The sequence below is a fragment of the Mesorhizobium sp. B2-7-2 genome (genome assembly GCF_006440775.1).
Classification (GTDB): domain Bacteria; phylum Pseudomonadota; class Alphaproteobacteria; order Rhizobiales; family Rhizobiaceae; genus Mesorhizobium.
Map to the genome: position 1 here is coordinate 1 of NZ_VFTZ01000025.1, position 55,017 is coordinate 55,017.

Genomic DNA, 55,017 nt, shown 5'->3' on the forward strand with positions numbered 1-55,017 from the left:
ACCTTCTACAACGGCCTCGCATACTTCCGTGCCTGTGCCGACGGTTGGGCCTTGCGAGATGTGTATATGCCCTAGCCGACACCTGGGGAGATTGGCCGTCACCGCGGCTTTCGCCAATCTCCAAGGTTGAAGGATGAGGCGCCGTCAGCGAAGCTGCTAATCTCCCCCCAAGTGGGGGAGATGTCCGGCAGGACAGAGGGGGGCGCTGTCCCGCCAGCGTCAGAAAGGATAGGCAACCCATGACCGATCTTCCCGTCCTCTCACCCGTCGAAGCGCGTGTGCTGGGTTCCTTGATCGAGAAGAAGGAGCTGACGCCGGACGTCTATCCGTTGACGCTCAACGGCACGCACCAGGCCGCCAACCAGAAGACGGCGCGCGAGCCGGTGATGGCGCTGGAGCTCACCGAAATCCGGCGGGCCTTGAGCACGCTCGAGCAGAAAGGCCTCGTGCGCCAGGCCTTCGCTTCGCGCGTCGAGCGCTACGAGCATCTGATGGCGCAGCGCTTTTCGCTGACCACGCCGCAGGTCGCGGTAATCGGGCTGCTGCTGTTGCGCGGCGCGCAGACGGCGCATGAATTGCTCGCCCGCTCGGAACGCATGGCGCGCTTTGCCTCGATAGAGGAGCTGCGCGACAATCTAGACCTGATGATCGGCCGCCGGCCGCCGCTGATCCAGCTGCTCGAGCGCGCGCCCGGCCAGCGCGAGGAGCGCTATGTGCATCTGCTGAGTGGTCCGGTGGAAGCAGCAGCGGCGGCGGCGGCGCCCTGGCAGCCGGCATTATCGGAGAACGATCTCGAAGCCCGTGTTCGCGCGCTCGAGGAGGAGGTCGCGGCGTTGCGCGCCAAGATCGAGGCGCTGGGGGGCTGATCAACTCTCACCAGAAACGTTGGTGCGAGGCCCCCCTCTCTGTCCTGCCGGACATCTCCCCCTCAAGGGGGGAGATTGGATGTCACGTCGGCTTTCGCTAATTACCGCCGTTGGAGAAGCGACGGCGATGAAACTGCTAATCTCCCCCCTTGAGGGGGAGATGCCCGGCAGGGCAGAGAGGGGGCGAAGGATCGCTGCCCGCGAAACTGATCACCCCAATTTCGCATCCAACGACACCTTGATCGCTCCCAGCGCCTTCGACACCGGGCATTCGGTCTTGGCCTTCTCGGCCAATTCCTTGAATTTCGCCGCGTCGATGCCCGGCACCTTGCCGACCAGGGTGATGGCGCTGCCGGTGATGCCGGTGCCGGGCACCAGCGTCACCACCGCCTTGGCGTCGAGCTCGGCGGCCGGCGTGCCGTTTTCGGCCAGGAAGTGCGACAGCTGCATGGCGTAGCAGCCGGCATGCGCGGCGGCGATCAGCTCTTCCGGATTGGTGCCGGATTTGCCGCTCTCGTCCTCGAAACGCGCCTTGAACGAATAGGGCGTGCCCTTCAAGGTGCCGCTCTGGGTGTCCAGCGTGCCGTTGCCTTCCTTCAGATTGCCCTTCCAGACGGCGTTTGCGGTGCGGTCCATGGAATCCTCCTGCCTTGTCGGGGTTTGCGCCGGCGGGCGCCGACGTTCCTGGAACTATAGCGCGGGCGCGGCGGAAGACCATCCATGGCCCGGTATGATTGTGCTTGCGCGAGGCGCTTCGAAAATTCTCAAAAAAAAGCGCATGCAAAAATGTCGACTTCCCGTCTGCCCGACCGTCCTGCGGGCGGCCACTCCCGGCCGATGGAGGTTAAGATGGACAATCTGTTTCTTGCGATCTGGGGAAAGCCCGAGCGAAAAGGGAGGCGACTTGAAGAATTCTGGCTGGATCCGCCGGCGCTCGGCTTCGGCCGGCTAGCGGCGGCCATCGCCATCATCGGCGTCGCGGCATGCCTGCTCGACCATGCGGCGATGGCAGGCAAAACCGACACCGTCGCCTCCTATAATGCGTCAACGAAAGGAAGCTCGAAATGAAATATGTGCTGCTGGTCTATGGCGAGGAAAAGGACCTCTACGCGCTGACCCCCGAGCGCATGGCCAAGCTCGATGCCGACTCGCTCGGCTATGACCGGGAGCTCGACCGGCAAGGCAAGCTGGTCATCGCGCAGGCGCTGCAGTCGGTGAAGACGTCGAAATCGCTCCGGCGGCGCAATGGCAAGGCGCTGGTGACCGACGGTCCCTTCGCCGAGACCAAGGAGCAACTGCTCGGCTTCGTCATGGTCGAGGCGGCGGACCTTGCCGAGGCGCTCGACATTGCGGCCAAGATCCCGCTGGCGGAGCTCGGCACGGTTGAGATCAGGGCGATCTACGACGTGCCGGGGTCATAGCCGCCGATCAGCATGGGCGCGGCGCGCCGGTTGAAGCTGTCTCTCGCGGGAAACATCTTCAGTGTTTCTTCACCGGCCGCAACCGTTGCGTGTTGAAGCGATGCCGCGCTTCTTTTATCGTCGCCGCGATTTCGGGGGAATTCGGCATGCCTTTTCTGATCGCCATCCTCGGCCTGCTCGGAGCGGCCGCCATCTGGTGGTACCGGCTGAAATATATGAGCGACGCCGCGCGCGAGGTGGCCGACGTCGTCGGGCGCGTCCAGGGCAACATCCGTCGCAAGAAATTGCGCAATCAGGCCGCGCTCTCACCGCTGACGGCGATCGACGATCCGGTGGTGGCGGCGGCGACGCTGATCACCGCGATCGTCGCGGAGCACGGTCCGGTCCTGCCGCAGCGCGAGGCGGTCATTCGCGAGGTGATCACGCAGATCGCGGACAGCCAGAAGAAGACCGACGAGGCCGTCGTCTACGCCAAATGGGCCGCCGCGCAGATCGACGACACGACGATCGTCATCGACAAGCTGGCGCCGTTCCTGCGCGAGCGCCTCGATCCGCATGAGCGGGACGACCTGCTCAGGATGTTGAACCGCGTCGCGCAAGGCGGCGGGCAGAGCCTCAGGATCGCCGACCAGCGGATGCTGAGGCTGCGGCAGAAGCTGGGATTCGAGGTGAACTGATTCGATTCGGTTGTGACTTATTGCGTTGCACAATCTGGACGAGTCGTCTTGCTCGGTGTAATTGATGAGAAAGTTCTGCGGAAAAGCAGAAGTTTGCTCTGGGAGGAGCTAGCTTAACTTATTGAGAATAAAGTATAAAAGTCCGCCGAGAAGATTCTCGTTTGCGGAGACGTGTTGCGCGTTGACAGAATCGGGTGACTCACTCCACAACATTAGCCGATTGTGAAGAGACGAAACCGCCGCACAGCTGGCACTGGCGACGGTTTCTAACTTCACTTCCCGCATGGTGATGTCAGGCGCGGGACGCGGCAAATGTTTGCAAGGGTGTTTTGAGTCAAAAACACGCTGCGGTCAAGCCTGACATTTTTCGAATGTTAGGAACCGACTAATGTCCCAAGCGACACAAACGAAAACCGTCGAAATCAAATGCATAAATAAGCTCGATCGAGGTAACCCCCACGAGCGGATAACGCATGTGGGTGGTTACGTGACCTCTCAATGGAAGATAACGCAGCAGCAGGCTATCGCTTACATTGAAAGCCGCGAGTGGCGCTTCTATGTGAATCGCCCGAAAGGGGATATCGTTTGGGTGGTGGTTGCTGTTAGCCGATACGGCAACAAGTATCTGAAGACTGAAGCAGACGGCGACGAGCCGAACAATCTGCTCAGCCTTCCGGAATGCCCCTAGGTATCGATTTTCTAGCGCCTGCCGTCCCATCAGGCGGCGGCAGGCAGTCTAGATCGCCTCGCCCTTCAGCAGCCTCGGCGTGTCGCCGGAGAGGCCCGAGGCCTGGCGGATGAAGAACTCCTTCAGCCGCGGCATGCGTTCCACCAGCCCCAGCCCGATGTCGCGGACCTGGCGCAGCGGGCCGATGTCGTTGGAGAAGAGGCGGTTCAAAACGTCGGTGGTGATGCCCATCTGCAGCGTGTCGAAGCGGCGCCATTGCTGGTAGCGCTCGAGCACGTCGAGGGCGCCGATATCCTGGCCGAGCCGGTCGGCCTCGACCACCACTTCGGCGAGCGCCGCGACATCCTTGAAGCCCAGATTGAGGCCCTGGCCGGCGATCGGGTGGATGCCGTGCGCGGCATCGCCGGCCAGCGCGAAGCGCGGTGCGACGAAGGCGCGGGCGAGCGTCAGGCCGAGCGGCCAGGCGCGCGGCTTGTCGGCAACTCTTATTTCGCCGAGCTTCAGGCCGAAGCGCAGCTCCAGATCGTGCTCGAAGACGAACTCGTCGCCCTCGACCAGCGCCTTGGCATCCTCCGTGCGCTCGACCCAGACGATCGAGGAGCGGTTGGTCCCGTCCTTGTCCGGCTTCAGCGGCAGCGTGGCGAAGGGACCCGCCGGCAGAAAATGCTCCTCGGCGCGACCGTTGTGCGGGCGCTCATGCGCCACCGTGCAGACGATGCCGGACTGGCCGTATTCCCATTTCACGGTCTTGATGCCGGCCATGTCGCGCAGCTTCGAATTGACGCCATCGGCGGCGACCAGCAGCCGCGCCTTCAGTGCGGCACCATCGGCCAAATGCACGGTGATGCCGGCGCCATTCGCGTCGAAGGCGCTGACCGCCATGCCTTCGATGATGTCGATGCCAAGCTTTTCGGCGCGTCGGCGCAGCGCGCCGTTCAGGTCGCGGTTGGCGACCATGTGGGCGAAAGGCTCGCCGGGCGCCACCTCGCCGTCGAAGGTCAAAAACACCGGACGCACCGGGTCGGTGGCGCGCGAATCAGTGATGATCATCTCGGTGATCGCCTGCGCTTCCGGCGCGATCTCTTCCCAGACGCCGAGCTGTTCCAGCATGCGGCTGGCGGCTGCCGCGATGGCCGAGGCGCGGCCGTCGCGCTGCCAGACGCCGGCGGGGGCCGCGTCGACGACGGCGATGGCGAGGCTAGGGCGCGCCTGCTTCAGCGACACGGCGGCGGTGAGGCCGACATAGCCGGCGCCGGCGATGAGCACGTCGAGCGGCGCTTCGCGCTTCCCATTGGCGCCTGCTGCATCCGGCTTGCGGTCGACCATGGCATCATCCTTTCGCGGCTGCGGCGGCCGCCATTGCGGCCTTGACTGCCTGCGCGTCCTGTCCGAAACCGGCCATGGCACATCCGTGAAGGATTTCAAACATGACAGCGGCCATGGACGAGCTTCTCGACATTCTCGACCTCGAGCAGCTCGAACACAATCTGTATCGTGGTCGCAGCCCCAAGGTCGACTGGCAGCGCGTGTTCGGCGGCCAGACCATCGCCCAGGCGCTGGTCGCCGCGCAGCGCACGGTGGAACCCGAACGCCACGTGCATTCGCTGCACGGCTATTTCATGCGGCCGGGCGACACCAAGCTGCCGATCGTCTACGAGGTCGACCGCATCCGCGACGGCGGCTCCTTTACCACCCGCCGGGTGGTGGCGATCCAGCATGGCCAGGCGATCTTCTCGCTGGAGGCGTCCTTCCAGCAGGATGAGGTCGGGCTCGAGCATCAGCTGCCGATGCCGCGCGACGTGCCGGCGCCCGACACGCTGCTCACCCAACGCGAGCTGCTCGGCAAGTTCGGCGAGGCGGTGCCGGAAGGCATCAGGCGCTACTGGGAGCGCGACCGGCCGATCGAGATGAAGCCGGTGATGCTGAAGCACTACACGAGCCGCGAGAAGCTGGAGCCGCAGCAGAACATCTGGATCCGCACCACCGGCCCGGTGCCGGAAGACCGCGCCATTCAGGCGGCGGTGCTTGCCTATCTCTCCGACATGACGCTGCTCGACACCTCGACTTTCGCGCATGGCCGCGCCATCTTCGACCGCGACATCCAGGCCGCCAGCCTCGACCACGCCATGTGGTTCCACCGCAGTCATTCGCTGGACGACTGGATCCTCTACACTCAGGACAGCCCGTCGACGCAAGGGTCGCGCGGCTTCACTCGCGGCTCGCTGTTCGCGCGGGATGGGACGCTGATCGCCTCGGTCGCCCAGGAAGGCCTGATCCGGCTGAAACGCTGAGCCGGCTTCAGGCTACTGCCTGGAATACGTGCATTTTCGATTTTTTGCCTATTTTATGGGCAGGTATGCTGCCATGCCCGTGCGCGAATGATGTGCACCGATCGCCCATTCTCTTTGTTTACAATAGGTTAACACCCTGCTTCGGCAATTGGCACGGAGCTTGAATCCTGTCGGGCACTCTCCGGCTCCTCGGGATCGGTGAAGGTGTGCAAACGCGGGGGACCGCAACAGCAAAGGGTGAAACCTTATGAAAATCGTGATGGCAATCATCAAGCCGTTCAAGCTCGACGAGGTGCGCGAAGCGCTAACCGCCGTCGGCATCCAGGGCCTGACCGTCACCGAGGTCAAAGGCTACGGGCGTCAGAAGGGGCATACCGAAATCTATCGCGGCGCGGAATACGCGGTCAGCTTCCTGCCCAAGATCAAGATCGAGGTCGCGGTCGGCGCCGACATGGTCGACAAGGCCGTCGAAGCCATCACCGCCGCCGCCAAGACCGGTCAGATCGGCGACGGCAAGATCTTCGTCTTCGGCATCGACCAGGCGGTACGCATCCGCACCGGCGAAACAGACACCGACGCGCTCTAAGCGGCGACCATCCATTCCAACGGAGAGTTCAATGAATATTCCTTCCACCTTGAAGACGATGGGACGCGCGGCCGCTTCGCTCGCGCTCGTGGCCGTGAGCACCGTCGCCGCCATAGCGCAGGAGGCCGCCCCGGCAGCTACTGCCGCGGCGCCCGCCGCGCCGGCGCCCGCGCTCGACACCGGCAACACCGCCTGGATGCTGACCTCGACGGCGCTGGTGCTGATGATGACCATCCCGGGCCTGGCGCTGTTCTACGGCGGCATGGTGCGCAAGAAGAACGTGCTCGCCACCATCATGCAGAGCTTCGCCATCACCTGCCTGGTGACGGTGCTGTGGTTCATGTTCGGCTATTCGCTCGCCTTCTCCGACGGCGGCGCCACGAACGCCTATCTCGGCGGCTTCTCGAAATTCTTCCATCACGGCATCACCGTCTCGACGCTGTGGGCGCCGGGCGTGGCGAACATTCCTGAATTCGTCTTCTCGATGTTCCAGATGACCTTCGCCATCATCACGCCGGCGCTGATCGCCGGCGCCTTCGCCGAGCGCATGAAGTTCTCGGCGCTGTTGATCTTCATGGGCCTGTGGCTGGTCTTCGTCTACGCGCCGATCGCGCACTGGGTGTGGGGCGGCGGCTTCCTCGGTTCGGCCGGCGTGCTCGACTTCGCCGGCGGCACGGTCGTCCATATCAACGCCGGTGTCGCGGGCCTGGTCTGCGCGCTGGTGCTCGGCAAGCGCGAGGGCTACGGCACCACCAATATGGCGCCGCATAACCTCGTTTATTCCGTGATCGGCGCGTCGCTGCTGTGGGTCGGCTGGTTCGGCTTCAACGCCGGTTCGGAACTGGCCGCCGACGGCCTTGCGGGCGCGGCTATGATGAACACGCAGGTCGCCACCGCCGCCGCGGCGCTGGCCTGGATGTTCGCCGAATGGATCGTCGCCAAGAAGCCTTCGGTGCTCGGCATCATCTCGGGCGCCGTTGCCGGCCTCGTCGCGGTGACGCCGGCTTCCGGCTTCGTCAACCCGACCGGCGCCTTCATCATCGGCATCATCGCCGGCGTGGTCTGCTACCTGTCGGCGGTCAAGCTCAAGCACGCGTTCGGCTATGACGACTCGCTCGACGCCTTCGGCGTCCACGGCGTCGGCGGCATCGTCGGCGCGCTGCTCACCGGCGCGCTGGCAGATCCGGCGATCAACGCCCTCGGCAAGGACGCCTCGGTCGGCAAGCAGCTCTATGGCATCGCCTTCACCATCCTGTGGACGGCGATCGCCACCTTCGTGATCCTCTACATCGTCAAGGCTCTGGTCGGCCTGCGTCCGTCGACCCAGGAAGAGGTCGAAGGCCTCGACGTCACCCAGCACGGCGAAGTTGTGCCGTAAGGCAGACTTCGCCAAGGGCCGGCGGACCCTCCTCCCGCCGGCCCGGAATTCCTCCCAAGATCCCGTCGTGACGCTCTCGAAAAGCGCTCACGCCTTGAGGCCCGGAACACCCTTCCGGGCCTCCTTTTTTTGCCGGGCGATGATCCAAGCCATTTCGATCACATTCACTTGATCCGTCGGAATGAAACATCAGCCCGTCAGATTCCGTACTGGGATAGCGAGCGTCATCAAGGCGTCCGCCAGAACAAGAGGGAAGGAAACCACCTGATGAACATCAAGAACATCGTCCTGGGAGCAATGGCTCTTTCGATGATCAGCGGCGTTGCACTCGCCGGTGCTCTCGATGAGCCGGACAACATGGCCCCGTTCTTCACCGACTCCAGCATGAAGACCATGAAGCCGGAGGCCGGCTTCAAGGCGGCCTGGGCTTCGATGCCGAAGGACAAGCAGGACGCGATGATGAAGGAGTGCCAGGACGCGGCGATGAGCAAGCCCCACGCCGAATTCTGCGCCAATCTCAAGGCCTATGGCGGCGCCAACGAGTGATCGTGGAAGGTCAGGTTCCGGAAGGGCCTGATCCTACGGCGTTTGAAGACAAGGAGGTGGCGGGCCGCGAGGCCTGCCATCTTTGTTTCCGCGCCATGGCTCCGCGCCATGCGGGCAAAGGCCCATGGTTAATGCGGCCTTAACCTTCCCCCCGATAGTCTGGCGTTCGAATCTGCCGGAATGCGCCATGCGCCCGGCCAGGCAACGATCACGGGGAAGAGCATGCGTTCAGGCGCTTCAGCACCGCTCGCGCTGACCGATACGGGGCACGGCATCCAGGCATTCGCGCGGCGTCAGGTCGGGCGGCTGGTCGGTGCGGGGCTGTTCCTGTTCACCGCCTTCGGCATTGCCGCTCTAGCCACGTGGAATGTCGCCGATCCGAGCTTCTCGCACGCCACCAGCAACGTCGTCACCAACGCCATGGGCTATGCCGGCGCGGTGTTCTCCGACCTCGCCATGCAGTTCTTCGGTCTTGCCGCCGTCGCGGGGTTGGTGCCGGCGGTGATCTGGGGCTTCCTTCTGTTTTCCGCGCGCGGGGTCGACAAATTGCCGAAGCGCGGCTTTGCCTGGTTCGGCTTTGCGCTCACCGCCGCGGCCATCGCCGGCTGCGTGACGCCGCCAAACACCTGGCCGCTGCCCACCGGCCTTGGCGGCGTGTTCGGCGACATGGTGCTGAAAATCCCGGGCATCGCGGTCGGCGGTTATCCGAAAGGCCTGTTCGCCAGCATCATAGCGGTCATCCTCGCCGCGCCGATGTTGTGGCTGTTCGCCTATGGCTCGGCATTGATCGCGCGCAAGAACGGCTTTGCCGTCACGGAGCGCGCCGCCCGGCCCGATCCGCGCGAGCAGGACGAGATGTTGTTCGACGAGGATGAGGACGAGGGCGACGAGGGGATACTGGCGCTCGGCGCCATCACCCATTGGTGGCTGTCGTTCCGCGCCTTCCTGCACCGCCGCGCCGAGCGGCGCAGGCGCGAGCGCGACGAATTCGAACCGGCGATGGAGCCCAAGGCCAGCGCCTGGCGGCGCGCGGCCGAGCGGGTCGAATCGGCCGAGTTCGCCGAGGCCCGCATGAGCCCCGGCGGCCGCGCCCGCGTCGAGCCGGAATTCTTCGCCGCCATGGTCAATGACCGCAGCGTTTCGGTCGATCCTGTCGATGAGGACATTTTCGGCGACGAGGAGGACGAAGACGCCGACGTTGACGATTTCGACGACGAGGCGCCCACCCAGCGCCGCGCCGCGCCGGGCGCCAGGGTACAGAATTTCCGCTCCGATGCCGCGACCCGCGTCGCGGCTCCGGCGGCGCGACCCGTGCCGGGCGCCCGCGTCCAGCGCGAGGCGCAGACTTCGCTGATCGGCTCCGACACGTTCGAGATGCCGTCGCTGCACTTCCTGTCGGAGCCGAAGAACATCGCCAAGGATCCAAGCCTGTCGAAGGACGCGCTGGAGCAGAACGCGCGCCTGCTCGAAGGCGTGCTGGAGGATTTCGGCGTCAAGGGCGAGATCATCCATGTCCGCCCAGGCCCGGTCGTCACGCTTTACGAACTGGAGCCGGCGCCCGGCATCAAGTCCTCGCGCGTCATTGGCCTTTCCGACGACATCGCCCGCTCGATGAGCGCGATCGCCTGCCGCGTCGCCGTCGTTCCGGGACGCAACGCCATCGGCATCGAGCTGCCCAACGCCAAGCGCGAGACGGTCTATCTCAGAGAGATCATGGCCAGCCGCGATTTCGAGACGACCAAGGCCAAGCTGGCGCTGGCGCTCGGCAAGACGATCAACGGCGAGGCCGTCATCGTCGACATCGCCAAGATGCCGCACGTGCTGGTCGCCGGCACCACCGGCTCGGGCAAATCGGTCGCCATCAACACCATGATCCTGTCGCTGCTCTATCGGCTGACGCCGCAGGAATGCCGGCTGATCATGATCGACCCCAAGATGCTGGAATTGTCGGTCTATGACGGCATCCCACATTTGCTCACGCCGGTCGTCACCGATCCGAAGAAGGCGGTCGTCGCGCTGAAATGGACGGTGCGCGAGATGGAGGACCGCTACCGCAAGATGTCCAAGGTCGGCGTGCGCAACATCGACGGCTTCAATGCGCGCGTCCAGCAGGCCGAGAAGAAGGGCGAAAAGATCTCCCGCACAGTGCAGACCGGCTTCGACCGCCAGACGGGCGAGGCGATCTACGAGACCGAGGACCTCGATCTCGAGCCGATGCCCTATATCGTGGTCATCATCGACGAGATGGCCGACCTGATGATGGTGGCCGGCAAGGACATCGAAGGCGCGGTGCAGCGCCTGGCGCAGATGGCGCGCGCCGCCGGCATCCATGTGATCATGGCGACGCAGCGCCCGTCGGTCGACGTCATCACCGGCACCATCAAGGCCAATTTCCCGACCCGCATCTCCTTCCAAGTGACGTCGAAGATCGACAGCCGCACCATCCTTGGCGAGCAGGGCGCCGAGCAACTGCTCGGCATGGGCGACATGCTCTACATGGCCGGCGGCGGCCGCATCCAGCGCGTCCACGGCCCGTTCGTCTCGGACGACGAGGTCGAGAAGGTCGTCGGGCATCTGAAGCTGCAGGGCGTGCCGGAATATCTCGACGCCATCACCGAGGACGACGAGGAAGACGACGAGGACGGTCCGTCGGGCAAGAGCGGCTCCGGCGGCAGTGGCGGCGGCAATTTCGAGGATTCCGACGACCCCTACGACCAGGCGGTGGCGGTGGTGCTGCGCGACGGCAAGGCCTCGACCAGCTACATCCAGCGCCGGCTCGGCATCGGCTATAACCGCGCCGCCTCGATCATCGAGAAGATGGAGAAGGAAGGCATTGTCGGCCCAGCTAACCATGCCGGCAAACGCGAGATCCTGGTGCCGACAGAAGAGGACAAATTCTAGGGCTTATCGATATTCAGGTGAGGCCGGCCTGCAAATGGCGGCTTCCTGCGCTTCCGGTGCTCACGTACGAAAAGTACGCTCCGCTCCGGCCTTCGCCGGCCGAAGCCCTCATGAGGGTCTCCGCTCTATGAAGGCTACGGCCGGCGTAGGCCGGTTCTCGGAAACCACCATTTTCGACTCGGCCTGACCTGAATCTCGACAAACCCTGGCGCGGCGAGACACCGATCCGGGTCAGCTGGCAACCGGAAATCGTCTGGCGCGTTCAATGCGGGCTCTCGCCTAGCCGCCAAACTTAGGCCCTAGTGGGAGTCCAGATACTGCCACCACACGAATCACAGAAAGTGACCGGCATGAAGACCCAGACCGAATTCGCCCTCACCCGCCGCCAAGTCCTTGGCCTCGGCCTGATGCTTGGCGGAGCCGCCGCTCTCAATCTCGTGCCGGGCTATCAGCTCGTGGCCGCCGCGCAGGCCGCGGTACCGCCGGCGGCGCAGAAGATCGCCGATCATTTCTCCTCGGTGAAGTCGATGAGCGGCGAGTTCGTCCAGTTCGGGCCGAAAGGCGAGCAGACCGGCGGCAAGTTCTTCCTCGAACGTCCGGGCAAGATCCGCTTCAACTATGACGGATCCTCGAACTTCCGCGTCATCTCCGACGGCAAGTCGGTGGTGATCCTCAACAAGAAGCTCAACACCTCCGACCTCTACCCGCTGTCGAAGACGCCGCTGAAATTGCTGCTCGACGACCGCATCGACCTATCCGGCGGGCGCGTCAAGGCCGTCAAGGAAGAGGACGACCTCACCACCATCAAGCTTTCCGACAAATCGGTGTTCGGCAATGCGACGATCACCATGATGTTCGATCCGAAGACCTACGAGCTGCGCCAGTGGACGATCACCGACGCTCAAGGGAAAGACACGACGGTGATGATCTTCAACGTCAAGGAAGGCGGCAACTTCCCGGCCGACACTTTCGCGATCGACTATACGGCCAACAGAGAACTCAATACCAAGACCAGGTAGGTCCGCCGATATTCAGGTGAGGCCGGCCTGCGAATGGCGGCTTCCTGCGCTTCCGGTGCTCACGTATTTCAAGTACGCTCCGCTCCGGTTCTCGGCAGCCACCATTCTCGGCTCGTCCTGACCTGAATCTCAGCGAACCTACAAGCCGGAGCAGGGCATAGTCCGGCTTGTCTTTACGGCGCGCGGCTGGCACTAGATCGGCGATCTCTTGCCGGACCCGCCTGAATGCCCTTCACCATCGCCACCTGGAATATCAACTCCGTGCGCCTGCGCATGCCGATCGTCGAGCGGCTCCTGAAAGAGCACGCGCCCGATGTTCTCTGCTTGCAGGAAACCAAGGTCCCCGACGAGCTGTTCCCGGAAAAAGCCTTCCGCAAGGCGGGCTACGAGCACATCGTGTTCCACGGCCAGAAGGGCTATCACGGCGTCGCCACGGTCGCCCGCCGCCCGATCGAGCTGGTCGAAAAGCGACGGTTCTGCGAGATCGACGACAGCCGGCATCTGTCGGTCAGGGTGCAGGCGGGCGGCAAGTCGGTGTTGGTGCACAATTTCTACGTGCCGGCCGGCGGCGACGAGCCGGATCCGGAGATCAACCGCAAATTCCGCCACAAGCTCGATTTCGTCTACGAGATGAACTCCGTACCGGCGAGCGGGGACGAATCGTCCGCCTCGATCCTGGTCGGCGACCTGAACATCGCGCCGCAGGAACACGACGTCTGGTCGCACAAGCAATTGCTCAACGTCGTCAGCCACACGCCGGTCGAGACGACAAATTTCGAGGCGATGCGCAAGGCCGGCGGCTGGGTCGACCTGATGCGGCTCGATGTGCCGGCCGAGCAGAAACTCTACACGTGGTGGAGCTACCGCGCGAAAGACTGGCAGGCGTCGAACCGCGGCCGCCGCCTCGACCATGTCTGGTCGTCCGCCAACCTGGTGCCGGCTTTCGCCGGCTACGAGATCCTGCAGGCGGCGCGTGGCTGGGAGAAGCCGTCCGACCATGTGCCGGTGATTGCGAAGTTTGAATTGGATTGAGGTTCGACGTCGGCGGTTAAGAGACGCAAACCTTCGCGTTCGTCATCCTAGGGCGGAGCGCCGCGTAGCGGCGCGCAGACCCTAGGATCCGTTACCGGTGCCGAAGGATGCAACGATGCAGAACAAAGAAGCCTTGGGCAGGCCGCCTCGCCCAGAAAACCTCATTCAGCAACGCGGCGAAGCGTCAACGTCACGGAATGAATTCTAGAGGGTCTGCGCGCGTCGCTTCGCTCCTTGCTCCGCCCTAGAATGACGAAGGCGCTGGCCGGCGCATCTATTCCGTAAACCTTGGCGCCAGTTCCTCGATGCGGGCGATCATCTGCTGGAATTCCTCCAGGATGCGGTCATGCAACAGCACCGCGATCTCCGGATATTCTTCCAGGATCCGGTGGAACATCTTGCGGCTCAATCGGATCACTTCCGAGTCGACCGCGGCCGAGGCGCTGGTCAGCCGGTTGGTATCGGCGATCAGCGCCAGTTCGCTCAACATGGTGCCTGGGCCTGCCGTACCGATCGGGACGCGTTTGCCGCCTAGCTCCCGATAGAGCGCGATCAAACCGCTGACCACGATATAGGCAGAGTCAGCGACATCGTCCTCGCGGTACAGCTTATGGTCGGCCTGCAGCACGGTGGTCTCGGCGCCGAAGGCGAGCAGGCGCAGCTGTTCCTGCGTGAAGCCCTGGAAAAGCTTCACGCTTGACAGAATGCGGATGTCGTCATCCAGCGCCATCCTAGCTGTGTCCCCGAGCGGTCAGTCCAGTCCCTCCTTTGGAGCGGCGCGCCCTACTGGGCGCGCGAAACGCTCCACCGTGCATCATGCGATGCGTGCAACGAGCCGACCCATCACCCTCCAGCACCAGGATCGTACCCGAAGCGGTCCCGCCCGACCGCCCTAAATGTTTGTTTCGACGCAATTCCGGACGGTCGTCCTCGGCGAAGCCGCCGAGCCCAACCGTTTCACACTTTTCCTCGAATTGTTCTTGATCATGAAATGTTTAAGGAACCAGCTTGTAGCCGCCGCTTTCTGTCACAAGAATTTCGGCATTGGAAGGATCGCGCTCGATCTTCTGGCGCAACCGGTAGACATGGGTCTCCAGCGTGTGCGTGGTGACGCCGGAATTGTAGCCCCAGACCTCTTCCAAAAGAACGTCGCGCGTCACCACCTTCTGGTCGGCGCGATAGAGGTATTTGATGATCGAGGCTTCCTTCTCGGTCAGCCGCACCTTGGCGCCGCGCGGATCGATAAGCAGCTTCTGGCTGGGCTTGAACGTGTAGGGGCCGACCGAGAAGGTCGCATCCTCGCTCTGCTCATGCTGGCGAAGCTGGGCGCGGATGCGCGCGAGCAGCACGGCGAAACGGAAAGGTTTGGTCACATAATCGTTGGCGCCGGCCTCGAGACCCAGGATCGTGTCGGAATCGGTGTCGTGGCCGGTCAGCATGATGATCGGCGCCTTGTAGCCGCCCTTGCGCAGGATCTTCACCGCCTCGCGGCCATCCATATCGGGCAGGCCGACATCCATGATGAGCAGATCGACGACGCCGCTGCGCGCCGCGGCAACGCCTTTTGCGGCGGTCGCTTCTTGCTGGACGTCGAATTCTTCGTAGAGCGCCAGCTGCTCAACCAGGGTGGCGCGCAAGTCGTCGTCGTCATCGACGATCAGAATGGTGCGTGATGTCATGGATCAATCCGTTGTTTTAAAAAGAATATTCAGTTGACCTCCCCCCATTTATGCGGAAGCTCACCGGCGCAACAGCCGATCACAGTGATTTGTTCCGTGACCCAATCATACAAGAAAAAACGTGCGCGCAATGCGTCGGGCGCATTTTTGCCGAAAGGCTTGAACGTTTTGGTGGTGCGCGCGCGCCCCGGCAACCCCGCGCAAGGCTTCCTGCAAGCCGGCAAAACGGTGTTTCCCTGCGCTTTGGGGCGCGGCGGCATCTCGGCCAACAAACATGAAGGGGACGGCGCGACCCCGTTGGCGTCGATGCGCATCCTGTCTGGCTATTTCCGGGGCGATCATTTCGCGGGCGGGCGCAGGACGAGGCTGCCAATGGCGCCCATCGGTCCGGATCTCGGCTGGTGCGAGGTGCCGGACGACCGCAACTACAACCGCCCGGTCAAGATCCCCTATGGCGCCAGCCATGAGCGGATGAAGCGCGACGACCGGCTCTATGATGTCTGCCTGGTGCTCGACTGGAACATCGCACCTCGCCGGCGCGGGCGCGGCAGCGCGATCTTCTTCCATCTGGCCCGGCCGGGCTTCACGCCGACGCAAGGCTGCGTGGCGGTGACGGCGCGGACCATGGCGAGGCTGCTTCCGTTGCTGTCGGACAGGACGGTGGTGAAGGTGGTTCGGCAGTAGGCAGTAGGCAGTAGGCAGTAGGTGTTTCCTTCCCTATTGCCTACTGCCTAATCCCTACTGCCCTTTTCCCCGTTTCTGCCAGCCCGTGCCGAGCAGCCCGATCTCACGGAGTTCCCTGTCCATCGTCTTCGCGATGTCCCGGTGTTCGGCGCCGATGTCGCGCAGCTGGTTGTCCGAAAGATCTTCGACCGAGTCGTGTGGCAGCCAGATGGCGACGCGAGCCTGGCGCAGCCAATCGCGTGCCGAACGCAGCCAAAGCGTGACGCCGGAAGGGGATTCCAGGGTGGTGCAGGGCTTCAGGGCGATCTCAGACATGGCTCTATCCGTGTTCTCCGGACATCAAATCCGGTTTTATAGTGTTTCGATTGCAGCCATCATGCCGGATTGAAAAACAACGGGAAACGAGTAGTTCTTTTCTGATCATCAAGTTTTATTTGGAGATTGAATGTCCAAGCTGCTGCCCGGAACGCGTGCGCTGCGGACGTTCGAAGCGGCTGCCAGGCATCTCAACTTCACCCGCGCCGCCGACGAGCTCGGCCTGACGCCAGCGGCGGTCAGCCACCAGATCAAGGAAATCGAGGATCAACTGGACCTGGTGCTGTTCACGCGCACCAGCCGCACTATCCGGCTGACAGAGGCAGGCAATGTGCTGCTGGAGGCCTCGGTCGATGCGCTCGACCTGCTGAACCGCGCCGTCAGCCGCGCCCGCAAGATGACCCGCGGCACGGCGCTGCTGAAGGTGACGCTCGACGCGCAGTTCGCGACGAAATGGCTGATGCGCCGCGTCGATGACTTCCGCAAGCAAAAGCCGGGCATCGAGCTGCGCTTCGACATTACCTACGATGTCCGGGATTTCGACCTCGACGATGTCGATGTCGGCATCCGCTTCGGCGCCGGCAAATATCCGGGGCTCTGCGCGCATCGGCTGTTCGAGAACATTATCATCCCGGTGTGCAGCCCGGCCCTGCTGGCGTCAGGTCCACCGCTGAAGGAGCCGCGCGACCTGTTCAACCACACGCTCGCGCATATCGAATGGTCGCGGCAGGGCGTGACTTGGCCGAATTGGAGCATGTGGATGCACGCGGCCGGCGTCGACGATTTCGACGACAGCCGCACCCTGGTCTTCGGATCGTCGACCGATGCCACCCAGGCGGCGCTCGACGGCAACGCAGTGGCGCTCGCCGACTTCGCCATGGTCGCCAACGATCTTTCGCAGGGGCGCCTGGTGCGGCCCTTCGAGCTCGGCATCAAGGTCGCGCCGGAATTCGCGTATTTCCTGGTCTATCCCGAGGCGGCGAAGGACGACGCGCGCGTCGTCGCCTTTCGCGAATGGCTTACCGAGGAGGCGGCGAAGACGCCGACATGACGGCCGCCTTAGCCAGCCGGCGCGCCGAACCAGCCGATGACGGCGCCGATGATCAGCATCACGCCCAGCCAGTGGCCGGCATCGATCAGCGTCAGGGCCCAGCCGAAGCCTTCATAGCGGTGGTTGACGGTGAGCGTGGTGGCGATGAAGCCGAGCCAGAGCACGAAGCCGAACAGCAACCCGGCGATCGGGTTCGGCTCGCCGCCGGTTATGGCGCCCACCACCAGCGTCAGCACGAGCGCCATGATCAGCTCGGCGATGAAGCTGACGACGAACGGAAGGGCCGAGCGCTTCATGGTGGCCGGGTCGAGCTTTGCCGCCTTCAGCCAAGGCTTGCTCAAGCCCATGTACCAGGCGGCGCCGAACAACCATGCGACGACTGCGGCGGCGACCACCGCCAGCCAGTTCACGACCGAAAAATCCATGCTTTCCCCTCCAAGTTGAAAGGCGATGGAACGCTTGTTCGGTCGTTCCGTCAAGCAAGGCGCCAGACGGTCGTACGCTTGACCTCGGCATCTTCCAGCACGCGCGTCACCGGAACCTGGTAGACGGCAAGCGATTCCAGCCCGGCCCCGGAGAGGTAGGCGCGGCCCGGATCGCCGACGAGGATCTCGGCGCCGCGCGCCTTCAGAGATACGAACCAGGGCAGCAGCCGTTCGGCGAAGGCCTTGTCGTAGAAGACGTCACCGGCGAGCACGACGTCCCAGCCATCGTCGATGCCGACGCAATCCGTGCCGCGAAATTGGGCTTCAACGCCGTTGGCTTCGAGGTTGATGGCGATTGCCGTCTCGCAGAACGGGTCGATGTCGGCGGCGATTACTTGCTTCGCGCCGGCTTTCATCGCTGCGATCGCGACAAGGCCGGAACCGGAGGCGAAATCGAGCACCCGTTTGCCGCGCACGGTTCCTGGATTGTCGAGCACATAGCGGGCGAGGCCCTGGCCGCCAGCCCAGGCAAAGGCCCAGAAGGGCGGCGGCAAGCCGATCTCGGCCAGCTCCTCCTCGGTGCGCAGCCACAAATCATGCGCCTCGTCGGCGAGGTGCAGCAGCACTTCCGGCACATGCGGCGGCGCCATCAGCGCCGTATTGTCGAGGATGAACTTTCTCGCGCTTCTCGGCGTGAGCTTCGTCACGGCGCCGGATTGAGCTCGGCCATGCGGCAGACCTCTTTCCATTCGGCCGGCGTTACCGGCTGCACGGAAAGCCGGCCGAGCCGGACCAGCGCCATCTCGGCGAGCTTGGGGTTGGCCTTGACCTGTTCCAGCGTCACCGGCTTCGGCACGTCCTTATAGGCACGGATGTCGACGCATTCCCAGCGCGGATCGTCAGTGGTGGTGTCGGGGTGCGCCAGCGCGCAGACCTCGGCGATGCCGACGATGTCGAGGCCCTCGTTGGAATGGTAGAAGAAGCCGAGATCGCCGATCTGCATCGCCTTCATGTTGTTGCGGGCGGCATAGTTGCGCACGCCGTCCCATTGTGTGCCGGCCTTGCCTTTGGCCTTCAGCGCCTCGAAGGAAAAGACCGAGGGTTCGGACTTGAACAGCCAGTAGTTCATATCGTTTGTCCCATCGCTTTGTCGCACCGCCACGCATGGCGTTCCCGTCTATGCTTACTCTCTCGCCGTCATTGCGGCGAGAGCAGCGAACGATCATGCGCCGGCGGGCTTCTGGAAGACCCAGTTCCATGCACGGATCTCGACGCTTTCGAACAGGCCGGCCTTGGCGTAGGGATCGGCGGCCGCCATGGCTTTGGCTCCAGCCATGTCCGGCGCCTCGATCATCACCAGGCTGCCGTCCGGCTTGCCGTCGGCGTCGAGGAAGGGACCTGCAAAGGCAAGCTTGCCTTCGGCGATCAGGCCTTCCAGGAACGCAGCATGCGCCGGCCGCGTGTCGACGCGCAGCTGCAGGCTGCCCGGCTTGTCCTTGCAAATCAACGCAAACAGCATGTTTCAAACTCCGATGGCTCATATGTCGGTTTCGGTCTTGAGCGGGCGTGTCATCAGCGCGGTCACGGCCTGGCCGATCGTCACCTTGCCGTCGAGGATGGCGGCGACGGCCGAGATGATCGGCGCCTCGATGCCGCGCTCGGCGGCGATGCGGGCGGCGATGCCCGCCGTCGGCACGCCTTCGGCCAGCGGCAGCCCGGCAAGCGGCTTGCCCTGGCCGAGCGCCAGGCCGTAGGCGAAATTGCGCGACTGGGCCGAGGAACAGGTGAGCAAGAGGTCGCCGAGGCCTGAAAGCCCCATCAGCGTTTCCGGCCGGGCGCCAAAGGCGGCGCCGATGCGGCGCAATTCGACGAAGCCGCGCGTCACCATGGCGGCCTGGGCGCTGGCGCCAAGTCCTGCGCCGGTGACGGCGCCGGCAGCGATGGCAAAGACGTTCTTCAGCGCGCCGCCGATCTCGACGCCGGTCAGATCGTCGCTCGAATAGCAGCGCAGGTTCTCCGCTGAGAAGCGCGCGGCAAGCTCGGCCGCCAATTCAGCCTCGCGGGCGGCAACCACCACGGCGGTCGGCAGGCCGCGCGCGACGTCGCTGGCGAAGCTCGGGCCGGAAAGCGCCGCGACCGGATTGCCCGGCAGGTTTTCCTCGACGATCGCCGAGAGCAGCGCACCGGTGTCGCGCTCGATGCCCTTGGCGCAGAGCACCAGCGGCACGCCTGCGGGAACATGGTTGCGGGCACTGGCCAGGACGGCGCGCAACGACTGCGCCGGCGTCACCGCGAGCACGCAGTCGGCGCCGTCAAGCGCCGCGGCAATGTCGCTGGTGGCCGCGATGCCGGGCTCGATGCTGATGCCGGGCAGGTAGCGCGGGTTCTCGCCGCGGGCGATGGCGGCGACGGTCTCGGTGTCGCGCGCATAGAGCCGGACATCATGGCCGGCGCGCAGCATGGCCAGCGCCAGCGCCGTGCCCCAGGCGCCGCCGCCCAGCACCGAGACGCGCCAGCCGCTCGTGCCTTTCTTGGTCATGCCTTGGCACCACGCCGGCCCGAGCCGACCAGGGGCGCGGAAACACTGTCGAGCGGCCAGCGCGAGCGCGGCACGAAATCGGCGGCGTTTTCGTCGGCGATGCCGGCGCGCAGCCGCTCGATGCCGGCCCAGGCGATCATCGCCGCATTATCGGTGCAAAGCTTCTGCGGCGGCGCGACGAATGCGAAGCCGGCCTCGGAACACAGCGCTTCGAGCGTCGCCTTGATCGTGCGGTTGGCGGCGACGCCGCCGGCAACGACCAGCGCCGGCTTCGCCTGGCCAGGAAATTCCTGGCGGAAGCGGGCAAGGGCGCGGCCGACACGATCGCCCAGCGCGTCCGCCACCGCCGCCTGGAAAGAGGCGCAGATGTCGGCGACGTCCTGGTCGCTTAGCGGCGCGATCGCGCTCGCCGCCTGCCGCACCGCCGTCTTCAAACCGGAGAAGGAGAAATCCGGCTGCGCCGAGCCTTTCATCGGGCGCGGGAAGGCAAAACGACCTGCATCGCCGCTGACGGCCGCCTTCTCGACATTCGGGCCGCCGGGATAGGGCAGGCCCAGCATCTTGGCGGTCTTGTCGAAGGCTTCGCCCAGCGCATCGTCGATGGTGGTCGCCCAGCGCTGGTAGTCGCCGACGCCGCGCACCGCGACGATCTGGGTGTGGCCGCCGGAGACGAGCAGAAGCAGATAAGGAAAATCGAGACCGTCGGTCAGCCGCGCGGTCAGCGCGTGGCCTTCGAGGTGGTTGATGGCGATCAACGGCTTGTTGGCGGCGGCGGCGATTGCCTTGGCAGTCATCAGGCCGACGATCAGCCCGCCGACCAGACCCGGCCCTGCTGTCACGGCGATCGCGTCGACCTCATCGAGCGACACGGCCGAATCGGCGAGCGCTGCCTCGACGATGCCGTCCAGTGCCTCGACATGGGCGCGCGCAGCGATCTCGGGCACGACGCCGCCAAAGGCCGCGTGCTCCTCGATCTGGCTGAGCACGATGTTGGACAGGATTTCGGGCGCGGCGACGCCGTCCAACGCCACCACGCTGGCCGCCGTCTCGTCGCAACTCGTCTCAATGCCCAGAACGCGGATCAATTGGTCGCTGTCCACAAAGATTGTGTCGCCGGAGGTCTGTCGATATTCAGGTGAGGCCGGCCTGCAAATGGCGGGTTCCTGCGCTTCCGGTGCTCACGTGCTTCAAGCACGCTCCGCTCCGGTTCTCGGAACTCACTATTTTCGGCTCCGGCCTGACCTGAATCTCGGCAGACCTCGTGTCCCGGGGGTTATCACGGACGGCGCGCCATGCAAACTTTGAAAATCGGAACACGCGGCAGCCCGCTGGCATTGGCCCAGGCGCATGAGACGCGCGCGCGGCTGATGCAGGCGCATGGCCTGCCCGAAGAGGCGTTCGAGGTGGTGCCGATCTCGACCAGCGGCGACCGCATCCAGGACCGGCCGCTGTCGGAAGCCGGCGGCAAGGGCCTGTTCACCAAGGAAATCGAGGAAGCGCTGCTCGAGCGCCGCATCGACATCGCCGTGCATTCGTCGAAGGACATGCCGACGGTGCTGCCCGTCGGGCTGGAGCTTGTCACTTTCCTGCCGCGCGAGGACGCGCGCGACGCCTTCATCGGCAAGACGGCGAAGCGGATCGCCGACCTGCCGCATGGCGCCGCGGTCGGATCGTCATCGCTGCGCCGTCAAGCGCTGATCCGCCGCATGCGGCCGGACCTCGACGTGGTGATCTTCCGCGGCAATGTGCAGACGAGGCTGCGCAAGCTAGACGAAGGCGTCGCCGAGGGCACCATCCTGGCCTATGCCGGATTGAAGCGCCTCGGCCTTGAGCATGTCGTCACCGACCTGATGCCGCTGGAGGCTTTTCCGCCGGCGCCGGGGCAAGGCGCGATCGGCATCGAAACCCGCATCGGCGACCGCGACGTCGAAAAGATGCTGGCGACGATCCATCACGTGCCGACCGGCCAGGCGCTCACCTGCGAGCGCGCCTTCCTCGCCGCGCTCGACGGTTCCTGCCGCACGCCGATCGCCGGCCATGCGACGGTGGCGGGCGAGAAACTCTCCTTCGCCGGGTTGATCATCTCGCCCGACGGGACGGAATCGCACGAAGTCCGGTTGGAAGGCGAGGCTGCCGACGCGACGGAAATCGGCCTGGACGCGGCGCGCACGGTTCGCGCCAGGGCTGGTGCGGCATTCTTCGACGGCTGGGCCTGACATGGCCCGCGTCCTGGTGACGAGGCCGGAGCCTGGCGCGTCGCGCACGGCACGACGCCTCGAAACCCTGGGATTTCAGCCTGTCCTGCTGCCGCTGACCGAGACGAGCGCATTGCCGGTCGAGGCGAGCATCGGCGGCAATGCCGTCGCGGTCACTGTCACCAGCGCCAATGCGGTGCGGCATGCGCCGAAGGCGCTGATCGCGGCGCTTGCGCGCCTGCCTTGCCACGCGGTTGGCAAACGGACGGCGGAAGCCTGCCGCGGGGCGGGATTCTTTTCCGTTACGGAAGGTCCGGGCGACGCCGAGGCGCTGGCCGATGCCATCGCCGGCGGCCTTGCCGGCAAGGCAATCGTCTATCTGTGCGGCCGCGTCCGCTTCCCGGGATTCGAGCGGCGGCTGGCGGCGGCGGGCGTGCATGTCCAGGCGATCGAGACCTACGACACGACAGGTGTCGACCATGGCGATGCCGATGTGGCCGCCCGCCTGTCGGGCCGGCCTGTCGAGGCCGCGCTGCTTTATTCGGCCAAGGCCAGCGCCGCGCTGGCCAGCCTGATTGCGCGGCCAACGCTGCGGCATCTCTTTGAGAAGACGGAATTCCTGGCGCTCTCGGCCCGTGTCGCCGAGCCGCTGAAAGGGTTTGCCGGTAACAGGGTCGGCATCGCATCCAAGCCCGAGGAAGACGCGTTGCTCGCGCTTTTGTCGCAACCGCGCTAGGCCGCGTCATCACACCGCCCCTTTTCACCGCTTGGTGATGTGCTAGAGCATCCCCTGGACCCTTTGAACCATCCTCAAGCCAGTTCGCGGAGCCCAAAGCATGGTCAAGACGCCGAAGATGCGACATTCGAAGACCCGGCGCGAGCCGGTGACCATCGAACTCGAGCCCGGCGCCGTCTCGCGAATCACCGACGAGGATGACGCCAAGGCTGAGGCCAGTGCCGCGCAGACCGACGAGGCGAAGGCGGAAGAGGCCGCCGCCGCGTCGCAGCCGGAGGCGCCGGAAGAGCCGATCCATGCCGAGCAGGCCGATATCGAGCCGTGGGAGCATAGCGACGCCGCGCAGGCAACTGCCGATAAATCAGAGGCCGGCAAGGACGAGCCGGAGGCGCCGTATCCCGGCGCGTCCGATGCGCCGAAGGGCCAGCCCAAGGGCTTTGACTACAGTTTCGAGGACGCATCCGCGCCTGGCGCCGACGCCTCCGCATCGAGGCCAGGCGAAACGAGGAGCGAGGATCGCGTGCCGCAGCCACCACGCAGAACCGGCGTCAACGCCATCGCTGCGGGCGTCGTCGGCGGCGTGATCGCGCTTGCCGGCGCCGGCCTGCTGCAAGCGGTCGGCCTGCTCGGCTCGTCGGGACCGGGCGGGGGGTCGCTCGATAGCATCAATGGCGATGTCGCTTCGCTGAAAACCGAGATTGCGGCGCTGAAGGAAAGCGGCGGCACCTCGGCCAAGGTCGACGGCCTGTCCTCGGCGCTCGACCAGGTCAAGGGCGATGTCGCGGCGCTGAAATCCTCGGCCGGACAAGGCGGCGACGGCGCCGCGCTCAAGGCGCTCGGCGACAAGGTCGGCCAGATCGAGACGAGCATTGCCGAGCTGCAGAAGAAGGGCAATGCGGCGCCCGTCGATCTCGCTCCGCTCAACGAGAAGATCGCCGGGCTCGACGCGCTGGTGAAATCGGCCGGTGACGCGGCCAAGGCCGAGGACGGCCGGGTGGCGGCGCTGGAGCAGTCGGTGTCGCAGCTTTCCGGCAAGGTCGAGGCGCAAGCCTCGCAACCCAAGATCGCGCTGGCGATCGCCGCCTCGGCGCTGAAGTCGGCGCTCGATCGCGGCGCGCCCTTCGCGACCGAGCTCGACACGTTCGCGGCGATCGCGCCGGACGCGCCCGAGCTCCCGGCGCTGCGCTCTTATGCCGAAAAGGGTGTGCCGACCCGCGCCACCATCGCTGCGGAGGCCGATGCCGCCGCCACCGCCATGGTCGATGCGGCAAAGCCGGTCGACCAGAATGCCGGCTTCTTCCAGAGCCTGGTGTCGAGCGCGGAATCGCTGGTCAAGGTGCGGCCGGTCGGCGCCGTCGAGGGCAAGGGCGTGCCGGAAACCGTCGCGCGCATGGAAGTCGCGGTCAACCAGGGCGACTACGCCAAGGCGCTCGGCGAATATGACACGCTGCCTGATGCCGCGAAGACGGCCGGCGCCGACTTTGCCGGCAAACTGAAGGCGCGGCTGGAGGTCGAAAAGCAGCTCGAAACGCTGATTGCCGGCGCGACGAAGGCTTAAGGAGACAAGATGATCCGCCTCCTCGTCTTCCTCGCAGTCGTCTTCGCGCTCGGGCTCGGCTTTGCCTGGCTAGCGGACCGCCCGGGCGATATGCTCGTCACCTTCAACGGCTACCAGTACCAGGTCACGCTGATGGTGGCGGCGGTGGCGATCGTCACCGTTGTGGCCGCGGTGATGATCGTCTGGTGGCTGATCAAGTCGCTGTGGAACAGCCCCTACACGATCTCGCGATATTTCCGGGTGCGCCGCCGCGACCGTGGCTACCAAGCGCTGTCGACGGGCATGATCGCGGCCGGCGCCGGCGACGGCGCGCTGGCGCGCAAGAAGACCAAGGAGGCGGCAAAGCTGATCAATTCCGACCAGGAGCCGCTGATCAACCTGCTCGACGCGCAGGCCTCGCTGCTCGAAGGTGACCATGAAGGCGCGCGGGAGAAATTCGAGCGCATGCTCGACGATCCCGAAATGCGGCTGCTCGGCCTGCGCGGACTCTATCTGGAGGCCGAGCGCCTCGGCGACCGCAATGCCGCGCGTCACTATGCCGGCCGCGCCGCGGCGGTGGCGCCGCAGCTTGCCTGGGCGGCGGAATCGACGCTGGAGGAACTCACCGAACGCGGCGACTGGGACGGCGCGCTGAAGCTGGTCGAGGCGCAGAAATCGACCAGGCAGATCGAGCGCGACGCCGCCAACCGCCGCCGCGCCGTGCTGCTCACTGCCAAGGCGCAGGCGCTGGTCGACAGCGACCCGAACGCGGCCCGCACTGCGGCGCTCGAAGCCAACAAGCTGGCGCCGGATTTCGCGCCGGCCGCGGTGATCGCCGCCGATCTGGTTATCCGGCAAAACGACGTGCGCAAGGGCTCCAAGATCCTGGAGGCCGCCTGGAAGGCCGAGCCGCACCCCGACATCGCCGAGCTCTATACACATGCCAGGCCGGGAGACGCCGTGCTCGACCGCCTCAACCGGGCGAAGAAGCTGCAGGAATTGAAGAGGAACCATGCCGAGTCGGCGATGGCCGTGGCGCGCGCAGCGCTCGATGCTCAGGATTTCGCCACCGCGCGGCGCGAGGCAGAGGCCGCGATCCGCATGGATCGTCGCGAGGGCGCCTATCTTCTGCTCGCCGATATCGAGGAGGCCGAGACCGGCGACCAGGGCAAGGTGCGGCAGCTGCTGTCGAAGGCGGTGCGCGCGCCGCGCGACCCGGCCTGGGTGGCGGACGGCGTCATCTCCGAGCGCTGGGCGCCGGTGTCGCCGGTCACCGGCAAGCTCGACGCCTTCACCTGGCGTGCGCCGATGGAGCGGCTTGGCCAGCTGATCGACAGCGAGACCGATCTCCCGGTGCCGGCGATCGCAGCCGCGCCCGCGGCGGACGGCAAGGCGATCGACATCGTCGCCGATGCTCCGGCGCAAAAGCCGGCGCCGGCGAATGGCGGCGAGAAAGACATGGCGGTTGCCGATGCAGCCGGCGAGGCGCAAAGCATCGGGCAGGATTCGGAGCTGCCGCCTCTGCCGGATGATCCTGGCGTCACGCCGGAAGAAGAAGCGGAAAAATCGCCGCGCCGGTTTCGTTTGTTCTGAGGCTGTGTTCTGGGACCGGTTTGGTGGGCAGGGAAAAAACATTGATGTTCGAGCGCGTATTGTCGTTCCTGAGGGATCTGCCTGCCGGGCGCGAGGCCAAGCCGAGCGCCGACGATCCGCGTGTCGCGGCTTCGGCGCTGCTTTATCATGTGATGAACGCCGACGGCGTGCGCCAGGACGTCGAATGGGAACGGTTCAAGCAGATCCTGGCCGAGACCTATTCGGTGAGCGGCAAGGAGCTCGATGCGCTGGCGGCGGCCGGCGAGCGCGCCGACAATGAGGCGATCGACCTCTACGCCTTCACCCGCGTGCTCAAGCGCGACCTCGACGCCGAGGCGCGCAAGGCCTTCATCGGCCTGATGTGGGAAATCGTCTACGCCGACGGCGAGCTTGACGAGCTCGAGGACAACACGGTCTGGCGGGTCGCCGAGCTGATCGGCGTCGAGCGCCGCGACCGCATCGAGGCGCGCCGCAAGGCGGCGGCCGAGGTGCCCGGCGCGCGGGGCGAATCGAGCGACGAATAACAGGATCCTTCCCCTTCCATGCCACCCAGACCGAGGCCGAGACCAAAAATCCTGATCGTTCTGCATCAGGAGAATTCGAGCCCCGGCCGCGTCGGCCACATGCTCCTGGAACAAGGCTTCGACCTCGACATCCGCCGGCCGCCATTAGGTGACCAATTGCCCTGCACGCTGGACGGTCATGCAGGCGCGGTTATCTTCGGCGGTCCGATGAGCGCCAATGACGAGGACGAGTTCGTCCGCCGCGAGACCGATTGGCTGGAAATCCCGCTCAAGGAGAACCGGCCGTTCCTCGGCATCTGCCTTGGGGCGCAGATGCTCGCCAACCATCTCGGCGGCAAGGTCGAGGGCCATGGCGATGGCCTAGTCGAGATCGGCTGGTATCCGCTGAAGGCGACCGATGCCGGCAAGAAGCTGCTGCACTGGCCGGAGATGGTCTACCAGTTCCACCGCGAGGGCTTTTCGCTGCCCAAGGAAGCGACGCTGCTGGCGACGGCGGAAACCTATCCCAACCAGGCGTTTCGTTACGGCGAGAATGCCTGGGGCATCCAGTTCCACGGCGAGCTGACAAGGGTGATGATGCAGCGCTGGGTGGTGCGCGGCGCGCATCGCTTCGAGTTGCCCGGCGCCCAGCCCGGCCGCGACCATCTCGGCGGCCGGCTGATCTGGGACATGCACCTCAAGCGCTGGCTGGACGAGTTTTTGGGGCTGATTTTTGGTAGGCCGGCTGTGGGGTAGGGCGAAGGCGATTGCCATGAACGGCCGAGCTTGCCCAGAAGAGAGAAATGTCAGGTGAGTCAGATTGCCGTCTTGGCTTGGAGGAGAACCTCCGGCAAAACATAAGTTGGGGAGTAACCATGCCGCTATGACAAAGTTGGGAACGACAGACGCAGACATCCGCTCTGCGCTACACGCAAAACGATTGCGACGCGCCAAATCTCATCCCGACACGCTCGTGATCGACGAACTTGGCTTGGTGCATGCCCGGAGCCGCATCGACGTGGCTGTCATTAACGGCTGTATTCATGGCTATGAAATCAAGAGCGCGAGGGACACACTCGACCGGTTCGCGACCCAGATCGATATCTATCGCCAGACGCTGCAGAAGCTCACACTCGTCACTGCGCCGAAGCATGTTGCAGGTATCATGAGCCGCGCTCCCGAATGGTGCGGCGTGATCGCGGCGGAGCAAGGACCAAGGGGTGGTGTCAGCTTTCATGTATTGAGGAACCCCGCCGCCAATCCTGACATCGATCCGGTCATGATGGCGCATCTTCTCTGGCGGAATGAAGTCATCGAACTCTTAGGCCAAGCCGGATGTGCGCCGAAGGACCTCCGACGGCCAAGAAGGCAGCTTTACGAAATGCTTTGTGAGTCCATGACGCTTCGCGAGATTACTGCTTCCATTCGCACTTTCATGGTGCGCCGCCAGAAATGGAGAGATCGTCCAGCACATGTGTGATGTGGTGGTTGATCGTAACGAACTTCCACCAAGGCTGATTGCTAGGCTTTGCCGTCCGCGCCGCACATTTGGCGATGTAGTCATCGCCGCTTGAGAAACCCGCTCCACTAAACTTGCCGGATGCCACGATAGAAGCACAGTGGTCGTGCATCTGCCCCGGATTGTCTCGGAACGCCCCGCCTTTGCGGACCTCCCATGCCGCCGACGTCGTATAGACAAGCTTGCCGGCCGATTTGATTTTGCGCATGTCCACCGGTGTGAATTCCGGATGGACGATTGTGTAGTCGCCGTAATTGGGCTGCCGCATGCCGGGAGGCAGCTTGCCGAGCAACGTTTGATAAAAGAGCCAGTCATGGCGAGAGAGCTGGTCGGCGCCCTTGGCAACATCCTTGAACGTCTCGGGAATCGCCGTACCGATGACGACGAAATTGCGGAAGGTATGCAGATCACCTAGCTTTTGCATGGCCGCAATCAGCGCGCCTGCGAAAGCGTTATAGGGCTCAAAATTCGGCGCGCCGAGATCGATAACGAGGTCAACTTCGTTGAGCGATAGACCGAGTGCCCCGGTCAACGCCTCAATGCGCATGCGTGCATCCGACTTCATCAGGTCTTCCAGCCGGACTGCGACGGCCGCTCCATGCCCGTCGGTCGCAACAATCCCCGCAACGGATGCGACCATGGGTGGGGAGGCATCGAGGGGGACGGCCGGAATCGCACTCGCCTGGAATGCCCTCAGGGCTTCGAACGCGTATGTGAATATGTCGCGGCCGTCCCCCATCGGCTTCCCGGAAATACTTGGATGCACGCCGACCCACGCGGGCCGCTGCCCCCACTTGGCATTGAACCGGGCGGCAAACGGATGGACGTGTTCCTGAACCGTTTTCTTCGGCTGCCACAATTCGAAATCGAATTCGACTTCCGGAATGGTGACATAGGGGACGGTTCGGTCCTTCGCAGCAGCGGAAAGGCGGGCAAGCGCCTGGTATTCGCCCTGACGCCACCGCAGCGCCGGAACATACATGTCCTTAGTCAAGATCATCGCTCGCCTCCTCTAGCTGCGAGCGCACCTGATCCCGACCAACCAGATCATTCAGGATGGTGTAGTTACCGCGCTCCTTCCTGATGCGCCCCGCGATGATGCTCGGATCGATGCCGATCGTCTCCGCGTCGATCTTCACCGCCTCCTCCGAAAGGGCGAAGCGGGACAAACACTGATCCCACAATGCTTCAGGTATCAGTGCATCGAGCGCGAATTTGTCAGCCTCCGCTTCGATCGCATCACCATCATTGCCGCCTTCCTCGTCGAAGAAGTCGAAGCGCAAACCGTCGAAGAGATGCAGGAAAACGTGACCGAGCTCGTGCAACAGTACAAACCAGAAATTGTCCAGACGGTCATAGCGTAGCGTAAGTCCTACAACCGGCGTCTCTCCGTCGGCGAGCATGGCCGCGCCGTCGAGATAGGAGCCCGGAAGGTGCGGCTCGACGACGAGGACGATGCCTTTCTCAGCCAGCAGATCGCGGGCACGCTTTGGCCCATCCTTCCGTTTCGTGAGGCCTACCAACTCAGACAGCCACCGGTCATCAAGTTCGAAGGTTGCAATCTCTTCTGCTTCAATCTTGCTACGCGCCCGTTCCAAAATACGCGCCTGCCACGCGAGGAGGGCGTATTCGTTCGGCACATTTCCGCTGCGCATCTTCTTGCGGTGATACGCCGTCGCAAATTGCGGTCCCGCCGCATGCAGGAAATATTCCTTCACGCGCTCGACCGGGTTTGCACCGCGTGGCAGATCAAACCACTTTCGTTTGATCATCTCCCTGTAGGGGAATTGACCCCAGACGATGCCATCGGCATCGCCCCACGCGAACACCGATCCACCAGCCTGCTTCGGCCCCTCAAAACTTCCTGACGCCTTCACTCCGAGCGCTTTCGAAACCTCGATCAGGCGAGCAAGGCTTGCGCCCATGTAGTCGGTCGCCTCGTAGCGCTGCACCTGTTGCGGCTTCATGCCAAGTTTTTCGGCGAGGTCCGTCTGACTCATGCCGGAGGCAATTCGTGCCTGCACCAGCACGCGCGGCAATTCTTCCAGCGCGTAGGCTTTCGAAAACGAGACCTGGCCGGATTTCAGCAGATCGTATTCGGTAAGCTCGGCCTCGATATCTGCGATCTGGCTTTTAAGCCCATCGATCTCTGCTTGCTTGAGCCACGCCTGATCCGATGCGCGCGCCGCCGCAGCGGCAAGCGCGTCTTGCAACTTCGCTAGTTGCGCACCCGATACGCCGTACTGTTTGTCGCTGTAAATCATGGCTGCACCTTCCCGGAGAGAAGCGGATCGGCCGAAAGCGGAATGGAGACGATCCCTTTCTGTTTTCCTGTGAAACGATCCAGTTGAAAGAAATCGACGAATGCCTGCCCGACATCCACGCACATCAATGAGGACGGAAAGAACTCACCCTTGAATGCCGCTTTCTGCGCTGCTCGACCGTTCGCAAATTCAAGGAACACGGGATCAAGCTTAGCTCGATCGACCCCAGTAGGATTCCAGCATGCGTCGAAGTCGCCGGGCCTCGGCTTTCCGGTCACATAGCTGCCGTCGAGATAGATCGCCGGACATCCAGCTGACCGTAGCTTTCTACAGGCAAGAACGAGGCCGTCGAAAAGCTCGCGCCGCCAAGCATTCGTTGCGAAGGCAGCCGCCACATCCTCCAAACTCGCCGCGTGCGACCCTGGGGGCAGAACGGTCCACGGCGAGCCGGACAATGGGATGAGGGCAGGAATCATGCTTACAACAATAATGTTGTAATTGCAGAAACGCAAGGCCGGGAAGGTTTCGAGTCTCGCCGGTATCGACGAGCGGCGAATCTGTGCTAAGGCGCCGCCCGACCAATTGAAGGAAGACACCGTGAACGAACTGACCTTGGCCGAGGCGACCGAAAATATCTATGCCTCACTCCGAGCCGACAATGCCGACCTCGATGCGCATATCGCGGCACTCAAGGCGGCGCTGGCACGGGAGGGGAAGAAACAGGCGGTGTTCGATCCGGCCAGGCTGGTGCAGAACAACCGCGCCGGCCGCAAGTTGATGCAGGCCTATTTTCGCCAGCGCGGCGTCAGCGTGAGCTTTTCGGAGTAGATTTGCTCGCGCCCCTGCCTCGCTGGGCGACGGCGCGGTGAGATTGGCCTGAACGTCGGATCCAGCGGCTTGGATCAAGAACGCGATCAGTTGCGGCTGTTGAGATGCCGCACCTGGCGCAGCGCGGGGAACAGATAGGCCCATAGGCCGGCGACGGCTATGGCGCCGATGCCGCCGATCACCACCGCGGGGACCGTGCCGATCAGCGCCGCCATGGTGCCGGCGCGGAACTCGCCGACCTCGTTGGAGGCGCCGACGAAGACCTGGTTGACGGCGTTGACGCGGCCGCGCACCTCGTCCGGTGTCCAGAGCTGGATCAGCGTCTCGCGGATATAGACGCTGAACATGTCGGTGGCGCCGAGCAGAGCGAGCGCCGCGATCGACAGCCAGGTGATGGTCGAGACGCCGAACAGCACCGTGAAGGCGCCGAACAAAGCGACGAAGCCCAGCATGATCTTGCCGGCATGGTTGCGGATCGGGTGGCCGGCGAGCCAGACGGCGACGCAGATGGCGCCGATGCCAGGCGCCGAGCGCAGCAGGCCAAGTCCCCAGGGGCCAAGCTGGAGGATATCGCGCGCATAGACCGGCAGCAGCGCCGAGGCGCCCGACAGGAGCACGGCGAACAAGTCGAGCGAGATCGCGCCGAGCACGATCTTCTCGCCCCAGATATAGCCGAAGCCGGCAAACAGCGTCTGCATCGTCGGCTTGTCGGTGGCCGTCTGCTGGGCGGGCTTCGGGATGGTGAAGATGAGCAGCCCGGCAGCGAGCATCAGGACCGCGGCGGTGGCGTAGGCGACTTCCGCCGACACGCCGTAGAGCAGGCCGCCGGCGACCGGGCCGACGATGGTCGCCGTCTGCCAGGCCGACGAATTCCAGGCGATCGCGTTGGCGAAATCTTCCTGCGGGACGAGATTGGCGAACAGCGAGGACGAGGCGGGGCCGTAGAAGGCGCGGGCAATGCCGAACATCACCAGCACGGCAAAGATCGGCAGCGGGCTGGTCAGGCCGCGCAGCGTTAAAAGCAGCAGGGCCAAGGCGCAGCCGGCCTCGACCAAAGTCGACAAGGTCATGATCAGGCGGCGGCCGAAGCGGTCGGCGACGACGCCGGTGACCAGGACCAGGAGCAGCGAGGGCAGGAACTGGACGATGCCGACAATGCCGAGGTCGAACGGATCGCGCGTCAAATCATAGACTTGCCAGCCGACGGCGACCGAGACGATCATGGTGGCGAAGGTGGTGAGAAAGCGCGCCGTCCAATAGCTGAGGAACGGGCGGTGCCGAAATGCGGCGTAACGCTGGTCTGGTGACGTTGCTTCGACGGTCATGATCAGAGGGCCCCTTTGCGACAATGGCCGGCGGGGGCACTTCCACGGTGGGCGCTGGTCCGGCCGCAACCCTTTAGCCCAGTTCGTCTTGCCATGCGCGCAAAAAATCAGCCCTGGCGCGAAGAAAATCGGAAATTCCCTGCCCTGGTGAGGGGGCGTTCAGCCTCTCAACGCGGCCGAGATGGCCTCGATCCCGCCGCGCAACTCCGCTTCCGTCGGCCAGCCGAAACCGAGGCGGAAGAAGCGTCTCGGCATCTCGAACCAGTGGCCAGGGCCGACATAGGTGCCGTATTCCTCCAGCAGCCTGGTATAGAACCTGTCGAGGTCGAAGCCGGCATCGACGTTGAGCCGTGGGAAGCCGACAACGCCGCCTTGCGGCCGCACCCAGTCGACGAGAGGCTCGCCGTCGATCCAGGATTGAACGATGTCGCGGCGCCTGGCCATTTCCGGCAGCAGCGAGGCGAGGAAGGTATCACGGCGTTCGAGCGTGGCGCGGGCGATCGCCTCGTCGATGACGCTGCCGCAGATGCCGATCTGCTCCTTGGCGGCGAGGAAGGTTTCCTGCAATTGCGGATCGCGGGTCATCAGCCAGCCGATGCGGATGCCCGGAATGCCGAAGGCCTTGGACAGCGAGCAGGCGCTGATGGCGGCGGGGCTGAGCGAGGCCGCCGACGGCAATCGGGCGCCATAGGAGAGGTCGCGATAGGTCTCGTCGACCAGCAGCCGGCATTTGCGGCTTTCGGCAAGCGCAATCAGCGCGTCGAGGTCGGCGCGTGTCATCATCGTGCCGGTCGGGTTGTGCGGGCAGGTGACGCTGATCAGTCTGGTGTTCGGCCGCAGCTCTGCCTTCACACGGTCGATGTCGATGGCAAAGCCCTCGTCGAAATCGAGATCGATATAGGAGATGGCGCAGCCGATCGCCTTCGGTGTCTCGATATTGGTGGCGTAGTTCGGCCGCACGACCACGAGATGGTTGCCGGCCGACAGAAGCGACGTGGCGATGATGAACAGCGCGCCGGCCGCGCCAGCGGTCACCAGCACATCATCGGACGAAAGACCGCTGTCCTGTCCGGCGATCAGCGCCCGCAGTTCCTTGTCGCCGCGATGCTCGCCATATAGCAGCGTGAGATCGGGCAGCGCGAGACCGATGTCGGAGAGTTTCTGGTCTGCTATCGAGCTTTCGGAAAGGTTGTAGCGGATGCGCTCGTAGCCGTATTCCTCCGGCGCTTCCTTCTCGATCACCATCCTGGCGTAGTTCATGGCCATGTCCCTGGCGGTTCATCGTTTTGCGAAAACGAACCGGGCGTCCTGTTTGAGGCAATTCCGTACCGGAATTGTCTTGGTAGAACGGTATCCAAGCCATAAAAGCAGGAAGCCTGCCAAGGCTGATTCCTCGGCAGGCTTCGCTAAACCATTGGTGCAGGGGCGTTATTTCAGGCCGGGGCCTTGGCCTTCCTGCCCCTTGCAGGCTTCGCCGGCTCCGGTTCGGCCTTGCGGCCGAGGCCGATCGACTTGGCGAGCTGCGAGCGCGAGGCCGCATAGTTGGGAGCGACCATCGGGTAATCCACCGGCAGGCCCCATTTGGTGCGGTAAGCCTCCGGCGTCAGGCCGAAATGCACGCCGATATGGCGCTTCAGCGATTTGAACTTCTTCCCGTCCTCGAGGCAGATGATGTAGTCCGGCGTCACCGAACGCCTGGGATTGACGGCGGGGACCGGCGGGGGCGCCGCGGGCTCCACCGGCTGGCTGATCCCGCCGATCGAAGAGGCAACGCTGGCGATCAGTCCGCCCAGGTCGGAAGCAGGCAGGCGGTTTTTGGCGACATAGGCCGATACGATATGAGCGGTGAGCTCGAGCAGGTCGATTTCCCTGGCTGTGCTGGTGTCCTCGTCCACGTAGTCCCTCCATTTCTGCCGCAAGGTCGCGAAACCGATCCGGTTTTCGCGGTGTAATGTCGAAGCGCTGCGAGCGTTGTTTGCGAATTCGGGAAGCCGCAGGGGCCGCAGGCCGGCGAATTCCTAGTCGGCAAATCTGCGCGGCGCAACGTTTTGTCGCGTCAATACACGCTGTTTTGAACAATTATACTGAAATGTAACTATATCAGACGACCAGCGCCTTGTCGCGCCACAGACGAAATCCACCCTCGAAAGCGCGAGTGTTGTCGCCGCGCCGGGACTTTTCAGGCAATTGATCGAGCTTGTCGACATTGCCGCCGCCGATCACGACATAGTCAGGCTGCAGGGCGGCGCGAAGCCTGTCGACAACGTCAAAAACATATTTGCGCCACTTCTTCTTCCCGTGCTTCACCAGGCCTCGTTCGCCGACATAATCCTCGAAAGTCGACCCCCTTTTGTAGGGCAGATGGGCGAGCTCCATGGGCTGGCCGACATTCTTGATGATCATGGCGGCGCCCAAGCCCGTGCCGAGGCCGAGGAACAGCATGCGGCCGCCGTCATAGCTGCCGATCGCCTGCATCAGCGCGTCGTTGACGAGCTTCACCGGCTTGCCGAAAGCGGCGGTGAAATCATAGCCGTTCCAGCCCTTGCCGAGATTGAAGGGATCGAGCGAGGGCTTATTGTCGCGCACGGGGCCGGGATAACCCATCGAGATGACGTCGTAGTCCAGGCCCTCGGCCAGTTTCCTGACCGACGAGACGACCTGGTCCGGGGTCAGGCTCGGTCCGGACGCGACGCGGCGCATCTCGCCGCCTGCGCTGGAGAGGATCTTCACATGCGAGCCGCCGACATCGACGGTGAGCACGATCGGATCGCCGGTCGCCGCCGCTTTCTTTGCTGCCTTCGCCATCCCGTCCTCCCCGAAAATTATTTGCTCGGATTGATCCAGCCATCGGGTGGGCCGAAGCCGTTCATGGCATCGGCAGGTCCCCAGGTTTTCGGCGCGTAGATCTGCGGCGCCGTGGTGTCGCCGAGCACCGGACCGACGATGCGCCAGGCAAGCTCGGCCGCGTCCTGCCGGGTGAAGAGCTGGCCGTTGCCGTTCATGGCGTCGCCGATCAGCCGCTCATAGGGCGGCATGTCGCCCTTGGTGTCGTCGAGCGCGGTCAGCTCCACCTGCTCGCCGATCATGTCGTCGCCGGCGACCTTGCGCTGGGCGCCGATCGAGATCGCCACCTGCGGGTCGATGCGGAAGCGCACATAATTGGCGTCGCCTGGCTTGATCGGGTCGAAGACGTCGAGCGGCGGCCGCTTCATACGCACAACCACCTCGGTGGCGTGCACCGGCATGTTCTTGCCGGCGCGGATGAAGAAAGGCACGTCCCGCCAGCGCCAGGTGTCGACGAAGAAGCGCACCGCGGCGAAGGTCTCGACCGGCGAGTTGGGCCTGACGCCCGGCTCGGCCAGATAGCCGTCGAACTGGCCGCGCACGACATCGTCCTTGGTCAGCGTGCGGATGGCGCGCAGCACTTGCACCTTCTCGTCGATCAGGTCGTCGGCCGAGCGGCCGACCGGCGGCTCCATGGCCAAAAGCAACAGGATGTTGAGCAGGTGGTTCTCGATGACATCGCGGATGCAGCCGACATCGTCATAGAATTTGCCGCGGCCCTCGATGCCGAAATCCTCGGCCATGGTGATCTGCACGCTCTCGACGAAATTGCGGTTCCAGATCGGCTCGAGGAAGGAGTTGGCGAAGCGGAAATAGAGCAGGTTCTGGATCGCTTCCTTGCCGAGGTAATGATCGATGCGGAAGATCGACTGCTCGTCGAACACCAGATGCAGCACCCGGTTGAGCCAGCGCGCCGACTGCAGGTCGTGGCCGAACGGCTTTTCCACCATCAGCCGCGCGCCGCGCGCGGTGCCGGACTGCTCCAGCCCTTGCACGACCGTTTCGAACATGGTCGGGGGAACGGCCATGTAGTGCAGCGGCCGCTGCGCGGAACCCAGCGCCGTCTTCAGCTTCTCGAAGGTCGCGCCGTCGCAGTAGTCGCCGCTGACATAGCGCAGCAGCGAGGCGAGCTTGGAAAAGACCTTGTCGTCGACACGGCCAAGCGCGGTGACGATGCCGTCACGCGCACGGTCCACCAGCTTGGGGAGTTCCCAAGGCTCGAAGGCGACGCCGATCACCGGCTCGCTCAGCGTGCCCTTGGCGACCATCTGGTAGAGCGCCGGGAAAATCTTCTTGTGCGCAAGGTCGCCGGTCGCTCCGAAAAGCACCAGCGTGTCGGACCTCTCCTGGCTCATGCAGTCTCTCCCCTCACGCGCCGGTCTTCGGCTTCTCGACATGGCCGCCGAAGGCATAGCGCATGGCGGACAGAAGCTTGTCGGCGAATTGCGATTCGCCTTGCGAGGAGAAGCGGTCGAACAGCGCCGAGGACAGCACCGGCGCCGGGACGCCGGTGTCTATCGCCGCTTTGAGCGTCCAGCGGCCTTCGCCGGAATCGGAAACACGGCCGCCGAACTGGGCAAGCGCCGGATCGTTCTTCAGCGCGCCGGCGGTGAGATCGAGCAGCCAGGAGCCGATGACGCTGCCGTGCCGCCAGACCTCGGCGACCTGCGGCAGGTCGATGTCGAACTGATAGTATTGCGGATTTTCCAGCGGGCTGGTCTCGGCGTCCGCTATCCTGGACCGCTTGCCGGCATTGGCCGACTTCAGGATGTTCATGCCTTCGGCATAGGCGGCCATGACGCCATATTCGATGCCGTTATGCACCATCTTGACGAAGTGACCGGCGCCGCTCGGTCCACAATGGAGATAGCCGAAGGGCGCGGTGCCGGCATCCTTGGGCGGGTTGGCGCCCGCATCGGCGCCCGGTGCCAGCGTGGCGAAGACCGAATCGAGATGCTTCACAGCGTCATCGGGGCCGCCGATCATCAGGCAGTAGCCGCGCTCCAGGCCCCAGACGCCGCCGCTGGTGCCGACATCGACGAAGTTGATGCCCTTAACCGCCAGCTTGGCCGCCTGGTCGACGGCATCATGGTAATAGGAATTGCCGCCGTCGATGATGATGTCGCCCGGCTCCATCAGCGCCGCCACCTGGTCGACGATCCTGCCGGTGATCGCGGCCGGCAGCATCAGCCAGGCGCAGCGCGGCTTGGCGAGCTTGCCGACGAACTCCTCCAGCGAGGCGGCACCGACCGCGCCGTCCTTGACCCTGCCGGCGACGCTTGCCGAATTGATGTCGTAGACGACGCATTCATGGCCGTCGCGCATCAGGCGCCGCACCATGTTGGCGCCCATCCTGCCCAGTCCCATCATTCCGATCTGCATGGTTTCATCCCGATTGCTTGAGGAAGCAGAAGTACAATGGCCCTGCCGGATCACGATTGAGCGTCAATGCCGACGCTGAAGTCGACATTCTCCCAACGCATCGCCTCGGGCCAGAAAAAAGTGAAGACGATGGTGGTTCCCGGCTGCAGGCGGCTGACGGGCACATCCACCAGATGAATGCCGAACGCATTCTCGGTTGTCTTGCTGTCCTGCACGGTCAGCCATTTGTCGCTGCTCCAATGGACGACGCCGGGCGCCGACAATTCGACGCGCAGCGCCTTGCCGGCCGGAATGGAGCGGATCTTGTTGTTGAAGCGCCAGATCCGCAGTGGCGAGACCGTCTTGCCCTTAATGTAGCGTTCGACGCCCTGCGGCGGCAGGTCGAAGACGGCGCCGTCGCGCAGCGAGCGCAACAGCTTGATGTGCTCGGCATGCGCCCAGACCAGCGGCATGGCGCTGCCGGACGGTTTGCCCAGCCACAGTTCGCGGTCGGGCATGTCCGGGCGATCCCAGACCTGCTCCGGCAGGAGGCCGCCGACGCCGGCCGAACGTTCGAAAGTCTCAAGCAGTTGCGCCGCCCTGTCCCTGCGGCCGGCGGCCAGCTCGTAATGGGCGCGCTCGCCGGCAAGCAGCGGCCACGGCCGCCCCCGGCCGGTGCCGTCGAAAGGCGCGCCATCCTCGTGCTCGCCATAGCCATCGCCGGTATAGCGGTACCAAAGCGGGCCTTGCGGCAGGTCGCAGCGCAGCTCGGCGTCGATCGCCTTGACGGTGTTGAGGATGCGCGGGTCGTCCGCGGCCCTCAGCCCGAAGCGGACCAGCGCCAGGGCATCCGGGCTGATGATCGCCTCGGCGGGCTTGTCGGTGTCGCCCGGCGGCCGGTTCTTGATCGGCACGAAGCCGTCCTTCGGAGACGCGGCGCCACCATTGTCGGGCGGCGCGATGCGGACATAATAGCCGTCGGTTCCCGCCCTGGCGCTTGCCTGCGTGCCGGTTACATAGGTCCAGCGCTCGACCTGGTCGTTCCAGCAATCGGCGGTCTCGCGCAGATAGTTTGCCGGCTCATTTTTGCCGCAGATTTCCAGCATGTCAGCGGCGGCGAGCAGGCCCGCTATTTCCACGGCTAGCGTGAACGGGCTGTAGCCGGCGTCCTCCTCCCAGCGGTCCTCGCCGGTGACCGGACCGTTGCGCACGACATAGGCGGCGGCGTTCTCGATCATCGCCAGGAAGTCGGCGAGCTTCGACTGCGGCAAGTGGCCGGCGCGGCGCAAGGCATCGGCAAGCAGCAGCGGAAAGGCGCATTCATCCATCTGGATGCCGGGCCAATAGGCGGTGCCGTCGGACCAGCAATTTTGCGGCCAGTGGCCGTCCGGCTGCTGGATCGAGCGCAGATAGGCGAGGATCTGCAGCGCCTGCCTGCCATCTCCGGCCGCCAGGAAGCCACCCGCCGTCTCGACCAGGTCGCGCGGCCAGATGAGGTGATAGCCGCCGAGGTCGTCGTCGCCCTTGTTGAAACCCCAGGGGATCGACAGGCTGGCGACGGCGGCGCCGGGCCTGGCTACCGACAGATGCGTCGCCAGCACTGCGGTGCTGACGCGGTAGGTGTTCAAACCCGAGGCAGCGTGGCGGTCGAGCTTTTCCAACCCTGCCTGGAATATCCGCCAGTTGTCGGCATAGGTCTTCGCGGCCGGCTCGAAACCCTGTTGCAGGCTTGCAAGCGCAAGATCGGCGGCTTCCCGGGGCGAAGCGCCGAAGCCGAGCGCCAGCAAGGCAACCGTCTTGCCGGCCGAAAAGCCGATCTCGCCGGTCAGCGCGACATTGCCGTTTTCGGTTGTATGACAGGAAGGATCGAGCGCGCCGTTATCGTGCAGTTGCCGCCAGCCGTCGGAAAAGCCGACATAGCCGGCCGAGCAGGCGCCCCAAGGCAAAGAGGAGGCGAGCGCCAGCGAGACACCGCGCCCTGTGGCGAAGAGAAGACGCTGCCCCTTGTGCTCGCCGATCCAGGCCGTGTTGCCCATGCCGGCGTTGACGAGGTGCGGCGCAAGCAGCGCGTAGACGCGATAATCAGCCCCCGTGCCCTTCATCGCGCTGAAATGCACTTCCTGCAGCAGCACGGGTCGTTTCGAATCCGTGACGATGCGCTTCTCGATCCGGTAAGCGCCGTCGGAGGCGATGTTGGTCAGCCGGTAGCCAGGCACCCCGTCCTCGAAAGGGTCGACGGTGTGGGCCGCATCGCGCTTCTCCTCGGAAAAATAACCGTCAGGGCCGGTTACGATCAGCCCTAGGTCGCGCGTGCAGGCGCTGTCGAGGTGCGGGTAATAGATTTCGTTCAGGATGCCGTGGCTGGTGGTGAACCAGAGCGGGCTTTTTGCCGAAAGCGCGGTTCCGACGCCACTCTTGGCACTTGACGTCCAGCGCGCCGGAATTCCGGGCGCGCCTTTAGAAACGGTCGGCGTCACTGCCATGCATTGGCCTCCTGCCGCGTTCCTAGACCAGGAGTCGCCGTCTTTTCAATCGTCGCACCGCAAGTTGATCGGGCAGTGCCAATGCTTTGGAGTTGACAGCTTGCGGTTCCTCTGAATTTGTCTGACAATAGATAAAAAACAGAGATTTCGGGTTAGTAGCAGCAACCTCGGGAGGAACCGACATGAAGAAACTGCTCGTATTGAGTGCATTCGCGGCGATGCTCGCCTCGGGCACCGCGCTTGCCGACACCAGCGGCAAGAAGATCGCCTTCTCCAACAATTATGCCGGCAATTCCTGGCGCCAGGCGATGCTCGACAGCTATGCGATCGTCACCAAGAAGGCGGTCGACGACAAGATTGTCGCCGCGGCCGATGTCTTCACCACCGCCGACAAGGAAGTGCCGACCCAGGCCGCCCAGGTGCAGAACCTGATCCTGCAGGGCTATGACGCCATCGTCATCAACGCGGCCTCGCCCGATGCGCTCAATGGCGCCATCAAACAGGCCTGCGACGCCGGTATTGTGGTCGTCTCCTTCGACGGCACCGTGACCGAGCCCTGCGCCTATCGCGTCGTCGTCGACTTCAAGGACATGGGCAAGCAGGAAGTCGAGCAGATGGCCAAATTCCAGCCCAAGGGCGGCAATCTGCTGGAAATCCGCGGTCTCGCCGGCACCTCGATCGACGATGCCATCCATGCCGGCATCCTCGAAGGCGTCGCCGCCCATCCGGAGTTCAAGATCGTCGGTTCGGTGACGGGCGACTGGGACCAGACGACGGCGCAGAAGGCGGTGGCGACCATCCTGCCGTCGCTGCCGGATGTCGTCGGCATCGTCGACCAGGGCGGCGACGGCTATGGTGCCGCCCAAGCCTTCGCCGCGGCCGGCAAGCCGCGTCCGACCATCATCATGGGCAACCGGCAGGACGAGCTGAAGTGGTGGAAGGAGCAGAAGGAGAAGGACGGCTACAAGACCTGGTCGGCCTCGATCGCGCCCGGCGTGTCGACGCTGGCCTTCTGGGTGGCGCAGCAGGTGCTCGACGGACGCAAGGACATTCCGCACGACCTCCTGGTGCCCTATCTCGCTTTCACCCAGGACGATTTCGAGGCCGCGCTGCCGAAGATCAAGGAAGGCGGCGTCGCCACGCACGAATACACGCAGGAAGACGCCATCGCCGCCATCAAGGCCAACATCAAGCAATAGCGGCGGGGCGTTGCTGCCTGCATCGCCAACCGGGTAAAAGTTGAGGATGCTCCAGGCTATTGCAGACATCGTCAAACTGGACGGCGCCGAAAAGCATTTCGGCGCCGTCCGGGCGCTTAACGGCGTCGACTTCCATGTCGGCGCCGGCGAATGCGTCGGGCTGGTCGGGCATAACGGCGCCGGCAAGTCGACGCTCATGCATATGGTGGCCGGCACGCTGCGGCCGGATGGCGGGCAGATCGCCGTGCGCGGCAATCAGGAAGCAAGCTATTCGGTGGCGCGCGCGCTCGAGCTCGGCATACGCTGCGTCTTCCAGGAGCTGTCGCTCTGCCCCAATCTCAGCGTCGCCGAGAATACCCGCATCAACCACCCTGCGCTCACCGGTTTCGGCTGGCGGCGCCGGGCCGCCGACCTCATCCGCGCCAAGCTGAACGAGATATTTCCGGACCACGGCATCTCGGCGGATGACATCGCCGGCGACCTCTCGATCGGCAGGCGGCAGATGGTCGAGGTGGCGCGCGCCTTCACGCTGACCCGCGAGCCGCTGCATCTGGTCATCCTCGACGAGCCGACCTCCTCGCTCGACGCGCATACGGCGGGCCAGCTGCTTTCGTTCGTGCGCCGCTTCGTGGCGGCCGGCGGCAGCTGTATCCTGATCTCGCATGTGCTGGGCGAGGTGCTGCAGAACGCCGACCGCATCGTGGTGATGCGCGACGGCAAGGTGGTCGCGGCCGATGCCGCGAGCGCGTTCGACCGCGACAGGCTGGTCGCGGCCATGGGCGGCGCCGAGGGACATCACAAAGCCGCCGCCGAGGCCCGCAAGACCGAGCCAGGAGCGCTCAGGGTGCGGGCACGCCCGGCCAGGCAGCAGGACGGCAAGGAGCTTGTCGCGCGCGCAGGCGAGATCATCGGTCTCGCGGGACTTGCCGGCCACGGCCAGACGGATCTTTTGCTGGCGATCTTCTCGGCCGCCTCGCGCGCCAGGGCCGGCATCGAGGTTACGGCGCCGGTGGCGCTGGTCGCCGGCGACCGCCAGTCGGACGGCATCTTTTCGCAGTGGTCGATCGCGCAGAACATCGGCATCCGCTCGCTGGCGCGGCTGCGCAGCGGTGTGCTGATCTCGCCGCAGCGCGAGGCCGAGCTTGCCGAGGCCTGGAAGAAGAAGATCGGCATCCGCACGCCCGACATGAACAACAACATCTATTCGCTGTCGGGGGGCAACCAGCAGAAGGCGCTGTTTGCCCGCGCGCTCGGTTCCGACGCCGAGATCGTGCTGATGGACGATCCGATGCGTGGCGTCGATATCGGCACCAAGCTGGAAGTCTACGACCTGGTGCGCGAGGAGGCTGCCAAGGGCCGGACCTTCCTCTGGTACACGACCGAGACCGAAGAGCTCGACAATTGCGACCATGTCTATGTCTTCAAGAACGGCCGTATCGTCGCCAATCTGCGGCGCGACGAGCTGACGGAGGAAAAGATCATCCAATCCTCGTTCGGCGATGCGGCCTGAGATGACAGCGATCGCTCCCGGCACCGTTCCGAAAGCTTCGCCGCGCGGCAGCGCCGCCCGGGCGCGCATGCTGCGCGGCCTTTTGCCGGCTTTGTCGCTGGCACTGGTGCTGATTGCGATTGCCTGGCTCAACCCGCGCGCCATCAGCTATTTCGGCTTCAACCTGATGCTCAACCTGGCGATCCCGATCGCGCTGGCGACGATCGCGCAGATGTTCGTCATCGCCGGCAACGAGCTCGATCTGTCGATAGGAACGTTCGTTGGATTCGTCGGCTGCGTCACCGCAACCTGGCTGAGGGACGCGCCGCTCATCGGCATTCTCGTGCTCATCGGCTCGATCGGCGTTTATGCATTGCTCGGCGCGCTGATCCACCTGCGCAATTTGCCTTCGATCGTGGTGACGCTCGGCATGAGCTTCGTCTGGCAGGGGCTTGCGATCCTGGTCCTGCCCAAGCCCGGCGGCAAGGCGCCGGACTGGCTGCTGTCGATCATGTCCTTCAAGCCGCCTTACGTCCCGTTCCCGATCCTTGCCGCGCTGCTGATTGCCGCCGTCGTGCATTTCGGCCTGATGCGCACGTCCTACGGCGTCATCCTGCGCGGCTCAGGCGGGAACGCCGCGGCACTGCGGCGCGCCGGCTGGTCGCTGCTCAAGACCAAGATCGTGCTGTTCGCGCTGACCGGCCTGTTCGGCGTGCTCTCCGGCATGGCGCTGATCGGCATCACCACGTCGGCCGACGCCAATATCGGCAATGGCTATACGCTGCTTTCGATCGCCGGCGTCATTCTCGGCGGCGGCGAGTTCGTCGGCGGCAGGGTGTCGCCGATCGGCGCCGTCCTCGGCGCGCTGACGCTGGCCTTGGCCGCCTCGCCGCTCTTGACCTTCATGCACATCCCGCCCGACTGGCAGGTGGCCGCCAACGGCGCGATCCTGATCATCGTGCTGGCGGCGCGGGTGCTGATCAGCCGCAGGGAGCGGTGAGCGATGACCTCAGTGCGGACGCTGCTTGAAAAACCCTGGATCTGGTCGTTCGTCGGCGCTCTGGTCGTCTGGCTGGCGACGATTGCCTTCACCGGCGGCTATGGCGCCGGCGGCATGGTCACGGCAGCGCTTTCGCTCGCCGTCTTCACCGTCATCGTCGGCGTCGGCCAGATGTTCGTCATTACGCTGGGGCCCGGCAATGTCGACCTGTCGCTGCCGGCCAATATCGGGCTGGCAAGCGCGGTCGCCATGAAGGTGATGGGCGGCAGCGATGCCATGATCGTCGTCGGTCTGCTTGCCGCACTTGCCTGCGGCGCCGCGATCGGCGCGATCAACTATCTGCTGATCTGGGCGCTGCGCATCCCGCCGATCATCGCGACGTTGTCGGCGAGCTTCATCATCCAGTCGGTCGACATCAGCTATGGCCGCGGCCTGCAGATCAAGCCGCCGCCGGGCTTCGCCGACTTCACCAACTGGCAGGTGCTGGGCATTCCGGTGCTGGCGATGCTGACGGTGGTCTTCACTATCGGCGCCGCGCTGGCGCTGCAGCGCATGATCTACGGCCGCTCGGTGCTGGCGATCGGCCAGAACATCCGCGCCGCATGGCTGGCCGGCGTCCATGTCGGCCGCATCCGCTTCCTCACCTACACGCTGTGCGGCGCGCTCGGCGGCATCGACGGGGCGCTGCTTGCCGGCTATTTCCGCGGCGCCAATGTCGATATCGGCAACGAATATCTGCTCGCCTCGATCGCGGTCGTGGTCATCGGCGGCACCTCGGTCGCCGGCGGCAAGGCCAATGTGCCGGGCGTCTGGGGCGCCGGCCTGTTCCTGGTGCTCCTGCTCACCATGCTCAACACGTTCGGCGTCAGCGCCGGCGTGCGGCTGGTGCTGACGGGGCTGATCATCGTCGGGGTGATCACGGCGGCCGGCGGCGAGAAGGCCGTTCGGTAGCCTTTACTTGGCTGCCTTGGCCCGGGCGATCGCGTCGACGATCATCTTCTTGGCATATTTGGAATCGTGCCAGCCCTCGATCTTGACCCATTTGCCGGGCTCGAGATCCTTGTAGTGCTCGAAGAAGTGCTGCACCTGCTGGCGCGTGATCTCGGGCAGATGCGTGTATTCGGTGACGTTCTCGTAACGCAGCGTCAGCTTGGGCGAGGGGACGGCGATCACCTTCTCGTCTTGGCCGGCATTGTCTTCCATGATCAAGACGCCGATCGGCCGCACGTTGATGACGCAGCCCGGCACCAGCGCGCGGGTGTTGCAGACCAGGACGTCGATCGGGTCGCCGTCGCCCGACAGCGTGTGCGGCACGAAGCCGTAATTGCCGGGATAGCGCATCGAGGTGTGCAGGAAGCGGTCGACGAACAGGGTGCCGGCCTCCTTGTCCATTTCGTATTTGATCGGCTCGCCGCCGATCGGCACCTCGATGATGACGTTGACGTCCTCAGGCGGGTTCTTTCCGGTGGGCACGGCTTCGATACGCATGGCAAAATCCCTCTCTCGATTGCAAGACCGATAGCGGGCGAAACGTCATGGTGCAATGCGCCGAATGGCACTGAACGCTGATGGAAGCGCACAGTTTGTGATGGCGTGTAACTTAGGATGTGTCGAGATTCAGGTGATGCCGGCCTGCGAACGACGGCTTCCTGCGCTTCCGGTGCTCACGTACTTTAGTACGCTCCGCTCCGGCCTTCGCCGGCCGAAGCCCTCATAAGTGTCTCCGCTCTATAAAGGCTACGGCCGGCGTAGGCCGGTTCTCGGAAGCCGTCGTTCTCGACTCGGCCTGACCTGAATCTCGACATATCCTGGACGACGTCAGTCATTCCAGACGAAAGCCACTTTCTTGAGCGCCTTCTGCTCGAAGACCTCGACGCCTTCGGCGATATCGCGGCCGCCATTGCCGGCGTAGAAGGCCAGGGCGTTGTGATTGTCCTCCAGCGCCCAGACCACCAGGCCGCGCAGGCCGTGGTCGGCGAGCCGGGCCTTGGCCGCCTTGAACAGCCGGCTGCCGAGCCCGAGGCCCTGATATTCCGGACGCAGATAGAGCTCGTAGATCTCGCCCTGCTGGCGGAGCTCGCGAGCACGGTTCTTGCCGATCGTGGCATAGCCGGCGACCGTTCCGCCGATCTCGACGACCAGCACGGTGGCGGCGCGGCGAATCGCGTTGGCCCACCAGTCGACGCCGCGGCGGTTGATCATCGAGGTCAACGTGCGGTGCGGGATGATGCCGGAATAGGCGCCGCGCCAGGCCTGCTGGTGCACCTCGGCGATGGCGCTCGCGTCGCGCGGCTCTGCCTTCCGGATGTCGATCGTCAGCGTGTTCATGATTGGTTAACCATAAACCCGCATCGCCGGATTGCAAAGAGTCCGCCAACACACCTCCTCGCTTTCGCACAGGCGAAAGATGGGCGCGCCGACGAGGCGCCTAGAGCCGGATGTCGCCCGAAAACCACCTCACACTTTTCGGCATCATGCTCTAGTTCCCCGACACAGGGATTTTGAAAGGTTGCGGGTTTGTCTTGGCGTAAGATTTTCCACTCATTTCCGTGTAATCAGCGCAAACGTCGCCCCAACGTCGTCATTCTATGGCGGAGCAAGGAGCGAAGCGACGCGCGCAGACCATAGAATCCATGCCGCGACTTGGAAGCGCCGCCACGGTGCAGAATTTTACTCCGTTGCACCCCTTGGCGAAGGTAATGGCATGGATTCCAGGGTCTTCGCGATGGAGCTTCGCTCCTGCTCCGCCCTGGAATGACGATCGCGATGGGCGTTTCGGCCAATCTCCAACGCGTGCCACCTGCCAACGCAAAACAGAGTTGACCGAAGCCGACCGGTCAAAATCCTTGTGCAGTGCCACCAGTCAGATTTCGACGAGATGATCGTCGAGCTCGTTGGTGTCGTCTTCGGTGACCGGGAAATGCTCGGCGAGCACCGCGCCCACCGTGCCGATAGCCTTCACGAAACCGTCGGCCAGCCGGTCGTCGCCGGCATGTTTGGTCAGGTCGCCCACCACGCCGTCCCAGACATGCTGGCCGACCTTGGCGTCGATGCCGGAGTCGGCGACGACCTCGGCATAGCGCTCGGCAACGGAGACGAAGATGAGCACGCCGGTGCGCGCGCTCGTGCGGTGGACGTTGCGGGCCAGGAACTGCTTCATCGCATTGGCGTGCGCCGCCTGATAGCGCAGCCTTCTCGGCACGAAATGAATGCGCAAGGTAGGCAGGAACCAGAGCAGGGCGAGCACCGAGGCCAGCGCCAGCGCTTGCGCCAGCACGAAATGCGGCAGCCGGATGGACAGCCACCAGGCTTCCAGCCCATAGGCGACGGCGAGGCTGGCGACGAACACGCCGATCGTCGTCGTGAACGCGGCCGGAAAGAAGTAGCCGTCGCTGGCCCGAGCGACGACGCAGTAGATCTCGCCGTCGGTCTTCAACTCGGCGGTGCGGATCGCCTCGGCGATGCGGTCATGGTCCTCGGCGCTGATCGGTCGCGTTGCCATGATGCCTCACCAGCTTCCCGAGGAGCCGCCGCCGCCCGACGAGCCGCCGCCGCCTGAAAATCCGCCACCGCCGCCTCCCGAGGACCAGCCACTGCCGCCGGACGACCAGCCGCCCGAGGAAGAGCGCCGGTTCTGATTGAAGGTCATGCCGAGCCAGCGATAGCGGCCGGGCCCGATCTTCTGGCCGAAGATCGGCGGCAGCACCGTCATCGCGATGCCGCTGAAGAAGATAAGCGCCCAGATGGCGATGAAGATGGCGAAGAACAGGTCGTCGGAGTTGAACGGCGCCTGCTCGTTGCGCTTGCCGCGCGCTTCCAGCTCCTCCGGATTGCCCTCCAGGACCATGATCATGTCGTCGACGGCCTTGGTGATGCCGCCGGAGAAATCGCCGGCGCGGAAGGCCGGCACCATGTCGTTCTCGATGATCAGCTTGGTGTGCAGGTCGGTCAGCGTGCCTTCCAGGCCGTAGCCGACCTCGATGCGCATCTTGCGGTCGTTGGGCGCCACCAAGAGCAGCACGCCGTTGTTTTCCTTGGCCTGGCCGAGCTTCCAGAAGCGGAACAGCCGGTTGGCATAAGGTTCGATCTCCTCGCCGCCAAGGCTGGTAACGGTGGCGACGACGATCTGGTCCGAGCCCTTGGTTTCGAAGTCCGCGAGCTTTTGCGTCAGCGCCGCGCGCGTGCCGGCATCGATGATGCCGGCATTGTCGACGACACGGCCGGTAAGCGCGGGAAGGTCGGCGGCGAGGGCGGCGAGGGGGAGGAGGAAGAGGGCGGCAAGAAGGACAAGCAATGAGAGGTAGGCGTTCTGTCGCCCCCCTCTCTGTCCTGCCGGACATCTCCCCCTCAAGGGGGGAGATTGGATGTCACGCCGGCCTTCGCTAATCTTCAGCATCGAAGGGAGGGCGAGGTTGCCGAAACTGCCAATCTCCCCCCTTGAGGGGGAGATGTCCGGTAGGACAGAGAGGGGGGTGACGGAACTCAAGGCTGGCTCGATAAGCTAAGACGCCGGCTCACCCGCCCTGCTTCGTGCTCGTGCCGAAATCGACCTTCGGCACCTGCATCTTGTCTTCCTCGACGGTGAAGTTCGCAAACGGCTCGTTGCCGCGGAACCAGAAGGTCGCCCACAGCACCGAGGGGAAGGTCCTCAGCGTCAGATTATAGTCCCTGACCGCCTGGATATAGTCGCGCCGCGCCACCGCGATGCGGTTCTCGGTGCCTTCGAGCTGCGCCTGCAACGCGAGAAAATTCTGGTTCGCCTTGAGGTCGGGATAGGCTTCCGACACCGCGATCAGCCGCGACAGCGCGCTGGTCAGCCCGGCCTGCGCATCCTGGAACTTCTTCAGCGCCTCGGGGTCTTTCAGCGTCTCCGGCGTCACCGTGATCTGCGTTGCCTTGGCGCGCGCCTGGACGACCGCGTCGAGCGTATCTTTTTCATGCGAGGCATAGCCCTTCACCGTCTCGACCAGGTTCGGGATCAGGTCGGAACGGCGCTGATATTGGTTGAGCACCTCGCTCCAGGCCGCATGCGCGTTCTCTTCCGCCGTCGGAATGGTGTTGTAACCGCAGCCGGCAAGCAGCGGCAGCACGAAAACCATCATCAGGAAGGCGGCAAGGCTGCGGAAGGGGGAGGCTAGTGAGAGGCGCTCGGCAATCATGATTGGTCCCTCGACAGAAGTTGCACGCGAAGCATTACCACAATCCACGCGCAAGGAAATGTCCGGCTGACGACGCCGATTCCAGCTCTGGCGCGAGCCCCTGTGAATGGTCGAGCCAACAGGTTTCCATCTCCTTGTTCGACGCAATTCCGGCCGGAAGGCTACGGCGAAGTCGCCGAGCCTAAACGCTTCGCACTTTTCCTGGAGTTGCTCTAAAGTCCGGGCAGGAAAGGGCAATTGCCATGGCCCAGCGCCGGGACGACGAGACCGAATCACGCCGCATCCTCGAACGCGTGGCGCGCGAGACGGCGCCGGGCGGCGCGTCGTTCATCGTCCGCACGGCGAAGGATGCGCGCGACCGCGTGACCGCCGCCGATACCGACCGCACCGATCCCATCGAATATTGGGGAACCCGCATTGGCCGAACGCTCGGCTTCATCATTGCCATTGGGCTATTGGCCTGGCTGGTGTATGCCGCCACGCGTGGCGGCTAGGAACAGATTTCCATGAATGCAGAAAAAATCGACGCGCCGCGCGCGGTCATCGTCATCTCCAGCCATGTCGCCCGCGGCTCGGTCGGCAACCGCGCCGCCGTCTTCGCGCTGGAGACGCTGGGCTTCCCGGTCTGGGCGGTGCCGACCGTCATCCTGCCCTGGCATCCGGGCCACAGCCGGGCCACGCGCATCGTTCCGCCGCTCGATCAGTTCAAGGCGCTGATGGCCGATCTCGAGCGCGCGCCCTGGCTGGGCGAGGTGAGGGCCGTGCTGTCGGGCTATCTCGGCGAGGCCGGCCAGGCCGACGCGGTCGCCTCACTGGTCGCCGCCGTCAAGGAAAAGACGCCGAACGCGCTTTATATCTGCGACCCGGTGATGGGCGATTCGGGCGGGCTCTACGTGCCCGAGCCGACGGCCGTCGCCATGCGCGACAAATTGATGCCGATCGCTGATATCGCGACGCCCAACCGCTACGAGCTGGAATGGATGGCGGGCGCGCCGCTGCCCGACATCAAGGCGGTGACGGCGGCGGCACTTCATGCCGGCCCTTCGACCATGCTGGTGACCTCGGCGCCCGCCATGATGATGGGCGGCACCGGCAATTTCCTGCTCGACGGCAGCCAGGCGCTGCTTGCCGAGCACCGCGTGATCGAGAAGCCGCCGAACGGGCTGGGCGATCTGACGGCGGCCGTCTATCTGGCGCGCGTTCTCTCCGGCCAGCCGCCGGTCAAGGCGCTGCAGTCGACCACCGCTGCCGTCTACGAGATCCTCGCTCGCACCGCGAAGCGCGGCGGCGACGAGCTGCAACTCGAAACCGACGCGCAGAGCCTGTCGCACCCCATGGCCATGGTGCAGCTGCGCCATCTCCTGCATCCCGGGAGGGACAAGCGGGCGTGAAGCTCGCAGGCGTCGATGGCTGCAAGGCCGGCTGGATCGCCGTCCACCGCGAAGCGGACGCCGCGCCGTCGGTCTCGGTCTTCCCGAGCTTCCAGGCGCTGCTCGACGCGCTGCCGGATGCAACGATCGCCGTCGACATGCCGATCGGCCTGCCGGATTTTGCGAGCAGAGGCGGCCGCGGGCCGGAAGCGTTGGTGCGGCCTCTGCTCGGGGCGCGGCAATCCAGCGTGTTCGCCATCCCCTCGCGGGCGGCACTCTATGCCGATACCAGCGACTTCACCACGATCGAGGCCTGGTATGCGGCGCATCGGCTGGCAAGCGCGACGGCATTGGCAACGTCGGATCCGCCGCGCGGCGTTTCCATCCAGGCCTTCGGCATCTTTTCGAAGATCCGCGAGATCGATCAGCTGTTGATCACGCGACCGGAGTTGTGCAGCCGCATCTTCGAATCGCATCCGGAAGTGGCGTTCTGCCGGCTGAATGGCGGCACGGCGATGGCCTTGCCGAAGAAGATCAAGGGAGCGGTCAACCCGGCCGGCATGGAGGAGCGCAAGGCGCTGCTTTGCCGGCACGGCTACAAGAAGGATTTTCTCGACCAGGCGCCGCCGCGCGGCGCGGCGAGCGACGACTTCCTCGACGCCGCGGCCATGATGCTGATTGCCGAGCGCATCGCCAGCGGCGAGGCAAAACCTTCTCCAGATCCGCCATTGACCGATCGTTTCGGCATTCCCGTTGCGATCTGGGCGTGACGAAGCCATGAATGCCGCATCGCGATTGCGACGGGCTCATCCGCAATTCGGCATTGCTCGCGACCGACTTTTGCCGCTAGAGGCTTTCCCAGACTTCAGGCAGACACCGCTCGAACACCCACATTCGTGCGCATCCAACCCGGAAAGGGCCCAGACGCCGCCCATGCCTCACCTCCCCGAGCACCTCCTCGCCGGCTATCGCAACTTCATGGCCGGCCGCTATCCCTCGGAAAGCGACCGCTATCGCTCGCTGGCGCGCGAAGGCCAGGCGCCTGAAACGATGATCGTCGCCTGCTGCGATTCCCGCTCAGCCCCGGAGGCGATCTTCGACGCCGGCCCCGGCGAGCTCTTCGTGCTGCGCAATGTCGCCAATCTGGTGCCGCCCTATGAGCCGGACGGCGAATATCACTCGACATCGGCCGCGCTGGAATTCGCCGTGCAGAGCCTGAAGGTCAAGAACATCGTGGTGATGGGCCACGGCCGCTGCGGCGGCATCCGTGCCGCTCTCGACACCAATTCCTCGCCGCTGTCGCCTGGCGACTTCATCGGCAAATGGATGAGCCTGATCGCGCCGGCCGCCGAGACGGTGGCCTCCAGTACCATGATGACGGCGACCGAGCGCCAGACGGCGCTGGAACGCATTTCCATCCGCTATTCGATCGCCAATTTGAGGACCTTCCCTTGCGTCTCGATCCTGGAAGGCAAGGGACGGCTCTCGCTGCACGGCGCCTGGTTCGACATCTCGACCGGGGAGCTTTGGGTGATGAACAAGGAAACCGGCGATTTCGAGCGGCCCGAGCTGTAACGGAGGGGCGATGCACCGGACCTGGCGGAGGTTCCTTCTCGCGGCGGCGCTGCTCATGTCCACGGTCGCGCGTGCCAGCGCCGACGACGGCGCCATCATCGACCGCTGGTATTCGGCGCTGCTGGCCGCCGACAGGACCGAGCTTTCCGAATTGCTTGCCGACGACGTGCGCATGAAGCTGGACGATATCGGCGTCGTGCAGACCAAGCAGGATTTCATCGCCTCGATCGACGAATGGCAGGGCGCGGTGGCGGGCGCCGCGATCCGTCATCGCATCGAAAAGAGCGAGAACGGCGAGACCACGGTGCTCGCCTGCTACGACTTCCCCAGCAACGACATGCTGATGCGCGAGACTTTTGCCATCGCCGGCGGCCGCATCGTCGCCAGCACCCAGACGGCGGTGGCGCAGGACTGCAGCGCCTATTAGTGTTTGCGTTGGCAGGCGCATGCCTTGGCGATTGGCCGTAACGCCCGTCTGTTCGTCATCCACGGGCGGAGCAAGGAGCGAAGCGACGCGGCGCAGACCCGAGGATCCATTCCGTTACGTCGAGGCGTTGCCACGGTGCAGAATTCTGCTCCGCTGCGTTCCTCGGCTAAAGTCACGGAATGGATCCTCGGGTCCGCGCTCCGCTTCGCGTCGCTCCGCCCGTGGATGACGAGGTTCGGTTTGCGATGAACCAGCGCATTTCACCGTTTCGCGGAAACGGCGAGCCGCCTTACCCCTTGAATGTCCATGGCGAATCCCAGGGCTACCCTTGTTGCGCGCTGCGTAGCATCGTCCTACATCCGGGGCAGCCTGCCGCTCCCAATTCACCGAACTTCCCAGTTGGATTTGCTCATGTCAAAAACCGTCGACCTCGCCGCCCATCCGCTGACCGTCTGGCAAGGGCCGCTCGGCCTGCCGGATTTCTCGCGCATCGGCGACAATGATTTCGGGCCGGTCTTCGACGCGGCGCTGGCGGCGCATCAGGCCGAGATCGACGCGATCGCCGGCAACAGCGAGATGCCGACCGTCGAGAACACACTTGCCGCGCTCGAGCTTGCCGGCGAGGCGCTCGACCGTGTCTCGTCGATCTTCTGGTGCCGCGCCGGCGCTCATACCAACGACACGATCCAGGCGATGGAGCGCGAGGTTTCGCCAAAGATGTCGCGGCATTTCTCGGCGATCTCGATGAACGAAAAACTGTTTGCCCGCATCGACGACCTCTATCAGCGGCGCGACAGCCTCAAGCTCGATGCCGAGACGCTGCGCGTTCTGGAAAAGACCTGGAAAGGCTTTGTCCGGTCGGGCGCGAAACTCGACGCCGAGGGCAAGAAGCGGCTCGCGGCCATCAATGAGGAACTTTCCTCGCTCGGCACCAAATTCGGCCAGAACGTGCTGGCCGACGAGCGTGACTGGGCGCTGTTCCTCGACGAGGCCGACCTTGCCGGCCTGCCGGACTTTTTGAAGAGCGCGATGGCGGAAGCGGCCGAAATGCGCGGCCAGAAGGGCCGTTACGCGGTGACGCTGTCGCGCTCGATCTACGAGCCATTCTCGACATTTTCCGAGCGCCGCGACCTGCGCGAGATCGCGTTCAAGGCGTTCATCATGCGTGGCCAGAATGGCGGCGCCTCCGACAATACCGATGTCGTGCGCGACATGCTGAAGCTGCGCGCCGAGAAGGCGAAGCTGCTGGGCTACGGCTCCTTCGCGGCGCTGAAGCTCGACGACACGATGGCAAAAACGCCGAAGGCCGTGCACGAGCTGCTCGACCCGGTCTGGGAAAAGGCGCTGGAGAAGGCCGCGGCCGACCAGAAGGAACTGGAGCGGCTGGCCGCGAATGCCGGCAGCAACGAGAAGTTCGCAGCGTGGGACTGGCGCTTCTACCAGGAGAAGCTGCGCGCCGAGAAATTCGCTTTCGACGAAGCTGAGTTGAAGCCTTACCTGCAGCTCGAACGTGTCATCGAAGCCTGCTTCGATGTGGCGACGCGCCTGTTCGGCATTACCTTCGAAGAGAAGAAGGGCATTACAGCCTGGCATCCCGACGCGCGTGTTTTCGTGGTGAAGAATGCCGACGGCAGCGAACGCGGCCTGTTCCTCGCCGATTATTTCGCGCGGCCCTCAAAGCGCTCCGGCGCCTGGATGAGCGCGCTTCGGTCCGGTTACAAGCTCGGCGACGGCGCCAAGCCGGTGATCTACAACATCATGAATTTCGCCAAGCCGCCGGCCGGCGAGGCAGCGCTTCTGTCGGTCGACGAGGCAAAGACGCTGTTCCACGAGTTCGGCCACGCGCTGCACGGCATGCTGACCGACGTCACCTGGCCGTCGGTTTCGGGCACTTCGGTCAGCCGCGATTTCGTCGAATTGCCCTCGCAGCTCTATGAGCACTGGCTGACCGTGCCGGCGGTGCTGGAAAAGCATGCGCTGCACGTCAAGACCGGCAAGCCGATGCCGAAGGCGCTGCTCGACAAGATGCTCGCCGCCCGCACCTTCGGCGCCGGTTTCGCCACGGTCGAGTTCACCGCCTCGGCGCTGATCGACATGGCCTATCATGCGCGACCTGACGCGCCCGCCGAGCCGCTTCGGTTCGAGGCCGAAACGCTCGAAAAGCTGCATATGCCCGACACGATCGCAATGCGCCACCGCACCCCGCATTTCGGCCATGTCTTCGCCGGCGACGGATATTCAGCCGGCTATTATTCCTACATGTGGTCGGAAGTGCTCGACGCCGATGCCTTCTCGGCGTTCGAGGAGACGGGCGATGCCTTCAATCCGGAACTCGCCGAGCGGCTTCTGAAGAACATCTATGCCGCGGGTGGGTCGAAGGATCCGGAGGAGCTTTATACGGCCTTCCGGGGGAAGATGCCTTCGCCTGAAGCGATGATGGTGAAGCGGGGACTGGTGTAGCGCCCTTTTTCCTTCTCCCCTTGTGGGAGAAGGTGGATCGGCGCGCAGCGCC

General features: G+C 64.4%; 58 protein-coding genes. 32 read left to right on the top strand and 26 right to left on the bottom strand.

Annotated features, from left to right (window positions below; translation table 11 throughout):
• The first annotated feature begins 239 nt into the window (after positions 1-239).
• Positions 240-866 carry a DUF480 domain-containing protein gene (locus FJ425_RS26070; protein WP_140726950.1) on the top strand — a complete coding sequence of 209 codons (627 nt, stop codon included), beginning with the start codon at positions 240-242 and terminating at the stop codon, positions 864-866.
• A gap of 210 nt (positions 867-1,076) precedes the next feature.
• Here FJ425_RS26070 and FJ425_RS26080 read toward each other — a convergent pair whose 3' ends face one another.
• Complete coding sequence (locus FJ425_RS26080; RefSeq protein ID WP_140726953.1) at positions 1,077-1,502, bottom strand: OsmC family protein; 426 nt, start codon at positions 1,500-1,502, stop codon at positions 1,077-1,079.
• 84 nt (positions 1,503-1,586) lie between these two features.
• On the opposite strand from FJ425_RS26080, the gene FJ425_RS32210 reads away from it, so the two are divergent.
• The 4 genes from FJ425_RS32210 to FJ425_RS26100 all read left to right on the top strand — a co-directional run bounded on the left by FJ425_RS32210 (position 1,587) and on the right by FJ425_RS26100 (position 3,652).
• Positions 1,587-1,934 carry a hypothetical protein gene (locus FJ425_RS32210; protein WP_246678009.1) on the top strand — a complete coding sequence of 116 codons (348 nt, stop codon included), beginning with the start codon at positions 1,587-1,589 and terminating at the stop codon, positions 1,932-1,934.
• Complete coding sequence (locus FJ425_RS26090; protein WP_140545477.1) at positions 1,931-2,287, top strand: YciI family protein; 357 nt, start codon at positions 1,931-1,933, stop codon at positions 2,285-2,287. Before FJ425_RS32210 ends, FJ425_RS26090 begins: the two co-directional genes overlap by 4 nt.
• A 146-nt stretch (positions 2,288-2,433) precedes the next feature.
• Positions 2,434-2,964, top strand: a complete 531-nt coding sequence (locus FJ425_RS26095) for a hypothetical protein (protein WP_140634827.1) — start codon at positions 2,434-2,436, stop codon at positions 2,962-2,964.
• A gap of 388 nt (positions 2,965-3,352) precedes the next feature.
• Positions 3,353-3,652 carry a DUF3892 domain-containing protein gene (locus FJ425_RS26100; protein WP_140726979.1) on the top strand — a complete coding sequence of 100 codons (300 nt, stop codon included), beginning with the start codon at positions 3,353-3,355 and terminating at the stop codon, positions 3,650-3,652.
• Between the two features lie 48 nt (positions 3,653-3,700).
• Here the strand turns inward: FJ425_RS26100 and FJ425_RS26105 are convergent, their stop codons facing one another.
• Complete coding sequence (locus FJ425_RS26105) at positions 3,701-4,978, bottom strand: ubiquinone biosynthesis hydroxylase (protein WP_140726982.1); 1,278 nt, start codon at positions 4,976-4,978, stop codon at positions 3,701-3,703.
• A gap of 101 nt (positions 4,979-5,079) precedes the next feature.
• Here FJ425_RS26105 and tesB point away from each other — a divergent pair, with 101 nt between their 5' ends.
• The 7 genes from tesB (at position 5,080) to xth (ending at position 13,405) form a co-directional block, all read left to right on the top strand.
• A complete protein-coding gene (gene tesB / locus FJ425_RS26110) occupies positions 5,080-5,943 on the top strand; it encodes an acyl-CoA thioesterase II (RefSeq protein ID WP_140634823.1) in 864 nt (287 codons plus the stop codon).
• A 247-nt stretch (positions 5,944-6,190) separates the two neighbouring features.
• Positions 6,191-6,529, top strand: coding sequence for a P-II family nitrogen regulator (locus FJ425_RS26115; RefSeq protein WP_006327120.1), 339 nt, complete (start codon positions 6,191-6,193; stop codon positions 6,527-6,529).
• A 196-nt stretch (positions 6,530-6,725) separates the two neighbouring features.
• Positions 6,726-7,907, top strand: coding sequence for an ammonium transporter (locus FJ425_RS26120; RefSeq protein WP_210200020.1), 1,182 nt, complete (start codon positions 6,726-6,728; stop codon positions 7,905-7,907).
• Between the two features lie 267 nt (positions 7,908-8,174).
• A complete protein-coding gene (locus tag FJ425_RS26125; RefSeq protein WP_140545472.1) occupies positions 8,175-8,453 on the top strand; it encodes a hypothetical protein in 279 nt (92 codons plus the stop codon).
• Positions 8,454-8,675: 222 nt separating this feature from the next.
• On the top strand, positions 8,676-11,354 hold the full coding sequence (locus tag FJ425_RS26130; RefSeq protein WP_140726987.1) for a DNA translocase FtsK: 2,679 nt from the start codon (positions 8,676-8,678) through the stop codon (positions 11,352-11,354).
• 350 nt (positions 11,355-11,704) lie between these two features.
• Complete coding sequence (locus FJ425_RS26135) at positions 11,705-12,373, top strand: outer membrane lipoprotein carrier protein LolA (protein ID WP_140545470.1); 669 nt, start codon at positions 11,705-11,707, stop codon at positions 12,371-12,373.
• A 225-nt stretch (positions 12,374-12,598) separates the two neighbouring features.
• Positions 12,599-13,405 (top strand): exodeoxyribonuclease III, encoded by an 807-nt coding sequence (xth, locus tag FJ425_RS26140; RefSeq protein WP_140545469.1) that lies wholly within the window; start codon positions 12,599-12,601, stop codon positions 13,403-13,405.
• Between the two features lie 274 nt (positions 13,406-13,679).
• On the opposite strand, the gene FJ425_RS26145 is transcribed toward xth, so the two are convergent.
• Together FJ425_RS26145 and FJ425_RS26150 are read right to left on the bottom strand one after the other, a co-directional pair.
• A complete protein-coding gene (locus FJ425_RS26145) occupies positions 13,680-14,135 on the bottom strand; it encodes a cyclic nucleotide-binding domain-containing protein (protein ID WP_140545468.1) in 456 nt (151 codons plus the stop codon).
• 265 nt (positions 14,136-14,400) lie between these two features.
• Positions 14,401-15,084 carry a response regulator transcription factor gene (locus FJ425_RS26150; RefSeq protein ID WP_095769573.1) on the bottom strand — a complete coding sequence of 228 codons (684 nt, stop codon included), beginning with the start codon at positions 15,082-15,084 and terminating at the stop codon, positions 14,401-14,403.
• Positions 15,085-15,168: 84 nt separating this feature from the next.
• Between FJ425_RS26150 and FJ425_RS26155 the strand changes: the two genes are divergently transcribed.
• The gene (locus tag FJ425_RS26155) at positions 15,169-15,768 is read left to right on the top strand and encodes a L,D-transpeptidase (protein ID WP_140727115.1); all 600 of its coding nucleotides are present in this window, start codon (positions 15,169-15,171) and stop codon (positions 15,766-15,768) included.
• A gap of 54 nt (positions 15,769-15,822) precedes the next feature.
• Here the strand turns inward: FJ425_RS26155 and FJ425_RS26160 are convergent, their stop codons facing one another.
• The gene (locus tag FJ425_RS26160; protein ID WP_140726990.1) at positions 15,823-16,083 is read right to left on the bottom strand and encodes a hypothetical protein; all 261 of its coding nucleotides are present in this window, start codon (positions 16,081-16,083) and stop codon (positions 15,823-15,825) included.
• 130 nt (positions 16,084-16,213) lie between these two features.
• On the opposite strand from FJ425_RS26160, the gene gcvA reads away from it, so the two are divergent.
• Entirely contained in the window at positions 16,214-17,134 is a 921-nt protein-coding gene (gene gcvA, locus FJ425_RS26165; protein ID WP_140726993.1) for a transcriptional regulator GcvA, read from the top strand.
• Positions 17,135-17,142: 8 nt separating this feature from the next.
• On the opposite strand, the gene FJ425_RS26170 is transcribed toward gcvA, so the two are convergent.
• The 6 genes from FJ425_RS26170 to tsaD all read right to left on the bottom strand — a co-directional run bounded on the left by FJ425_RS26170 (position 17,143) and on the right by tsaD (position 21,180).
• Positions 17,143-17,559, bottom strand: a complete 417-nt coding sequence (locus tag FJ425_RS26170) for a DUF1761 domain-containing protein (protein ID WP_140726996.1) — start codon at positions 17,557-17,559, stop codon at positions 17,143-17,145.
• A gap of 50 nt (positions 17,560-17,609) precedes the next feature.
• Positions 17,610-18,308: a methyltransferase gene (locus FJ425_RS26175; protein ID WP_181176054.1), complete on the bottom strand. Its 699-nt coding sequence runs from the start codon at positions 18,306-18,308 to the stop codon at positions 17,610-17,612.
• Positions 18,263-18,688, bottom strand: a complete 426-nt coding sequence (locus tag FJ425_RS26180; protein ID WP_071071512.1) for an EVE domain-containing protein — start codon at positions 18,686-18,688, stop codon at positions 18,263-18,265. The genes FJ425_RS26175 and FJ425_RS26180 overlap by 46 nt, the downstream gene beginning before the upstream one ends.
• A 93-nt stretch (positions 18,689-18,781) precedes the next feature.
• Positions 18,782-19,078, bottom strand: coding sequence for a YciI-like protein (locus FJ425_RS26185; RefSeq protein WP_140544789.1), 297 nt, complete (start codon positions 19,076-19,078; stop codon positions 18,782-18,784).
• A gap of 18 nt (positions 19,079-19,096) precedes the next feature.
• Positions 19,097-20,098, bottom strand: coding sequence for an NAD(P)H-dependent glycerol-3-phosphate dehydrogenase (locus FJ425_RS26190; RefSeq protein ID WP_140727002.1), 1,002 nt, complete (start codon positions 20,096-20,098; stop codon positions 19,097-19,099).
• On the bottom strand, positions 20,095-21,180 hold the full coding sequence (gene tsaD, locus FJ425_RS26195) for a tRNA (adenosine(37)-N6)-threonylcarbamoyltransferase complex transferase subunit TsaD (RefSeq protein ID WP_181176058.1): 1,086 nt from the start codon (positions 21,178-21,180) through the stop codon (positions 20,095-20,097). Before tsaD ends, FJ425_RS26190 begins: the two co-directional genes overlap by 4 nt.
• A 210-nt stretch (positions 21,181-21,390) precedes the next feature.
• On the opposite strand from tsaD, the gene hemC reads away from it, so the two are divergent.
• From hemC to FJ425_RS26230, 7 genes are all read left to right on the top strand, one after another.
• Positions 21,391-22,314: a hydroxymethylbilane synthase gene (hemC, locus tag FJ425_RS26200; RefSeq protein ID WP_140727008.1), complete on the top strand. Its 924-nt coding sequence runs from the start codon at positions 21,391-21,393 to the stop codon at positions 22,312-22,314.
• Between the two features lies 1 nt (position 22,315).
• A complete protein-coding gene (locus tag FJ425_RS26205) occupies positions 22,316-23,029 on the top strand; it encodes a uroporphyrinogen-III synthase (protein WP_140727011.1) in 714 nt (237 codons plus the stop codon).
• 100 nt (positions 23,030-23,129) lie between these two features.
• Complete coding sequence (locus tag FJ425_RS26210) at positions 23,130-24,587, top strand: mitofilin family membrane protein (RefSeq protein WP_140727014.1); 1,458 nt, start codon at positions 23,130-23,132, stop codon at positions 24,585-24,587.
• A 9-nt stretch (positions 24,588-24,596) separates the two neighbouring features.
• Positions 24,597-26,159, top strand: coding sequence for a heme biosynthesis protein HemY (locus FJ425_RS26215; protein WP_140727017.1), 1,563 nt, complete (start codon positions 24,597-24,599; stop codon positions 26,157-26,159).
• Positions 26,160-26,203: 44 nt separating this feature from the next.
• Positions 26,204-26,683, top strand: a complete 480-nt coding sequence (locus FJ425_RS26220; protein WP_140544776.1) for a TerB family tellurite resistance protein — start codon at positions 26,204-26,206, stop codon at positions 26,681-26,683.
• An 18-nt stretch (positions 26,684-26,701) separates the two neighbouring features.
• On the top strand, positions 26,702-27,418 hold the full coding sequence (locus FJ425_RS26225; protein WP_140727020.1) for a glutamine amidotransferase: 717 nt from the start codon (positions 26,702-26,704) through the stop codon (positions 27,416-27,418).
• Between the two features lie 127 nt (positions 27,419-27,545).
• On the top strand, positions 27,546-28,142 hold the full coding sequence (locus tag FJ425_RS26230; protein ID WP_140634784.1) for a sce7726 family protein: 597 nt from the start codon (positions 27,546-27,548) through the stop codon (positions 28,140-28,142).
• On the opposite strand, the gene FJ425_RS26235 is transcribed toward FJ425_RS26230, so the two are convergent.
• From FJ425_RS26235 to FJ425_RS26245, 3 genes are read right to left on the bottom strand one after another with little or no spacing between them, the layout of a single operon-like run.
• Positions 28,096-29,181 (bottom strand): beta family protein, encoded by a 1,086-nt coding sequence (locus FJ425_RS26235; protein WP_140634782.1) that lies wholly within the window; start codon positions 29,179-29,181, stop codon positions 28,096-28,098. The two genes, FJ425_RS26230 and FJ425_RS26235, sit on opposite strands and share 47 nt — an antisense overlap.
• On the bottom strand, positions 29,168-30,445 hold the full coding sequence (locus FJ425_RS26240; RefSeq protein WP_140634780.1) for an XRE family transcriptional regulator: 1,278 nt from the start codon (positions 30,443-30,445) through the stop codon (positions 29,168-29,170). Before FJ425_RS26240 ends, FJ425_RS26235 begins: the two co-directional genes overlap by 14 nt.
• Complete coding sequence (locus FJ425_RS26245) at positions 30,442-31,041, bottom strand: hypothetical protein (RefSeq protein ID WP_246673525.1); 600 nt, start codon at positions 31,039-31,041, stop codon at positions 30,442-30,444. The genes FJ425_RS26240 and FJ425_RS26245 overlap by 4 nt, the downstream gene beginning before the upstream one ends.
• Before the next feature lies 1 nt (position 31,042).
• Here FJ425_RS26245 and FJ425_RS26250 point away from each other — a divergent pair, with 1 nt between their 5' ends.
• Positions 31,043-31,273 carry a hypothetical protein gene (locus FJ425_RS26250; protein WP_140634778.1) on the top strand — a complete coding sequence of 77 codons (231 nt, stop codon included), beginning with the start codon at positions 31,043-31,045 and terminating at the stop codon, positions 31,271-31,273.
• 86 nt (positions 31,274-31,359) lie between these two features.
• On the opposite strand, the gene FJ425_RS26255 is transcribed toward FJ425_RS26250, so the two are convergent.
• The 7 genes from FJ425_RS26255 to FJ425_RS26285 form a co-directional block, all read right to left on the bottom strand.
• Positions 31,360-32,601: an MFS transporter gene (locus FJ425_RS26255; RefSeq protein ID WP_181165007.1), complete on the bottom strand. Its 1,242-nt coding sequence runs from the start codon at positions 32,599-32,601 to the stop codon at positions 31,360-31,362.
• A 156-nt stretch (positions 32,602-32,757) separates the two neighbouring features.
• Positions 32,758-33,858: an aminotransferase class I/II-fold pyridoxal phosphate-dependent enzyme gene (locus FJ425_RS26260; RefSeq protein WP_140634774.1), complete on the bottom strand. Its 1,101-nt coding sequence runs from the start codon at positions 33,856-33,858 to the stop codon at positions 32,758-32,760.
• 173 nt (positions 33,859-34,031) lie between these two features.
• The gene (locus FJ425_RS26265; RefSeq protein ID WP_140544762.1) at positions 34,032-34,493 is read right to left on the bottom strand and encodes a MucR family transcriptional regulator; all 462 of its coding nucleotides are present in this window, start codon (positions 34,491-34,493) and stop codon (positions 34,032-34,034) included.
• Between the two features lie 205 nt (positions 34,494-34,698).
• Positions 34,699-35,403 (bottom strand): ROK family protein, encoded by a 705-nt coding sequence (locus tag FJ425_RS26270; protein ID WP_140634772.1) that lies wholly within the window; start codon positions 35,401-35,403, stop codon positions 34,699-34,701.
• 17 nt (positions 35,404-35,420) lie between these two features.
• Positions 35,421-36,797: a glucose-6-phosphate dehydrogenase gene (zwf, locus tag FJ425_RS26275; protein ID WP_140727023.1), complete on the bottom strand. Its 1,377-nt coding sequence runs from the start codon at positions 36,795-36,797 to the stop codon at positions 35,421-35,423.
• Positions 36,798-36,810: 13 nt separating this feature from the next.
• Positions 36,811-37,824: a phosphogluconate dehydrogenase (NAD(+)-dependent, decarboxylating) gene (gnd, locus tag FJ425_RS26280; RefSeq protein WP_140727026.1), complete on the bottom strand. Its 1,014-nt coding sequence runs from the start codon at positions 37,822-37,824 to the stop codon at positions 36,811-36,813.
• A gap of 50 nt (positions 37,825-37,874) precedes the next feature.
• Entirely contained in the window at positions 37,875-40,286 is a 2,412-nt protein-coding gene (locus FJ425_RS26285; RefSeq protein ID WP_140727029.1) for a glucan 1,4-alpha-glucosidase, read from the bottom strand.
• 182 nt (positions 40,287-40,468) lie between these two features.
• On the opposite strand from FJ425_RS26285, the gene FJ425_RS26290 reads away from it, so the two are divergent.
• From FJ425_RS26290 to FJ425_RS26305, 4 genes are read left to right on the top strand one after another with little or no spacing between them, the layout of a single operon-like run.
• Complete coding sequence (locus tag FJ425_RS26290; protein ID WP_140698196.1) at positions 40,469-41,485, top strand: ABC transporter substrate-binding protein; 1,017 nt, start codon at positions 40,469-40,471, stop codon at positions 41,483-41,485.
• A gap of 46 nt (positions 41,486-41,531) precedes the next feature.
• On the top strand, positions 41,532-42,995 hold the full coding sequence (locus FJ425_RS26295) for a sugar ABC transporter ATP-binding protein (RefSeq protein ID WP_140727032.1): 1,464 nt from the start codon (positions 41,532-41,534) through the stop codon (positions 42,993-42,995).
• Position 42,996: 1 nt separating this feature from the next.
• Positions 42,997-43,974, top strand: coding sequence for an ABC transporter permease (locus FJ425_RS26300; RefSeq protein ID WP_181176056.1), 978 nt, complete (start codon positions 42,997-42,999; stop codon positions 43,972-43,974).
• Between the two features lie 3 nt (positions 43,975-43,977).
• Positions 43,978-44,925: an ABC transporter permease gene (locus FJ425_RS26305; protein WP_140544746.1), complete on the top strand. Its 948-nt coding sequence runs from the start codon at positions 43,978-43,980 to the stop codon at positions 44,923-44,925.
• Positions 44,926-44,928: 3 nt separating this feature from the next.
• Here the strand turns inward: FJ425_RS26305 and ppa are convergent, their stop codons facing one another.
• The 5 genes from ppa to FJ425_RS26335 form a co-directional block, all read right to left on the bottom strand.
• A complete protein-coding gene (gene ppa, locus FJ425_RS26310; protein WP_140544744.1) occupies positions 44,929-45,462 on the bottom strand; it encodes an inorganic diphosphatase in 534 nt (177 codons plus the stop codon).
• Positions 45,463-45,792: 330 nt separating this feature from the next.
• Positions 45,793-46,302 carry a GNAT family N-acetyltransferase gene (locus tag FJ425_RS26315; RefSeq protein ID WP_140727038.1) on the bottom strand — a complete coding sequence of 170 codons (510 nt, stop codon included), beginning with the start codon at positions 46,300-46,302 and terminating at the stop codon, positions 45,793-45,795.
• 535 nt (positions 46,303-46,837) lie between these two features.
• The gene (locus FJ425_RS26320) at positions 46,838-47,476 is read right to left on the bottom strand and encodes a TPM domain-containing protein (protein ID WP_140727041.1); all 639 of its coding nucleotides are present in this window, start codon (positions 47,474-47,476) and stop codon (positions 46,838-46,840) included.
• 6 nt (positions 47,477-47,482) lie between these two features.
• Positions 47,483-48,325, bottom strand: coding sequence for a YgcG family protein (locus FJ425_RS26325; RefSeq protein WP_140727044.1), 843 nt, complete (start codon positions 48,323-48,325; stop codon positions 47,483-47,485).
• Between the two features lie 163 nt (positions 48,326-48,488).
• The gene (locus FJ425_RS26335) at positions 48,489-49,133 is read right to left on the bottom strand and encodes a LemA family protein (protein WP_140634755.1); all 645 of its coding nucleotides are present in this window, start codon (positions 49,131-49,133) and stop codon (positions 48,489-48,491) included.
• Positions 49,134-49,375: 242 nt separating this feature from the next.
• Between FJ425_RS26335 and FJ425_RS26340 the strand changes: the two genes are divergently transcribed.
• From FJ425_RS26340 to FJ425_RS26365, 6 genes are all read left to right on the top strand, one after another.
• On the top strand, positions 49,376-49,627 hold the full coding sequence (locus FJ425_RS26340; RefSeq protein ID WP_140634754.1) for a hypothetical protein: 252 nt from the start codon (positions 49,376-49,378) through the stop codon (positions 49,625-49,627).
• A gap of 12 nt (positions 49,628-49,639) precedes the next feature.
• Positions 49,640-50,524, top strand: a complete 885-nt coding sequence (gene pdxY, locus FJ425_RS26345) for a pyridoxal kinase PdxY (RefSeq protein ID WP_140634753.1) — start codon at positions 49,640-49,642, stop codon at positions 50,522-50,524.
• Complete coding sequence (locus tag FJ425_RS26350) at positions 50,521-51,273, top strand: DUF429 domain-containing protein (RefSeq protein ID WP_140634752.1); 753 nt, start codon at positions 50,521-50,523, stop codon at positions 51,271-51,273. The genes pdxY and FJ425_RS26350 overlap by 4 nt, the downstream gene beginning before the upstream one ends.
• Positions 51,274-51,436: 163 nt before the next feature.
• Positions 51,437-52,078 carry a carbonic anhydrase gene (locus FJ425_RS26355; RefSeq protein ID WP_140547167.1) on the top strand — a complete coding sequence of 214 codons (642 nt, stop codon included), beginning with the start codon at positions 51,437-51,439 and terminating at the stop codon, positions 52,076-52,078.
• 55 nt (positions 52,079-52,133) lie between these two features.
• Positions 52,134-52,505, top strand: coding sequence for a nuclear transport factor 2 family protein (locus FJ425_RS26360; protein ID WP_246673523.1), 372 nt, complete (start codon positions 52,134-52,136; stop codon positions 52,503-52,505).
• A 405-nt stretch (positions 52,506-52,910) separates the two neighbouring features.
• Positions 52,911-54,965: a M3 family metallopeptidase gene (locus FJ425_RS26365; RefSeq protein ID WP_140727118.1), complete on the top strand. Its 2,055-nt coding sequence runs from the start codon at positions 52,911-52,913 to the stop codon at positions 54,963-54,965.
• Positions 54,966-55,017 lie beyond the last annotated feature (52 nt).

Coding starts and splice junctions, on each gene's coding strand:
- FJ425_RS26260 (WP_140634774.1), bottom strand. CDS start 33,858: ATGAACTACGCCAGGATGGTGATCGAGAAGGAAGCGCCGGAGGAATAC.
- FJ425_RS26150 (WP_095769573.1), bottom strand. CDS start 15,084: ATGACATCACGCACCATTCTGATCGTCGATGACGACGACGACTTGCGC.
- FJ425_RS26090 (WP_140545477.1), top strand. CDS start 1,931: ATGAAATATGTGCTGCTGGTCTATGGCGAGGAAAAGGACCTCTACGCG.
- xth (WP_140545469.1), top strand. CDS start 12,599: ATGCCCTTCACCATCGCCACCTGGAATATCAACTCCGTGCGCCTGCGC.
- FJ425_RS26145 (WP_140545468.1), bottom strand. CDS start 14,135: ATGGCGCTGGATGACGACATCCGCATTCTGTCAAGCGTGAAGCTTTTC.
- FJ425_RS26295 (WP_140727032.1), top strand. CDS start 41,532: ATGCTCCAGGCTATTGCAGACATCGTCAAACTGGACGGCGCCGAAAAG.
- FJ425_RS26355 (WP_140547167.1), top strand. CDS start 51,437: ATGCCTCACCTCCCCGAGCACCTCCTCGCCGGCTATCGCAACTTCATG.
- FJ425_RS26300 (WP_181176056.1), top strand. CDS start 42,997: ATGACAGCGATCGCTCCCGGCACCGTTCCGAAAGCTTCGCCGCGCGGC.
- FJ425_RS26285 (WP_140727029.1), bottom strand. CDS start 40,286: ATGGCAGTGACGCCGACCGTTTCTAAAGGCGCGCCCGGAATTCCGGCG.
- FJ425_RS26235 (WP_140634782.1), bottom strand. CDS start 29,181: ATGATCTTGACTAAGGACATGTATGTTCCGGCGCTGCGGTGGCGTCAG.
- FJ425_RS26210 (WP_140727014.1), top strand. CDS start 23,130: ATGGTCAAGACGCCGAAGATGCGACATTCGAAGACCCGGCGCGAGCCG.
- FJ425_RS26130 (WP_140726987.1), top strand. CDS start 8,676: ATGCGTTCAGGCGCTTCAGCACCGCTCGCGCTGACCGATACGGGGCAC.
- FJ425_RS26335 (WP_140634755.1), bottom strand. CDS start 49,133: ATGATTGCCGAGCGCCTCTCACTAGCCTCCCCCTTCCGCAGCCTTGCC.
- FJ425_RS26125 (WP_140545472.1), top strand. CDS start 8,175: ATGAACATCAAGAACATCGTCCTGGGAGCAATGGCTCTTTCGATGATC.
- FJ425_RS26270 (WP_140634772.1), bottom strand. CDS start 35,403: ATGGCGAAGGCAGCAAAGAAAGCGGCGGCGACCGGCGATCCGATCGTG.
- FJ425_RS26115 (WP_006327120.1), top strand. CDS start 6,191: ATGAAAATCGTGATGGCAATCATCAAGCCGTTCAAGCTCGACGAGGTG.
- FJ425_RS26100 (WP_140726979.1), top strand. CDS start 3,353: ATGTCCCAAGCGACACAAACGAAAACCGTCGAAATCAAATGCATAAAT.
- FJ425_RS26220 (WP_140544776.1), top strand. CDS start 26,204: ATGTTCGAGCGCGTATTGTCGTTCCTGAGGGATCTGCCTGCCGGGCGC.
- FJ425_RS26185 (WP_140544789.1), bottom strand. CDS start 19,078: ATGCTGTTTGCGTTGATTTGCAAGGACAAGCCGGGCAGCCTGCAGCTG.
- FJ425_RS26070 (WP_140726950.1), top strand. CDS start 240: ATGACCGATCTTCCCGTCCTCTCACCCGTCGAAGCGCGTGTGCTGGGT.
- FJ425_RS26160 (WP_140726990.1), bottom strand. CDS start 16,083: ATGTCTGAGATCGCCCTGAAGCCCTGCACCACCCTGGAATCCCCTTCC.
- FJ425_RS26180 (WP_071071512.1), bottom strand. CDS start 18,688: ATGAACTACTGGCTGTTCAAGTCCGAACCCTCGGTCTTTTCCTTCGAG.
- tesB (WP_140634823.1), top strand. CDS start 5,080: ATGACAGCGGCCATGGACGAGCTTCTCGACATTCTCGACCTCGAGCAG.
- FJ425_RS26170 (WP_140726996.1), bottom strand. CDS start 17,559: ATGGATTTTTCGGTCGTGAACTGGCTGGCGGTGGTCGCCGCCGCAGTC.
- hemC (WP_140727008.1), top strand. CDS start 21,391: ATGCAAACTTTGAAAATCGGAACACGCGGCAGCCCGCTGGCATTGGCC.
- FJ425_RS26205 (WP_140727011.1), top strand. CDS start 22,316: ATGGCCCGCGTCCTGGTGACGAGGCCGGAGCCTGGCGCGTCGCGCACG.
- FJ425_RS26230 (WP_140634784.1), top strand. CDS start 27,546: ATGACAAAGTTGGGAACGACAGACGCAGACATCCGCTCTGCGCTACAC.
- FJ425_RS26105 (WP_140726982.1), bottom strand. CDS start 4,978: ATGGTCGACCGCAAGCCGGATGCAGCAGGCGCCAATGGGAAGCGCGAA.
- ppa (WP_140544744.1), bottom strand. CDS start 45,462: ATGCGTATCGAAGCCGTGCCCACCGGAAAGAACCCGCCTGAGGACGTC.
- FJ425_RS26315 (WP_140727038.1), bottom strand. CDS start 46,302: ATGAACACGCTGACGATCGACATCCGGAAGGCAGAGCCGCGCGACGCG.
- FJ425_RS26320 (WP_140727041.1), bottom strand. CDS start 47,476: ATGGCAACGCGACCGATCAGCGCCGAGGACCATGACCGCATCGCCGAG.
- FJ425_RS26340 (WP_140634754.1), top strand. CDS start 49,376: ATGGCCCAGCGCCGGGACGACGAGACCGAATCACGCCGCATCCTCGAA.
- FJ425_RS26215 (WP_140727017.1), top strand. CDS start 24,597: ATGATCCGCCTCCTCGTCTTCCTCGCAGTCGTCTTCGCGCTCGGGCTC.
- FJ425_RS26080 (WP_140726953.1), bottom strand. CDS start 1,502: ATGGACCGCACCGCAAACGCCGTCTGGAAGGGCAATCTGAAGGAAGGC.
- FJ425_RS26225 (WP_140727020.1), top strand. CDS start 26,702: ATGCCACCCAGACCGAGGCCGAGACCAAAAATCCTGATCGTTCTGCAT.
- FJ425_RS26175 (WP_181176054.1), bottom strand. CDS start 18,308: ATGGAAAGAGGTCTGCCGCATGGCCGAGCTCAATCCGGCGCCGTGACG.
- zwf (WP_140727023.1), bottom strand. CDS start 36,797: ATGAGCCAGGAGAGGTCCGACACGCTGGTGCTTTTCGGAGCGACCGGC.
- gnd (WP_140727026.1), bottom strand. CDS start 37,824: ATGCAGATCGGAATGATGGGACTGGGCAGGATGGGCGCCAACATGGTG.
- FJ425_RS26305 (WP_140544746.1), top strand. CDS start 43,978: ATGACCTCAGTGCGGACGCTGCTTGAAAAACCCTGGATCTGGTCGTTC.
- FJ425_RS26120 (WP_210200020.1), top strand. CDS start 6,726: ATGCTGACCTCGACGGCGCTGGTGCTGATGATGACCATCCCGGGCCTG.
- FJ425_RS26290 (WP_140698196.1), top strand. CDS start 40,469: ATGAAGAAACTGCTCGTATTGAGTGCATTCGCGGCGATGCTCGCCTCG.
- FJ425_RS26360 (WP_246673523.1), top strand. CDS start 52,134: ATGTCCACGGTCGCGCGTGCCAGCGCCGACGACGGCGCCATCATCGAC.
- FJ425_RS26095 (WP_140634827.1), top strand. CDS start 2,434: ATGCCTTTTCTGATCGCCATCCTCGGCCTGCTCGGAGCGGCCGCCATC.
- FJ425_RS26190 (WP_140727002.1), bottom strand. CDS start 20,098: ATGACCAAGAAAGGCACGAGCGGCTGGCGCGTCTCGGTGCTGGGCGGC.
- FJ425_RS32210 (WP_246678009.1), top strand. CDS start 1,587: ATGGCCCGGTATGATTGTGCTTGCGCGAGGCGCTTCGAAAATTCTCAA.
- pdxY (WP_140634753.1), top strand. CDS start 49,640: ATGAATGCAGAAAAAATCGACGCGCCGCGCGCGGTCATCGTCATCTCC.
- gcvA (WP_140726993.1), top strand. CDS start 16,214: ATGTCCAAGCTGCTGCCCGGAACGCGTGCGCTGCGGACGTTCGAAGCG.
- FJ425_RS26135 (WP_140545470.1), top strand. CDS start 11,705: ATGAAGACCCAGACCGAATTCGCCCTCACCCGCCGCCAAGTCCTTGGC.
- FJ425_RS26240 (WP_140634780.1), bottom strand. CDS start 30,445: ATGATTTACAGCGACAAACAGTACGGCGTATCGGGTGCGCAACTAGCG.